This is a genomic window from Agrobacterium sp. D14 (genome assembly GCF_001526505.1).
Taxonomy (GTDB): domain Bacteria; phylum Pseudomonadota; class Alphaproteobacteria; order Rhizobiales; family Rhizobiaceae; genus Agrobacterium; species Agrobacterium leguminum.
Genome location: NZ_ASXX01000001.1, coordinates 514,646 through 558,235, shown reverse-complemented (window position 1 = coordinate 558,235; position 43,590 = coordinate 514,646). Strand labels below are relative to the sequence as shown.

Below are 43,590 nucleotides of genomic sequence, written 5' to 3'. Positions count from 1 at the left end.
GTGGTGTGGCGCCCTTATAGTCAGGCTCCCGAAGGTCTGCAAGCGGAAAAATGCATGATTTGACAAAAAAATGACATGGGCAGCCAGAAGCCCTGAAAAACAAGGATTCTTGTTTCGTAACAAATGGTTAAACGGTCGGAGTTTGCTGTTTTGCGTGAGTGATATGGCTCGGCTTCAATTGCCTTGCGAAACATGTGGTTTCTCAAGTCTGCGGGCTAGCGAAAATCAAGTCAGGTATTTTCCATATATCAGCAGGCCAGAGAGTATTATTATGATTGCATTGATCGCATATGCCATCCACCGCACAAAATTTGATTTCGGGGGACTGCCGGATATCAAGCCGCTTAATATGTCTCCTAGAAATACAAGCAAACCATCCATCGCAAACATGTCCAAGGCCGCGATCAAATTATCGCTACGACTATATCAGGCTGGCCAGTTAGAAGTTCAAGTATTGCTGCTTGGGTCGACAATAAAATAATAAAGAGGCTCCGGTTTCACTTGCGGCCCTCGGTTTCAGTTTAAAAAAAGAAACGGGACCGTGAGGTCCCGTTTTTAGGTTTGCAATTTGAAAACGTCCGTTCCGGACGCCTCTTCAATGATCAGTGCAGAATCTGGCTGAGGAACAGCCGGGTGCGCTCGTGCTGCGGATTGTCGAAGAATTCGGCGGGCGAGTTCTGTTCGACGATCTGGCCCTGGTCCATGAAGATGACGCGGTTTGCCACCTGGCGGGCGAAGCCCATTTCGTGGGTTACGCACAGCATCGTCATGCCGTCTTCGGCAAGGCTGACCATGGTGTCGAGCACTTCCTTGACCATTTCCGGGTCGAGCGCCGAGGTCGGCTCGTCGAACAGCATGATCTTCGGCTTCATGCAGAGCGAGCGGGCAATCGCCACGCGCTGCTGTTGGCCGCCGGAGAGCTGGCCGGGATATTTGTTCGCCTGCTCGGGGATCTTGACGCGCTTCAGATAGTGCATCGCCACTTCTTCGGCTTCCTTCTTGGGCATCTTGCGAACCCAGATCGGCGCCAGCGTGCAGTTTTCGAGGATCGTCAGATGCGGGAAGAGGTTGAAGTGCTGGAACACCATGCCGACTTCACGACGCACCTCATCGATCTTCTTCAGGTCGTTGGTGAGCTCGATGCCATCGACATTGATCGTGCCCGACTGATGTTCTTCAAGCCGGTTGATGCAGCGGATCATGGTCGACTTGCCGGAGCCCGAAGGGCCGGCGATGACGATGCGTTCGCCCTTCATGACCTTCAGGTTGATATCGCGCAGCACGTGGAAGTCGCCATACCACTTGTTCATGCCGATGAGTTCGATCGCCACGCCGTTGTCGAGACGGTCAGTTTTTTTGCTTGGGTTTCTGCCATTTGAGCGTCCCTTATCGTTTATGCCCGGTGTCGAGGTGCCGTTCCATGAACAGCGAATAACGCGACATGCCGAAGCAGAATATCCAGAATACGAAGCCTGCGAAAATATAGCCAGTCATGGCGGTGACGGGCGTGGCCCAGTTCGCATCCGATTGGTTTAGTGTGACAATGCCGAGCAGGTCGAACATGCCGATGATCGAGACCAGCGACGTGTCCTTGAACAGCCCGATGAAGGTGTTGACGATGCCCGGAATGACGAGCTTCAGCGCCTGCGGCAGCACGATCAGTCTCGTCTTCTGCCAGTAGTTCAGGCCGAGCGAATCCGCACCTTCATATTGTCCCTTCGGAATGGCCTGCAGGCCGCCGCGGATCACCTCCGCCATATAGGCCGAGGAGAACAGCGACACGCCGACGAGCGCGCGCAGGAACTTGTCGAAGGTCCAGCCGTCGGGCAGGAACAGCGGCAGCATGATGCTGGCGAAGAACAGGACGGTAATCAGCGGAATGCCTCTGATGACTTCGATGAAGAGCACGCAGAGCATCTTGATCACCGGCAGGTTCGACCGCCGGCCGAGCGCCAGAAGAATGCCGAAGGGGAGCGACACCGTGATCCCGAAGAACGACAGGATGAGGGTCACCATCAGGCCGCCCCAGAGCTGCGTTTCCACCTTCGGCAGGCCGAAGACGCCGCCGATGAGCAGGAAAAACGCAATGAAGGGCAGGATGATGAAAAGCGCCAGCGCATTCAGTCGCTTGAATGGCGCTTTTGGAATCAGCATCGGTATCAGCAGGATGGCGAACGCCACCATCACCAGGATGGGACGCCAGCGTTCGTCGATCGGATAGCGGCCGAAGACGAATTGGCCGAGCTTCGCCGAAACGAAGGCCCAGCACGCACCGGACTGGCCGTCCGGCAGCGCGCCGCCCTGTGAAGCGGTCAGGCAGGCGATACGATCGCTGCCGGTCCATACCGCGTCGATGAACAGCCACTTGATGATCGGCGGCACCAGATAGGCGAGCAGGGCAAGGGCGATAACCGTCAGGACGGTGTCCTTCGGCGTGGCGAAAAGTTTGGTGCGCAGCCAGTGGCCGAAGCCGACGGCGCTCGAGGGCGCGGGTTTGGCGTCCTCGATGGTCTGTCGCACGAATGCGTGATTGCTGATCGTCATCGTTATCGCTCCACCAGGGCCATTTTCGCATTGAACCAGTTCATGACCACGGCCGTGAGCAGGGACAGCGAGAGATAGATGACCAGCCAGATTGCAACGACTTCGACCGCCTGTCCCGTCTGGTTCAGGATCGTGCCGCCGACCGAGACGATGTCGGCGAAGCCGACAGCGACCGCAAGCGAGGAGTTCTTGGTCAGGTTGAGATACTGGCTCGTCAGCGGCGGGATGATGATGCGCATCGCCTGCGGAACGACGATCAGGCGCGTCGTGGTGCTGGAGCGAAGTCCCAGCGCATCCGCAGCTTCCGTCTGCCCCTTCGCCACGGCCTTGATGCCGCCGCGAACGATTTCGGCGATAAAGGAGGCGGTGTAGAAGGAAAGCGCCAGGAACAGCGACATGAATTCAGGTGCGACGACTGCGCCGCCCGAGAGATTGAACCGCCCGGCAATCGGATAGTCGAATGTCAGCGGCGCCCCGAGCGCCAGAAATGTCGCCAGCGGCAGGCCGATGATGAGAAGCGTCGCCGTTATTCCGGTGCGGAACTGCTGTCCGGTTCTTTCCTGTCTGGCCTTCGCCCAGCGGTAAACGAAGACGCTGAGAACGATGGCGACGAGGAAGGCGAGCGGCACGAGCCAGGTGCCTTCTCCCCACAGCGGCTTGGGAAAGAAAAAGCCGCGATTGTTGAGGTAGGTTCCAAGCGGAAGCTCGAGCGACTCGCGCGCCTGCGGCAGAACCGAGATGACGCCCTTGTACCAGAAGAAGATAACGAGCAGCGGCGGGATGTTGCGGAAGATTTCCACATAGGCCTGCGCGAGTTTCGAAATCAGCCAGTTGTTGGACAGCCGGGCGATGCCGACGATGAAACCGATGATCGAGGCGGCGATGATGCCGAAAAACGCAACCTGGATCGTGTTGAGAATGCCAACGAGCAATGCCCGGCCATAGGTCGCGTCGCTGGTATAAGCGATCAGCGACTGGCCGATATCGAAACCGGCTCTTCCGTTGAGGAAGCCGAAGCCGGACGAGATGTTTGACCGTTGAAGATTGGTGATCGTATTCGTCACGATGATCCAGACGAAGGCGGCCAGGACGACGACTGTCAGGACCTGATAAAAAATGCCGCGTATGCGTGGATCGTAGATAAGTGACGACGCGCTTTGCGCGCGCGATCGTTGCGAACTGACCGCGTTGCCTGCCATAGGCACCTTTCCCTTTTATGTGCTCTTTGCGAGCTTATTTATATAATTTGAAGCGGAGGCCGGGCGTTGCCCAGCCTCCTTATGATCTAGCCGGTAATGGGGCCGATCAACGGACCGGCGGTGCGTATTGCAGGCCGCCCTTGGTCCACAGCGCGTTCTGGCCACGCTCGATCTTCAGCGGAGAGCCAGCGCCGACGTTGCGGTCGAAGACTTCGCCGTAGTTACCCACCAGCTTGATGATGTTGTAGGCCCAGTCGTTGGTCACGCCGAGATCGGTACCGATCTTGGTGCCTTCTTCCGTGCCGAGCAGGCGCTTCACGTCCGGATTGGCGCTGTTCTTCTGCTCATCGACATTCTTGGAGGTGACGCCAAGCTCTTCGGCGTTGACCATCGCATAGTGAACCCAGGTCACGATGTCGAACCACTGATCGTCACCCTGGCGAACGGCCGGGCCAAGCGGCTCCTTGGAGATGACTTCCGGCAGAACGACGTTTTCGTCCGGGTTCTTCAGCTTCAGACGGATTGCATACAGACCCGACTGGTCGGTGGTGTAAACGTCGCAACGGCCCGAATCATAGGCGGAGGTTGCGTCGGATTCCTTTTCGAAAACGACCGGGTTGTACTGCAGATTGTTGGTCTTGAAGTAGTCGGCCAGGTTGAGCTCGGTGGTCGTGCCGGTCTGAACGCAGACGGCGGCGCCGGAGAGCTCGAGAGCGGACTTCACGTTAAGGCTCTTCTTGGCGATGAAGCCCTGGCCGTCATAATAGTTGACGGTGCGGAAGTTGAAGCCGAGCGACGTGTCGCGGCTGATCGTCCAGGTGGTGTTACGGGTCAGAACATCGACTTCACCGGACTGGAGAGCCGGGAAGCGGTCCTTGCTCGAAAGGGCGACGAACTTGGCTTTCGAAGGATCACCGAAAACCGCGGTGGCAATACCACGGCAATAGTCCACGTCGATACCGGACCATTCGCCCTTGTCATCGGGATTGGAAAATCCCGGAATGCCCGCGCTGACGCCGCAGGTGACGAAACCTTTTCCCTTCACATCCTGAAGCGTCGCAGCCGAAGCGACCGAGGCTCCTCCCAAAACTGCTGCGCCGATGGCGGCTGACAGAATTGCCTTTTTCATTTTTCCCAACCTTTGTTTGTTATCGTCACTTGGAAGGGGACCGGCATGTTTGTCTTCCCCAGCTCCCCCTTCAGCGAGATCTTTTTCGATCCGCTTTTTCTATCACAATCACAATTGGCAGCGGGGTCAAGACGTACGGGCAATAATTGTGCCTATAAAACGGAATTTTCCAAATTTTGGTCGGGAAGTGTGCAAAGGGTGAAAATATAAGCATATTTTTGCGGAAATTTGCACTTGCACAGTATTTGTATACTTATTGTATTCTGGTTGGCGATGGATCAATCCGACCTGCTCAGGCGTCCCTGCGGGACTTGACCTTGCGTTGCGGTCTTAGCATTGTCGCACGCGTCAATGTTCCTTCGAAAGCTGATCTGAAATGACCAAGACAAATGACCTGCTTTCCGCCGCAGGTGTGAATACGCGCCTGACCCATGGCGGCAACGATCCCGCGGACTGTTTCGGTTTCGTCAATCCGCCCATCGTGCGCGGTTCGACCGTGCTTTTTCCAGACGCGGAGACGCTTTCGACCGAAAACCAGAAATATACCTATGGCACCCACGGCACGCCGACGACGGATGCTTTGTGCAATCTCGTCGACGAGCTGGAAGGGTCTGCCGGAACCATTCTCGTGCCCTCGGGCCTTGCGGCCATCACCGTGCCGTTCCTTGCCTATCTCGGCGCCGGCGATCACGCGCTGATCGTCGATTCCGTCTATTTTCCGACGCGCCGTTTCTGCAATACGATGCTGAAGAAGCTCGGTGTCGAGGTGGAATATTACGACCCGGCAATCGGGGAGGGCATTGAGGCTCTCATCCGGCCGAACACGAAGCTGGTGCATCTGGAAGCGCCGGGTTCCAACACCTTCGAGATTCAGGATGTAAGGCTGATCACCGATATCGCTCACCGGTATGATTGCGTGGTGACGATGGACAATACCTGGGCGACGCCGCTTTATTTCAAGCCGCTCGATTTCGGCGTCGATGTCTCCATTCACGCCGCCACCAAATATCCTTCGGGTCATTCGGATGTGCTTATGGGCTTCGTTTCGGCCAATGAAAAGCACTGGAAGGCGCTTTATCAGGCCAATACCAATCTCGGCATCTGCGTCACCTCCGACGATGCCTACCAGATCCTGCGCGGCATGCGCACCATGGGAATAAGGCTGGAGCACCACCAGAAAAGCGCGCTCGATATCGCCACATGGCTGGAGAGCCGTGACGACGTCGTCCGCGTGCTGCATCCGGCGCTGCCGAGCTTTGCCGGGCACGAACTCTGGAAGCGCGATTTCAAGGGCGCAAGCGGTGTCTTCTCCTTCGTGCTGAAGGCGGAAGAGGGCAAATACAAGCAGGCGGCCGCCGCCTTCCTCAATGCGCTGACCTTCTTCGGGCTCGGCTATTCCTGGGGAGGATACGAATCGCTTGCCGTTTCGGTCTCGCTTGTCGACAGGACCATTGCCAAGGGCCCGTCGGAAGGGCCGGTCATCCGCCTGCAGATCGGGCTCGAGGATATCGCCGATCTCAAGAAGGACCTCGAGGCCGGGTTTGCGGCAGCGGCCGGAGTTTAACCTCAGCCTTTGGCGCGATAGCCGTAGAGCCAGTCGAAGTCCTTCAGGAAGGCGTCGGTGGGGCGCGTGGAAAACACGAAGTCCCGCGCAATACGCACCGGGCCCGTGGCGTGATAGGCAAAACGATTGAGAGAGGCCCGCTTGCGGGCCTTTTCTATGCGCGGCAGGCGCAGGGCCTCGAAGCTGGTAAGGGCCTGCGGCAAGGGCAGGGGCTTTTCGGCATTGCCGCCCGCCGTCGCTCCCGCAAGTTCGAAAGCATCCTCTATCGCCATCGCCGCGCCCTGTGCGGCGAAGGGCATCATGGCATGCGCCGCGTCGCCGATCAGCACCGTGTCACGACCATCGTGCCAGCGGCCCGGGCCGGCCTGATAGAGCGGCCAGAAGGTGGGATTCTCTGATGAATCGAGCAATCGGACGATATCCGGGCTGAAGCCGCGAAACTGTTCCAGCAGCATGGCTTTCTGCCGCCCGCTCGATTCCGCCCGCCAGGTTGCGCCGGGATCGGCACCGAGCGCGATGGCGACAATGTTGAAGCCGCCGACTTCCTTCAGCGGATAGGCGACGATATGGCCGCCGGAACCGAGATAGGCGGTCACTGCGCTTTTATTGATGGCTGACGGCACGTCGTTTGCGGCAACGGTGAAGCGCCAGGCAATATTGCCGGAGAAAGTGGCTGCGGGAGCGGAAGGGACCGCGAAACGGGCCGCCGACCAGACGCCATCCGCGCCGACGATCAGATCATGGTCACGGAAGGTGGTTGCGGCAATCACATCCGCCGTCGCGTTTTCGATGCGCTTGCCGAGATGCAGGCGGCAGAGCGGGTTGCGTGTCACCGCCTGGAGAAGCGCATTCTGCAGCGTCGAGCGGTGCAGCACGCCATAGGGTGCGCCCCAGCGTGTGCGCGCCACCGCGCCCATCGGCAGCGAGAGCAGCGTGGCGAGCGATTTTCCGGAGGCGAGTTCGACGCTGACCGGTTCGGTCCAGCGCGCTTCGATTTCCGGCAGCACGCCGAGTTCGGCGAGAATGCGGGCGGCATTGGGCGAGAGTTGCAGGCCTGCGCCCACTTCCGTCAGCTCACCGGCCTGCTCGATGATGTCACAGTCGATCCCGTACCGGGCAAAGGAAAGGGCAGCGGTGAGACCGGCGATGCCGGCACCGACAATGGCTACGGATTTGATGGGCATTGGTGCGCCCCGATCAGGAAAAGTGGAAGGTCAGGCGGCCTTCACATGGAAGACGCAGCCCGGAGGATTGGTCTGCTCGGCCTTCAGCGACGGATTGTAGCGGTAAAGGGTGGAGCAGTAGGAACAGACCTTCTCGTTGTCGTCGCCCATATCGATGAAGATATGCGGATGATCGTAGGGCACGGAAGCGCCGGTGCACATGAATTCCTTGACGCCGATCTCGATCATGCGGTGTCCGCCATCGTTCTGGAAGTGGGGAATGGAATGCCCGGCCATGTTCGTCTCCAAATGCAATATCGTTATCGAGCCGCAATCCGTCTTCGCGTGCCGGCTCGTCGTTGCGGATATGTAGCCTCAAACGCATTGCATCTCCATAAAAATCGTCAGCAAAACATGTTCAACATTGCTAATTCCTGCCATATGGTCCGGCAAAAAGGATGTCCTTGATGAATCTCAACACGCCGCAGTTTTCCGATTTTTCCCATGACGGCCTTCGCCTTGCCTATTTCGACGAGGGCGATCCGGCGGGCGAACCGGTTCTGCTGATCCACGGCTTCGCCTCCAGCGCCAATGTCAACTGGGTGCATCCCGGCTGGTTGAAGACGCTAGGCGAAGCGGGCTACCGGGTGATCGCCATCGACAATCGCGGCCACGGCGCAAGCGACAAGCCGCACGATTCCGAAGCCTATTATCCGCCCGTCATGGCCGGGGATGCGGTGGCGCTGCTCAACCATCTCGGGATCGCCGAAGCGCATGTGATGGGCTATTCCATGGGCGCGCGCATTTCCGCCTTCCTTGCCATGGCGCATCCGGAGCGCGTGCGTTCGCTGGTCTTCGGCGGGCTCGGCATCGGCATGGTCGAAGGTGTCGGCGACTGGGATCCGATTGCCGAGGCGCTTCTCGCACCTTCGCTCGATGTCGTCACCCATGAGCGCGGCCGCATGTTCCGCGCCTTTGCCGACCAGACGAAAAGCGACCGGCTGGCGCTGGCCGCCTGTATTGAGACGTCGCGGGTTCTCGTCACGCGCGAACAGGCTGAGAAAATCGATGCTCCAACGCTGATCGCTGTCGGAACGAAGGACGATATCGCCGGTTCCGGCGCGGAGCTTGCCGCGATCATGCCGCATGCGCGGGCCATCGACATTCCCGGCCGCGACCACATGCTGGCCGTGGGCGACCGGGTGTTCAAGGCGGCGGTGCTGGAATTTTACCGCTCGCTTTGACCCGGAGCATTTCCGGGAAAAGCGGAGCCCGGTTTTCCGTCCGGAAATGCGGCAACGCTGAGGACAGCAAGAAACGGTTTTTCATGCTGCATGAAGAAAAACTGAAGCCTTGCCGCCTTTAAAGTCGTCATTCGAATCCCATTTCTAATGCACGTCTTTTTCTGTATAAAGAACGACCACTGCAAACGAGGAGACCATTCATGGTCGCACGTACCGAGGCCCGTCAGCCCGAACAGCTGGCGATCGTCGATCCCATCTGGGGCAGCCTGCTCAATGAAGCCCGTAGCGCCGCGGCGCAGGACCCGCTGCTTTCGGCCTTCCTTTATTCGACGATCCTCAATCACCGGTCTCTCGAAGAATGTGTGATCTACCGCATCTGCGAACTCCTCGATCATCCCGACATGCAGGCCGTGCTTCTGCGCCAGACCTTCCAGGACATGCTGGATGACTGGCCGGAATGGGGAAGCGTGCTGCGTGTCGACATTCAGGCCGTTTACGACCGCGATCCCGCCTGCACGCGCTTCATGGAGCCGCTCCTCTATTTCAAGGGATTCCAGGCCATCCAAACCCACAGGCTCGCCCACTGGCTGCTGCAGAAGGGCCGCAAGGACTTCGCGTTTTACCTGCAAAGCCGCTCCTCGAGCATTTTCCAGACGGATATCAATCCGGCCGCGCGCATCGGCAAGGGCATCTTCCTCGATCATGCCACCGGGCTGGTGGTCGGTGAGACGGCCGTGATCGGCGACAACGTCTCCATCCTTCACGGCGTCACGCTCGGCGGCACCGGCAAGGAAGGGGCGGACCGCCATCCGAAGATCGGAAACGGCGTGATGATCGGGGCCGGGGCGAAAATCCTCGGCAATATCGAGATCGGCAGCTGCTCGCGCATCGCTGCCGGTTCGGTGGTGCTGAAGCCGGTTCCGCCCAAGACGACCGTTGCCGGCGTGCCGGCGCGCGTGGTGGGAGAAGCAGGGTGTTCCGAACCCTCGCGCCTGATGGACCAGCTTATCGGGGCCGATATCTGACTGGCCCTGCCGCGCTCCGATGGGGCCGGCATTTTCACGGTCGTCCGTGTGGAAGACACGGATGACTTGCCGCTTTCACTTTACTTTGGCCTTTGTCCCATGCCAAAAGCGGGCCAACGCGAACCGCACAGGAGAATAGTGGTGAAAGCCGACGAAATCAAAAAACTCGACGCCTATTTCAAGCGCACCTTCAACCCGACGATGGTGGTCAAGGCGCGTCCGCGCAAGGACGATTCCGCCGAAGTGTATCTTGGCGAAGAGTTTCTCGGCGTCGTTTATATCGATGACGAAGACGGCGACCGCTCCTACAACTTCTCCATGGCGATCCTCGACGTCGATCTGTGATCGTCACCATCCGGTGACGGATGGAGTTTCGCACTGAACCAGTCGCCCGTGGCGGTTACGCCGCGGGCGATTTGTTTTTTCGGCTGCTCACCTGCATCATCAGGCGGTTTTCCGGCCGCAAGGTGACCCGCATCAGCGGCTCGGTATTTGCCGGGCTTTTGTTCCTGAGGTGGTCGTTCTGCAAAAGCACGGCAAGGATTGCGACAGCCTCCATCATGGCAAAGGCGTTGCCGATGCAGACGCGCGGGCCAGCGCCGAAGGGCATATAGGCATAGCGGTGGCGCGCCTTGACCCTTTCGGGCTCGAAGCGTGAGGGGTCGAAGCGGTCGGGTTCTTCCCACAGTGTTGTGTGCCGGTGGACGGCGTAGATCGGCACATAAAGAACGGTGCCGGCGGGGATATCGTGTTCGCCGAGCCTGAAGTCCTGCAATGCCGTGCGTGTCACGACAGGGGCGGGTGGGTAAAGCCGCATCGCTTCCGAAAATACCTGTCTGGTATAGGTCAGACGGGCGATATGTTCGGCCGCGACCGGTTCACCTGCGGTAACGGTTTCGATCTCGTCGATGACCTTGCGCTCCACGTCGCTGTTTTGCGAGAGCAGATGGAAGGTCCAGGCAAGGCCGAGGGCCGTGGTTTCATGCCCGGCGGTGATGAAGGTCAGGAGATTGTCGATGATTTCCGTGTCGCTCATCATGCGCCCGGTTTCCGGATCTTTCGCTTCGAGCAGCATGGAAACCAGATCGTTCCTCTCGATCGGATTTTGTCGCCTTTCGGAAATGACGGTTGCAAGGCTGGAGCGAAGATAATCCACCGCCGCGCGCGCCTTGCGACGGCCCGGATGCGGAAGCCATTCCGGTGCCCCCAGCATGGCGAGTGCGAAGGTCCAGCCCGTGGGTTTCAGATAATCGGTGATGCTTTGCTCGACACGCCCGATATCGATCCCATGGCCGCCGGACATCATGGTTTCGACGATGATGTCGAAGGTCGTCCGCATCATCTCATGGCCGATATCGATGTCGCCGGCAGGCGATGAGCGCCAGCGCTCTTGCGCGCGGCGCGCGGCGTCGATCATGACCGGCAGCAGTTCCTGCAGCTTCTCGTGCCGGAACGCTGCGGCAACGGATTGCCTTTGCCACTTCCAGTGATCGCCATCGGCCGTCAGAAGCCCCTGGCCGAGCGCGGGGCCGAGGGCGCGGCGCACATCTTCCCCCTTGCCGAGCAGATGGGCGTTCTTGACCAGCCCCTCATGGATAAGCGCGGGATCGGCAAGATGAACCCGCATGACGCCGCCGAGACGGGTAAAGACCGCCGGCTCGCTGAAAATCTCCGGTGGCAGAGCCTTCAGCGGATTGCGGATGAGCGACAGCGCGACGCGGGCTGTTGCGAATTTGGAGACGGGAGCGATTCCGGGCGTATCCGGGGAGGCGGTGCGAAGGTCGGTTCCGGTCATTTACAGGTCCTTTGTCCGCGTTGAACACTTACATTTCCTGTTAAGGTGTATACCTTATTGTGAGTATTTAAGGTGTATACCTTAGATTTCAATGGTCGGGTTCGAAATCAATGAAGAAAAGCAGTACCGGGCGGACGGCGGCACGCCCCACACGCCAGAGAATTCTCGACGCCGCTCTCACTCTGTTTAACGAGCGCGGGCCCGACCACGTGACGACCGCCGAAATCGCAAGGGCGGTAGAGATCAATGAGGGCAATCTCTATTATCACTTCCGCACCAAGGAAGCGCTGGTTCTGGCGCTGTTTGCCCGGTTCGAGGCCGATGCGCTGGCAATAGTCGGAAAGATTGACGGGGCCGACGAAGGGGCGGCGGCAACCTATGCCGGTTTTCTGCGGCTCTGGTTTTCGCTGGTGTGGGACTATCGTTTCCTGTTTCGCGATCTGGTCGGTCTTGTCTCTTCCGCCCCGGCGCTGGTGGAGCCCGTGCGAACCATAAGCGCCGCGATGCGCCTTGCCGTCGGCGATATCGTCGCGCGCATGGAGAAAGCCGGCCTCGCCGCGATTCCCGAGGAAGAGCGGCCTGCCGTTCTGACAAACCTCTGGATCGTCTCCACCTATTGGGCGTCCTATCTCAATCTTCAGGAAGGCATCACCGAGTTCGGTCCGCCGCAGCTGGACTGGGGATTGAAGCAGGTCTCAAGCCTGTTCAGACCCTATCTCTCCGCGGAAGCGAAAGCCGAGCTGGAAGCGCTGCTGGTAGGGGAGCCGTAGGTTTCACCGGGCGGTGATATGGCTGGAAAACAGGGACGCCCGCGACGATATCCGTCGCGGGCGCTTTTACGATGATCAGCCATATGCCGCTGAAGTATCAGGCAGCCTTCAGCAGATCGCCATGCGGATCGAGGACGAACTTGGTGGCCGCGCCCTGATCGAAGCTTTCATAGCCCTGCACCGCATCGTCGAGTGCGATGATCTTGGCGTTGACGATATCGGCAATCGGCAGGCGGTCATGCAGGATCGCCTGCATGAGCTGGCGGTTATATTTCAGCACCGGCGTCTGGCCGGTGTGGAAGGATTGCGCCTTTGCCCAGCCGAGGCCGAAGCGCAGCGACAGGCTGCCCTGTTTCGCCGCCGCGTCGACTGCGCCGGGGTCTTCGGTGACATAGAGGCCCGGAATGCCGATGGAACCTGCGGCGCGGGTGATTTCCATCATCTGGTTGAGAACGATGGCTGGCTGTTCGCCGCCCGCATGGCCGCGCGCTTCGAAGCCGACGGCGTCGATGGCGCTATCCACCTCGTTGGTGCCGACGATTTCGGCGATCATGTCGCCCAGCCGGTCGCCCTTGGAAAGATCGACGGGTTCAAAACCGACTCTTGCCGCGTGCGCAAGGCGATCCTTGTTGAAATCGCCGATCATGACGACCGCAGCACCCAGAATGCGGGCGGATGCGGCGGCGGCAAGGCCGACCGGGCCGGCGCCCGCGACATAGACCGTGGAGCCGACGCCGACGCCCGCCTTGACCGCGCCGTGGAAGCCGGTCGGCAGAATGTCGGACAGCATGGTGAGGTCGCGAATCTTCGACATCGCCTTGTCGCGGTCCGGGAACTTCAGCAGGTTGAAATCGGCATAGGGGATGGTGACATAACGGGCCTGTCCGCCGATCCAGCCGCCCATATCGACATAACCGTAAGCGCCGCCGGCGCGGGACGGGTTCACCGTCAGGCAGACGCCTGTATCCTGCGACTTGCAGCAGCGGCAGCGGCCGCAGGCGACGTTGAAGGGCACCGAGACGATATCGCCAATTTCCAGCATCTCGACATCGACGCCTTTTTCGATGACTTCGCCGGTGATTTCATGGCCGAGGACGAGGCCCGGCATAGCCGTGGTGCGGCCGCGCACCATATGCTGGTCGGAGCCGCAGATGTTTGTGGAAATCACCTTGAGAATGACGCCGTGCTCGATACGGCGTCCATCCGGCGCCTCAAGCTTCGGGTCATCGATATCGCGAACTTCGACCTGACCCGGCCGCATGTAGACGACGCCTCTGTTCCTGCTCATATCCATCTCCTCCATGGTTTGAACACCGTACCTGTCCGCTCCTCCGCAGACAGGTGACTCCATGGGTGCAGCAAACCATGTGAGGGGAGATGTGGCGTTCGGGAATACGACACGCGGTGTGGTCGTAACGACACCGCGTTTCGCCCGATGTCACGGTGGCGTTATCTGTCGAGCGGTTTTCTGAGGCGGCCAGCGGCGTCCTGAATATATTGCCAGGCGACACGGCCCGAGCGGCCGCCGCGCGTGGTCGCCCATTCCAGCGCCTCGTGATGCAGCGTTTCGCGGTCCAGACCCAGATCGAAATGCGCCGCATAGCTGTCGATCATCGTCAGATAATCGTCCTGGCCGCATTTGTGGAAACCGAGCCACAGGCCGAAACGGTCCGAAAGCGAAACCTTCTCCTCCACCGCTTCCGAAGGGTTGATGGCGGTGGACTGCTCGTTTTCCATCATGTGGCGCGGCAGAAGATGGCGACGGTTGGAGGTCGCATAAAACAGCACATTGTCCGGCCGGCCTTCGATGCCGCCGTCGAGCGCCGCCTTCAGCGATTTATAGGCCGTATCGTCATGGTCGAAGGAGAGGTCGTCGCAGAAGACGATGACGCGATGGCCGGAGGCTTTCAATATATCGAGCAAAGCGGGCAGGGTGTGGATGTCCTCGCGGTGCACTTCCACCAACTTCAGCGAAACGCCGCTTGCCGCGCGCACATCTTCGTGAACGGCCTTGACCAGCGAGGATTTGCCCATGCCGCGCGCGCCCCACAACAGCACGTTATTGGCGGCAAAACCTTCCGCGAAACGCAGCGTGTTTTCGTGGAGAATGTCGCGGACATGATCGACGCCACGGATCAGCTTCAGGGCGATACGGTTGGGGCGGGGAACCGGCTGGATAAAGGAGTTGACTGGCGCCCAGACGAAACAATCGGCCGCATTCCAGTCGTTTACGGCGGGCGCCGGCCCGGCCAGACGTTCCACGGCGATGGTGAGCCGGCGCAGTTCTGAAAGAAGCAGGGAGGCCGTTTCTTCTCGAATCATGGTGTTTCTTCCGCTTGTCTGGTGTTCAAAACTCTGTTTTGCGCCCGGCCTAGCATGGCGTTTCAGGCCCATAAAGGTTAAGAGGTCCGGAATCGGTACGGCGTGGGCCCTGCATCTGTTGCAATCCCGGCGTTCCCCACTATATTCCGGCGGCTTGAAAGCTGGGGCGGCATCCAAGGTCGTGCCGTAATTCTGAGGAGTTTTATATGTTCATTAGTCAAGCTTTTGCCCAGGACGCAGCGGGCGGCGCATCGGCCTTCGGTTCCGGCCTTGAAATGCTTTTCCTGTTTGCGCCGCTTATGGTGGTCTGGTACTTTTTCCTTATCCGCCCGCAGCGCGCGCAGATGAAGAAGCGCCAGGAAACGCTGACCAATATTCGCCGTGGCGATCAGGTCGTTCTTGGCGGCGGCATCGTCGGCAAGGTGACCAAGGTCATCGATGACAATGAACTCGAAGTCGAAATCGCCGAAGGCGTGAAAATCCGTGCCGCCCGTGCCTACATTGCCGAAGTGCGTGTGAAGGGCGAAGTGGTCAAGACGGAAGCCGCTTCCTGATCCTGCCGGATTATCGAATGCCCGATTGCGAATTTTGACGGGTTGCGCACAGCGCGACCCCAACCCTGACCGAGATCGAAATGCTTCATTTTTCCCGTTGGAAAACAGTCTTCATCTGGCTGCTTGTGCTGGCAAGCGTCTTTATCGCCTCTCCCAACCTGTTTACGGACAAACAGCTGGAGGGCATGCCTGCCTGGTACAAGGACAACAAGGTAACGCTCGGTCTCGACCTTCAGGGCGGTTCGCACATCATGCTCAAGATCGAGCGTTCCGACATCGTTAAGGAACGGCTTGAAACGATCGTCGGCGATGTGCGCACGCAGCTTCGCGACGCCAACATCCGCTATTCGGGGCTTACCGGCAACGGCCAGCAGATTCAGGTCCGCATCAGCGATCCCGCTCAGGTGGAAGCCGCCAAGACCGCGCTTCGCGACCTGACGCAGCCGGTGTCCGCCGGCACGCTGGTCGGCGGCTCCATCACCGAAGTGACGATGAATGACGGCGGCGACAATCTGCTCAGGCTCAACCTGACGGATGAAGGCATCGACTACCGCCTGTCATCCGCCGTTTCGCAATCCATCGAAGTCGTGCGCCGTCGCGTTGACGAAGTCGGCACCACCGAGCCGCTTATCCAGCGTCAGGGTTCGGACCGCATCATCGTGCAGGTGCCCGGCCTTCAGGATCCGCAGCGCCTGAAATCGCTTCTGAACCAGACGGCAAAGCTGTCCTTCCGCATGGTCGATACGACGATGCCGGTACAGGAAGCCATGAACGGCCGTCCTCCCGCAACGTCGGAAGTTCTTTATTCGCAGGACGATCCGCCGGTTCCCTATCTGGTGGAGCGCCGTGCGCTCGTTTCCGGCGATAATCTCGTCGACGCGCAGGCAAGCTTCAACCAGCAGACCAACGAACCCGTCGTCACCTTCCGCTTCGACAGCCGCGGCGCGCAGCGCTTCGCGCAGGCGACGCAACAGAATGTCGGCAAGCCCTTCGCCATCGTGCTCGATAACCAGGTCATTTCAGCACCTGTCATCCGCGAGCCGATCATCGGTGGTTCGGGACAGATTTCAGGTAATTTCTCGGTACAGGGCGCCAACGATCTCGCGGTTCTGCTGCGCGCCGGCGCGCTGCCGGCCACGCTGACCGTGGTTGAAGAACGCACCGTCGGCCCGAGCCTCGGTAACGACTCCATCACCGCCGGCCTGACGGCCAGCGCCATCGGCGCGGTCGGCGTCCTCATCTTCATGTTCGTCTTTTATGGCTTCTTCGGCCTGCTGGCGAATATCGCCCTCATCGTCAACGTCATCATGCTGCTCGCTGTGCTGAGTGTGATCGGATCGACGCTGACCTTGCCGGGTATTGCCGGTATCGTCCTGACCATCGGCATGGCCGTGGATTCGAACGTTCTGATCTATGAGCGAATACGCGAGGAGGTGAAGAGCGGTAAACCGCTGATCCAGTCATTGGATAACGGCTTCACCCGCGCCTTTGCGACCATTATCGACGCCAACCTGACGACGCTGATCGTGGCAAGCGTGCTGTTCTACATGGGCACTGGTCCGGTGAAGGGCTTTGCGGTCACGCTGGCCGTCGGTATCATCACCACCGTCTTTACGGCCTATACGCTGACGGCGTGGATGTTCGGCTACTGGGTTCGCCGCAGCCGTCCGAAACACCTGCCGAAGGGTGTCCGCACCGCCATGTTCGACGGTCGTGACATTCCCTTCATGCGTTATCGCCGCGTGGTGTTCATGATCACCGGCGCCATCATGCTCGCCTGCGTCGGCGGTTTCGTGGCCAAGGGTCTGAACCTCGGCATCGATTTCCAGGGCGGTTCGGTCATCGAAGTGCGCGCCAAGCAGGGTGAAGCCGATCTCGCCGATATTCGCGATCGTCTGAACCAGCTCAATCTCGGTGAAATCCAGGCGCAGAACTTCGGTACGCCGCAGGATGTTCTCATCCGCATCCAGGCGCAGGACGGCGGCGAAAATGCCGAGCAGTCCGCCATCACCATGGTGCGCGGCGAGCTTGAGGACAAATACGACTTCCGCCGCGTGGAAGTCGTCGGTCCTGCCGTTTCCGGCGACCTGACCGTTACCTCCACCATCGGCGTTATGCTCGCCATGGCGGCGATCATGGTCTACATCTGGGTTCGCTTCGAGTGGCAGTTTGCACTCGGCGCGGTCATCTCCATGGTGCACGACGTGGTCTTCACTATCGGCCTGTTCGTCTTCCTTGGGATAGAGTTCAATCTGACCAGTATCGCGGCGATCCTTACGATCATCGGATATTCGCTGAACGATACCGTGGTCATCTACGACCGTGTCCGTGAAAACCTTAGGCGATACAAGAAGATGCCGCTTTCCATGATCATCGACGTGTCGCTGAACCAGACTCTGTCGCGTACGATCCTTACCGGTCTGACCGTACTTCTGGCACTGCTGGCACTGTATCTCTTCGGCGGCGAGGTCATCCGTTCCTTCACCTTCGCCATGCTGTTCGGTGTCGGTATCGGCGTGTTCTCCTCGGTCTACATCGCCGCTCCGGTGCTGATCGCCTTCAAGCTGCGTCCTGACAGCAAGGATGCGGAAGACGAGAAGGACGACAAGAAAGAAAACAACACCGGCGCCATTGGCGGCAAGCCTGCCGTCTGATGGCCGGCGGGATTGAAATACGCCCGGCCCATTTTCCCGGCCGGGCGCCCATCGATGCCTATGGCAATGGCGGGTTCCGTTTTGCCGACATGTCGCATCGCGGTTCGCTTCTGCTCCTGCCTTCCGGCATCTATGGGTGGGAGCCTGTCGATGCGAAAGAACTGACGGTCGGACATTTCGAAAAGGTTCTGGCGGAAGCGCAGGATATCGAAGTGCTGCTGATCGGCACGGGCGACGGCATGCGGGTCCTGCCGAAAGAGTTGCGCACCGCCTTCAAGGAGGCGGGCATTTCGGTGGATCCGATGAGCACGGGCGCCGCCGTGCGCACCTATAATATCATGCTGTCGGAATCGCGCGCCGTGGCTGCGGCGCTGATTGCCGTCGAAGGCTGACAGGACGTTTCGCGCGGGGAACCATGGCACCCACAGAAAATCTCGACGTCTGCCTCGCGACGCTGCGCGATACCGATCGCGACCGCTATCTCGCCTGTCTTTTGTCGCCTGCCGACAGGCGTAATGCGCTTGCCGCGCTATACGCCTTCAATGCCGAAATCGCCCGCATCCGCGATTCCGTGCGCGAAGCGCTGCCCGGCGAGGTGCGCATGCAATGGTGGCGCGATCTTCTCGACGGCAATCCGCACGGCGACAGCCAGTCGCACCCGGTGGCAGCAGCGCTTTTAACGACGATCGAGCACTATCGCCTGCCGCGCCCGGTTCTGGCCAATATGATCGAGGCGCGTATCTTCGATCTCTATGACGACCTGTTCGAGGATCGCAATGCACTGGAAGGTTATGCCGGAGAGACCGCATCCGCATTGATCCAGCTTGCAAGTCTCGTCCTTTCCGCTGAAGACGCCGCATCCAGTGCGGAGGCGGCAGGTCACGCGGGCGTAGCGCAGGCCATGGCCGGCATGCTGCTGCTCATGCCGCTGCACCGGCGTCGCGGGCAGGTCTATATTCCCGCCGATATGCTGGCTGCGGCCGGGCTCGACCGCGAGACCTTTCTTGAAGGGCAGGACAGGCAACGCATCGGCATCGCCATCGAAATTTTCGCGGCCCATGCGCTGGATCATATCGAGAAGGCGAGACGCTCGAAGATTTCGAAAAATGTCTTTGCCGCCTATCTTCCCGTCGCCCTGTCCGGGCCGGTCATCGCTGCTGCCAGAAAGGCGGGGAGCGGCGTATTCGACGGCGACCTGCAACTGTCGCAGCTTCGCCGGCAATGGCTGCTGGCAAAGGCTTCCTTCCTCAAGCGTTTCTGATGGCGCGGATCGCGCCAGGCGGTGAAACGACGTCGATCCCGCAAAGCCACACTTCACACAAGCCTCGGTCTATATGAACCTGAACCGGGTTCGCATCGTTTCGATTCGCGAATCTTGATGTTTCGATGCTGAGGGAGCGTCCCGGATGAGTATTGCGATCTGGATTATCGTTTTCGTGCTGCTTTCGGTCTTCGCTGTTTATGCCTGGCGCATGTCGCGGGCGACGGATGAGGATAACAGTCATGATGTGGGGCAGGCGATCATGGATTTCGCCCGCGCGTTTCCCAATGAGGCGATCAGAAGTCTGCATATGACGGCGGATGGCGGCGCGGCCTTCGTGCGGCTGCACGACAACAAGGCCGGCTTCATGCGCAATATGGGATCGCATTATGTGTGCGTGATGATCGATCCCGAGCGCATCCGGGTCGAAAGTCTTGAGAGCGGCGACGGTTTCGTCGTCACCTTTTTCGACATGCCGAAATATAGCGGCTCATACCGCTTCAAATCGGCCGGAGAGGCGGCCGAGGTTTCCCTCTGGCTGCTCGGCAGTCTCGTGGAGGCGCAGGACCATCACGACGAAGGGCCGCTGCCCTCGAACGGTTGAGGCATGTCAGGTGTCGGCTGTCACTGCCCGTCAAGCGGTGGGGTCGCACCGGCCTGCTGGCGCTCGCGCCAGATGATGAACAGGCCGGATGCGACGATGATGAGGATGCCGAGCCATTTCGACGGCGTCGGGAAATCCGAAAACAGCGCATAACCGAGAATCGTCGCCGAGATGATCTCGAAATACTGGAACGGCGCCAGCAGAGAGAGCGGCGCCAGCCGGAAGGCCCTGACGATCAACAGGTGCATGTAGCCGGATATCGACCCCAACAATACGAGCAGGGCAAGTGCGAAGCCGGATTGCGGCAGCGAGACGGCAAAATCCTTGTCGCCCAGCGCATCGCCGGCGAAAAGTGCGGCCCCCATGAACACGGTCCCCGCAATGCCGGACATTGTCTGCATGACCAGCGGGCTGTCGGCATCGCCGATGGCGCGGTTCAGGAAGAGGTAGAGCGTATAAAGAAAGGCGCATGCGACCGGCAGAAGCGATGTCCAGCCGAAGATTTCGAAGCTGGGCTGTATGACGATCAGCGCGCCGCCGAACCCGACCGCAATCGCCGTCCAGCGCTTCCAGCCCACCTTGTCGCCGAGGAAGAGGGCCGACATCATCGTCAGCATGAAAGGCTCGACGAAATAGATCGCGAAGACATCGGCGAGCGGCATATATTTAACGGCGGCGAAGAACATCAGGCTGGCCGAGGCGTGCAGCACGCCGCGCAGGCAGTTCATCCACGGCCGCTTGGCGCTGAACAGCGCCCTGGGCGACACCACGAGCAGCAGCGGCAGGGTGCAGAGCACCTGGAAAAAGAAGCGGTAGAAGGTCACCTGCGCCGGCGACATGCCGCCGCTCACCGCCATATATTTGGCAATCGCATCCATGACCGGCAGCACCAGCATGCAACCCGCCATGATGGTCATGCCCTTGGCGATATCGTTGAAACCGGTCTGGCTGGTCATGGATCGGGGAGTCATGGGTCAGGCTGCGCTTTCGACCAAAAGGTCCAACGGGAGAGGGGACGCCCGAAAGGTCGCCCCCCTTCCGGGGTCAGGCGGCCTTCTGGCGCGGCAGGCTCTTCATATCAATGACGAAACGATAACGCACATCGCTTTTTATCATGCGTTCATAAGCGTCGTTGATCTGATCGATATCGATCATCTCGATTTCGGCGGCGATGCCTTTTTCGGCGCAGAAATCCAGCATTTCCTGCGTCTCGGGAATGCCGCCGATCATCGAGCCGGCAAAGGTCTTGCGGCCGGGAATGAGGCTGAAGGCCATAACCGAGAGCGGCTTTTCCGGTGCGCCCACCTGCACCAGCGCGCCATCGCGTTTCAGCAGCGCCAGATAGGCGTTGATGTCGTGGTCGGCGGCCACGGCGTCGATGATGAGATCGAGGCTCGAAGCGGCCTTCTTCATCTGCTCGGCATCGCGCGAGACGATCACCTCGTGGGCGCCGAGCTTTTTCGCGTCTTCCGCTTTGGCGGGCGAGGTGGTGATCATCACCACGGTTGCGCCCATGGCATTGGCGAGCTTGACCGCCATATGGCCAAGACCGCCGAGACCGACGACGCCGACACGCTTGCCGGGTCCGGCATTCCAGTGACGCAGCGGCGAATAGGTGGTGATACCCGCGCAGAGCAGGGGTGCTGCCGCCGCCGGATCGAGGCCTTCGGGAATGTTGAGGACGTAACGGTCGTCGACGACGACGTGGGCGGAATAACCGCCGAGCGTATGCGCGCCGCCGCCCATCGCTTTGTCGGGCGAATTATAGGTGCCGGTCATGCCGTTTTCGCAATATTGCTCCAGCCCCTCGGCGCAGCTTGCGCATTCCCGGCAGCTATCGACGATACAGCCGACGCCGACGCGGTCGCCCGCCTTGAACCGGGTGACCTGTGAGCCCACCCGCCCGACGCGGCCGATGATTTCGTGGCCGGGAACGCAGGGATAGAGGGAGCCCGGCCATTCGCTGCGGGCAGTGTGGATATCGGAGTGGCAGACGCCACAGAATTCGATCTCGATTTCGACATCGCGCGGACCTGGATCGCGACGCTTGATGGTCGCGAGCTTCATCGGCGAAGAACCGTCATCGCAGGCATAGGCGGACGTTGTGAACATGATCGCTCCTCCTCTTGTGGTGATCGATGCTGGAAACACCGGCCTGCGGCAAAGGTTGCGGTGGGATCAGCCGCTTGCGCCGGTTTCGGACACTGCCTCGCCAAACACCTCCTCAAAGGCCTCGCGCAGCAGAACGTCGACGTCGCCGATCATAACCGGCAATCCAAGATCGACAAGGCTGGTGACGCCATAGGCGCTGATGCCGCAGGGAACGATGCCGGAAAAATGCGAGAGGTCTGGATCGACGTTGATCGAGAGCCCGTGGAAGCTCACCCATTTGCGCAGCCTGATGCCAAGTGCCGCGATCTTGTCTTCGGCCATGCCGCCATCGGGAAGCAGCGGTTTTTCCGGACGCCTGACCCAGACGCCGACGCGATCCTCGCGCCGCTCGCCACGCACATTCATCTTGTCGAGCGTGCGGATGATGACATCCTCCAGCGCCGCCACATAGGCGCGGACATCCTGCCGCCGCCGCTTCAGGTCGAGCATGACATAGACGACCCGCTGTCCCGGCCCGTGATAGGTATATTCGCCGCCACGACCCGTGGCGAAGACGGGGAAACGCTCCGGCTCTATAAGATCGGCGGCGTCGGCGCTGGTGCCGGCGGTATAGAGCGGCGGGTGTTCCAGAAGCCAGACGAGTTCGTCGGCCTCGCCGCTGGCGATGGCGGCGACTTCACGCTCCATTTCCTCAATCGCCTGTTCATAGGGGACGAGGCCTTCCGAGATTCGCCAGCGTACGGGCGGTGATCCGGCGGCGGGCAGCATGTTTGTCTCGATATCGGTGCGTGTGAGCATGAAAAAGTCCTTTCCACAGCCTTCTCGCAAAATGGCGACAAGGCCGCAACCCCAGCATTTCCGGGCTTCCTGCATATAGGATGGTGCGGTGCGATTTTTAATTTCAAAAAACTGTCACGACGCTCTTGTGCACCGAAAATCCTTTTGCTACATGCACCCCCGTCGGCGCAAGTCGACGCCTACCACGATGCGGTCGTGGCGGAATTGGTAGACGCGCAGCGTTGAGGTCGCTGTGGGGCAACCCGTGGAAGTTCGAGTCTTCTCGACCGCACCAAAGAAACCCGCTTCGGCGGGTTTTTTCTTTTTTGGCCAGCCGTTTAGCTTGCCTTCTGTTTCCTGTCCCCGGTTCGTTGGACCGTATTGGATGTGCCCCAAGCCACGCCAATCTGCTTTAGCCCGCGGCCAGAGCGCCATGAATTAACGGCGGCAAATTATCGACCTGCCGCCGTTCGAATTGAATGGACGAGGTGGATCAGCGTCGGTTGCGCTGGCCGTCACCGACACGGTAGGGGTCACCGTCCATGACCTGATCCATGCGCCACTCGTTTCCACGATATGGACTATGCCACGTCTGGCACCCGGCCAGAAAGACGGTTGCGGTCAGCAATCCGAAAGTGAGGGCGGCTCGCACCATATTGAACTCCTTCGACATGTCATCATAAGCCATGTAGGCGCAGCCAGGTGGTTTTGCGATGCCTCTTTGAAATTTATCGTCCATTTCGGAACCCTGGAGCACGTCCGGTCAAAACGGAATCGTCGGACATGCTCCATCGCTTTGTTTTTTCGCATTTCCAGACGTAAAACCGCTACGCACTTTTACTGGAAATGCTCTAGCTGGATTCGGCCATCGTCAAATTTCGGTGGATATCGATGCACGCTGCAGTAGTCGTGCGGTTCCCCCCTACAAAAACGAGGGGTGGAATATTAGAGGTCCGATGTTAGCTTTTGTCAGGAAAATATGTCTGGGGGTTTTCGTGCTGGGGGACAAAACGGATTCAGACAATGCGCTTGGCTATTACATGTGGAGCATTTCCGACAACAGGCTGATCATGGATGCGGTCACTGCGGAATGCCACGGGTTTTCGGAGCCGGTTGCGTCACGCGGGGTGACGATCGAGGAGATTCTCGAAAGAATCGATGTCGAGATGCGCGATCAGGTGGCGCAGGCCATTTTTGAAAGCATCACTACCGGTGTGTTTTTCGACCAGCGCTACAAAGTCAATCTGCCGGACGGGTCGGACCGGTGGATTGTGGCGAAGGGCAGGGCGATTTTTGATGCCGACAATACGCCGTTTCTGGGCATTGGCAGCGTTCGGGATATTACCCTGAAAAAAACCTATCAGTTCGAGCCTCGGCAATAGCGACCGGACGGGGTGAAAACCGCGCATAAAAAGAGGCGGCTTTCGCCGCCTTTTTTCGTCTGCACCGTGCGGGGACATCAGAAGACGGCGAGATATTTCAGCAGCGAAATAATGCCGATGATGATGACGATCACCTGTGCGATCTGTTTCGCACCGCCGCCGACCGGCAGTCGCGCGATAAGCCACAAGACGAGCACAATCACCAGGAAGGTGATCAGAATGCTGACGAGCGTAGATGTAACCATATGTCCCAGCTCCCTTTTCAATCAATACTCAACGGTCGTTCACCGTTGCGTGAGTAAAAGCGCGAGGCTAATTTTGGTTCCATCGGGTGAAATCGCGGTGTGAGGTCGGGCATGAATCAGTTCAGGGTTAAAAAGCGGCCGACGGGCGCTGTCGTCACTCTTGGCCGTCTCGGGCATCCCGATGTCGTCACGGCCACCGGAGGCGCTCTGACGGTGGTGACGGCGGCCTCGGAGCCGGGTTTCAATCCGCTCGATCTTCTTTATTCGTCGCTGTCGGCCTGTCTGGCGCTCAGCGCCCGGATTGCGGCGAGCCGCATGGGCGTGCTCGATCGGTTCGAAAAGGTTACGGTGCATGTATCCGGCGAAAAGGCTGAGGAGGAGCCGTCGCGGATCGTGCATTTCGATGTCCGGATCGAGATAAAGGGGGATTTCGATGAGGCCACGCGCAGCGCCATCGCCCATATGGCCGAGGATATCTGCACCGTCAGCAACACGCTGAAGGGCGATGCGGAATTTGCGCTGTCGATTACCGGCTGACCATCAGGATTTCCGGGATTTTTCCCATTTTTTCACCAGCCGGTCGCGCTTGAGCTTCGAGAGGCGCTTCAGCCAGAAAATGCCGTCCAGCTGGTCGATCTCGTGCTGGATGCAGATGGCGTGAAATCCCTCGGCGGTCTGCCGGTGTTCGCCGCCGGCTATGTCCTGAAATCTCACCTCGATTTCGTAAGGCCGCTCCACCTCGTCGGTAAAGCCCGGCATGGAGACGCTGCCCTCCACATGGCGCATGGTCTGCGTGGATTGGCTGACGACTTCAGGGTTGATGTAGGTAAGCACGGTTCCCGGTGTCAGCTCCAGCACGAAAACTCGCTGCTTAACGCCGATATGGGCGGCGGTGATGCCGACTCCGGGCGCGGCGCGCATCGTGTCGATCAGGTCCGTCACCAGCTCCTGCAATTGCCCGTCGAAAGCCGTGACCGGCGGACAGATTTCGGACAAGCCGGGATGGGGGTAGGGCAGGATCGGCCTGGTTGCCAAGGAATGCTCCGTTCGTTTCAAATCCGCAGGGACGCCGCCGCAAGGGCCTGTCCTTCTTCGGTTGCCTCCAGAAAGCTGCGCTGGGTGCGGGCATCGCGTTTTGTCACCCGTACGAAACGTGGCGACAGGGCAGTGATTTCGCGCAGAATGAGGGCGTGTGCAAGCCCCAGCCGGTTGGCGATGCTGCGGCTGTCAGCGGCGATGTTCAGATAAACCGAAAGAAGGATCGCTGCACCCGTGGCGGTCTGCGCCTGTGAGGCGCTTTCCTGAACCCGCTCCACCGCCGCCATGAACGCCGCAGTGGATTGCTCCTCTTCCATCAGGAGGCATCCGGGCGCAGGCGAACGGAGACGAGCACCGATTTCGATGTCGGCGTGAAACTGCCCTCGCCATAGCTCGACAGCGGCACCAGCACGTTCAGTTCCGGATAATAACCGCCGACGCTGCCCTGCGGAATATTATAGGGCACCAGCCGGAAATTCCGCGCAATGCGTTCCACGCCGTCGCCATATTCGCCGATGACATCGACGCGCTGGCGGGAATGGGCGCCGAGCGCTTCCATGTCCTTCGGATTCATGAAAATGACGTGGCGCTCGCCATAGACGCCGCGATAACGGTCATCCATGCCGTAGATCGTGGTGTTGTATTGATCGTGGCTGCGGAAGGTCTGCAATACGAACAGGTCATCGCGCGTGAGCGCCTGCTGGTGTTCGGTCTGTTCGGGCAGCGGACCGCTATAGAAGGTGGCCTTTTTCGCCGGCGTGTTCCACTCCCGTTCGGCTGCCGCGTTGCGCAGATGAAAACCGCGCGGCACGCGGACGCGCTCGTTGAAATTATCGAAGCCGGGAATGACCCGCTCGATCATGTCGCGGATGAGATCGTAATCATCGGCAAGCGCCTTCCAGTCGACTTGGGCATTGCCAAGCGTCGCCTCGGCGATACCGGCGACGATGGCGACTTCCGAACGCAGCTCATCCGAGGCCGGCGGGTTGATGCCGCCGGAACCGTGCACCATGCTCATGGAATCTTCCACCGTGACGATCTGCGAGCGGCCGGCCGAATTGCGGTCGATTTCGGTTCGGCCGAGACAGGGCAGCACGAAGGAGGTTTCGCCCGGCACCAGATGCGAATGGTTGAGCTTGGTGGCGATGTTGACGGTCAGCTTCTGCTTTTCGAAAGCCTTGACGATCAGTGGGCTGTCGGGCGTCGCGCGCATGAAATTGCCGCCGAGCGCGATGAAAGTCTGAGCCTCGCCGTCCAGCATCGCAGCGACGGCTTCGACGGTATTGTGGCCGGGCTTGCGCGGCATCGGGACGCCGAGTTCCTTTTCCAGCGCGTCGAGAAGTGCGGGCGGGGCTTTTTCGTCGATACCGACGGTGCGGTCGCCCTGCACGTTGGAATGGCCGCGCACCGGGCAAAGGCCGGCACCCGGACGGCCGACATTGCCGCGCAGCAGCATGAAATTGGTGATCTCGCGAACGATAATGACCGAATGCTTGTGCTGGGTGACGCCCATGGCCCAGGTGGCGATGACGGAACCGGCATTCATGTAGATACGGGCCGCTTCCTCGATCTCCGCGCGGGTGAGGCCGGACTGGTCGAGAATGCTTTCCCAGCTCGTCGCATCGACGGCGGCGCGATAGGCCTCGAACTCCGCCGCATGTTCGGCGATGAAGTCGTAATCGATGATGGCGGGTTCGCCCGCCGCCCTTGCGGCATCGTCGGCGGCGAAGACCGCCTTGCTCATGCCGCGCACGGCCGCCATGTCGCCGCCCTGGCGCGGCTGGTAATAATTGGTGGCGATGCGGGTGCTGCCGCCGGTAATCATCTCCACCTTGTCCTGCGGGTCGGCAAAGCGCTCCAGCCCCTTTTCACGGATGGGGTTGAAGACGGCGATGCGGGCGCCGCGAAGCGCGGCGCGGCGCAGGTCGCCCAGCATGCGGGGATGGTTGGTGCCGGGATTTTGCCCGATGACGAAAATGGCGTCCGTCTGCTCGAAATCCTCAAGTAGCACGGTGCCTTTGCCGACGCCGATCGAAGCCTTCAGGCCGACGCCGCTCGCTTCGTGGCACATGTTGGAACAGTCGGGGAAATTGTTGGTGCCGTAAAGCCGGACCATCAGCTGATAGAGGAAGGCAGCCTCGTTGGAGGCGCGGCCGGAGGTGTAGAACTCCGCTCGGTCCGGGCTGTCGAGACTGTTGAGGATACGGCCGATTTCGGCGAAGGCATCGTCCCAGGAGACGGGCAGATATCTGTCGCTCGCCCGGTCATAACGCATGGGGTGGGTGAGGCGGCCCTGTTTTTCCAGATCGTAGTCGGACCAGCTGCGCAGTTCCGAGACGGTGCGGCTGGCGAAGAAGTCCGGCGGCACGCGGGCTTCCGTCGCCTCCCATGACACCGCCTTGACGCCGTTTTCGCAGAACTCGAAAGAGGAGCCGTGTTCCGGGTCGCCCCAGGCGCAGCCCGGGCAGTCGAATCCGTCCGGCTGGTTGGTCTTCAAAAGTGTGCGGGCGCCGGAAATCGGGGCACCGGATTCAAGAAGGCGTTTGCCGACGCTTTTGAGTGCGCCCCAGCCGCCTGCGGCGGTCGATGCCTTGCCTATGAAGTCCGTCTTGCTCATGGTCCTGATTCCCGGAAACTGTCTTCTCGTGCCCGCCTGCCGGCGTTTGCCGTTTGTCAAATGCCTATCCAGAAGCGCCGTTCCACGCTGCCTGTCAATGTCTTAATTGTGCATTGCGGCGAAACCTTTGTTCGCCCGTTCGACATTTAAAACGGGAACGGCGTAAAGGGGGTGGGCGTTGTCGCAAAACAAGCTGCAAAGCTTGGCTAAACATGCCTATAGCCGCTGGCCGTGGCTAAGCCTGCGAACCGGAAGAGGAATGTTGAATGGATTTTTCGCCGCAGCCGGAGAGCTTGTTTATTTGCCGCTATCCGGTTGTTGACAATAAACCTTTTAACGCCATTCTGCCTGCGCATCCGTGCACTGCGGCATTTGAATACAAGGGGACGCCAGATGACAGACCGTGACGACGATCCTGTCGCGCCCGAGGACATGAAGCCTGCGGAAGCGCCCTCCGATATTTACGCAGAAGACGGGTCCGTCCGCTCGGATTTTCTGACGATGGTGGGTGCCGCGATCGCTGACCGCGATCTGCTTTTCCTGCGCAAGAATGTGGCGCGGCTGCACGAATCCGAACTCGGCGACCTGCTGGAATCCATCCTGCCTGAACAGCGCCATGCGCTGGTGCGCCTTCTCGGTTCCGACTTCGACATGACGGCGCTGACCGAGGTGGATGAGGGCATCCGCCTCGATATCGTCGATCAGATGTCGAACGAGCAGATCGCTGCCGGTATCGGCGAGCTGGATTCGGACGACGCCGTCTATATTCTCGAGGACCTCGACGACGAGGACCGCGAAGATATTCTCTCGCAACTGCCGTTCACCGAACGTGTGCGGCTGATGCGGGCTCTGGATTATCCGGAAAGCTCGGCCGGCCGCCGCATGCAGACGGAATTCGTGGCCGTGCCGCCGTTCTGGACCGTGGGGCAGACCATCGATTATCTGCGCGAGGAGGAGGAGCTACCGGATTCCTTCACGCAGATCTTCGTCATCGATCCCACCTTCAAGCTGGTCGGCGCGCTCGATCTCGACAAGGTGCTGCGCGCCAAGCGTCAGGTGAAGATCGAAACGATCATGCACGAGACCAACCACTCCATTCCGGCCGAAATGGACCAGGAAGAGGCCGCGCAGCTTTTCGAGCAATATGACCTTCTCTCCGCCGCCGTGGTCGACGACAACGGCCGACTGGTGGGCGTGCTGACCATCGATGACGTGGTGGACGTCATTCAGGAAGAGGCCGAAGAGGATCTGCTGCGCCTTGGCGGTGTCGGTGACGAAGAACTGTCGGACTCGATTGCCAGCACGTCGCGTTCACGCGTGCCCTGGCTTGCGGTCAATCTCATCACCGCCTTTCTCTCCGCCTCCGTCATCAGCCTGTTCGATGCGACGATCCAGCAGATCGTCGCGCTGGCGATCCTGATGCCGGCGGTGGCCGGTATGGGCGGCAACGCCGGATCGCAGACCATGACGGTGTCGGTGCGCGCACTCGCCACCAAAAGCCTCGATATTCACAACGCCGCGCGCATCATCCGGCGCGAGGCGGGTGTGGGTATCCTGAACGGCATGCTGTTCGGCTGCGCCATCGGCATTGTCGCCGGTATGTGGTTTCAGGATATCCATATCGGCGGCATCATCGCCACGGCCATGTGTCTCAACATGCTGGCGGCGGCGCTGGCGGGCATTCTCATTCCGCTGGTGCTCGACAAGTTCGGAGCGGACCCGGCGGTCTCTTCGGCGGTCTTCGTCACGGCGGTCACCGATATTGTCGGCTTTTTCGCCTTTCTGGGGATCGCGACCTGGTGGTACGGTATTTCCGGGTAGGGCCACGCGGGCGAAAATTGACTTTTACGTGAAGGTCAAATAATATCATCCGGTTATGAATCGGATAGGCCCTTGGATAAGTATTATAGCATAACCGAACTGACACGCGAATTCGGTGTTTCAACCCGTACCTTGAGATTTTACGAGGACGAGGGGCTGATTCACCCTGAGCGTCGCGGGCGCACACGGCTTTTCAGGGCTGCGGACCGCCGCCTCATTCAGGAAATCCTGCGCGGCCGCCGTATCGGTTTCACCATCTCCGAAATTCGCGAAATCATTCACGTCTACAAGGAACCGCCGGGCGAATCGGGCCAATTGGTGCTTCTGATGAAGAAGGTCGATGAAAAGCGCGCCGAGCTTCGGCAAAAACGCAAGGACATCGAAGAGACGCTGGCGGAACTCGACAATGTCGAAGAAGCCTGTCTGACGCGGCTTGCCGAAATCGGCGTTGGGACGTGAACGAAATTTCGGGCGATATTCGCGCTGGGTCATCGTTTAAGAATTAATATGTCTCCTCCGTCATCCTCGGGCCTGTCCCGAGGATCTGCTACGGTTCAATTTTGGAAACGGGGATAGATCCTCGGGACAAGCCCGAGGATGACGCCTAGTGCGGATGGGAACGCTCGAAAACGTCGGCTCGATTTGGCCCACTCGTACCTACTGCGCCTCAACCGTACACTGTTGCGCCACCTCGCTGACCTTCGTCTGCTGATCGGCGCTGAGCTTGCCTTCCATCATCGTGTCGAACAGGTTTTCCGCCTGCAGCTTCTCCAGCGTGCAGCCGCAGAAACGCTGGCACAGTTCCAGCCCGTTCGCCTGCTCGACGCAGCTCTTTTCACAGCTCGATTTGTAAAGCTCGACCTGATCGACAGGCGGGGGCGGGGCGATGAGCGACAGCGTGTAGACGAGGCCGATCAGCACCGGCTGGTGGATGAGGTAAAAGGCAAGGCTGTGACGGCCGGCGCCTGCGATCAGGTTGCGAGGCGAACTCGGGCTTCGAAAGCGGTCGAGCCAGTCGCGGGGCGTGACGAATTGCGAGACCGCAAGTCCGGCAAGGAAGGGCGCAAGCCAGGGGAGAAGCGGCACATAATCGTTCGAACGGGGCGGCATGGTGGAAAAACCGATCCAGGCCAGCCATTTTGCGTTGAACAGTTCGGATTGCAGATAGTGCGGCAGGATGAAAGCGATCGCTGCAAAAAGCAGCGTCACGGCCGCGGGTGCTCGCAGGAACAACAGTCCGACAAGGCTTGCGGCGGCGATATTGTGCAATATGCCGAAGAAGATGAAGCTGTCCGGAAAGGCGAAATACGTGGCGACGGTAATGAGCAGCGCCGAGCCGGCCACCATGGCAAAACGCTTGCCGAAGGACGGCCAGTTCACGCCCTTGCCATGGGCGAGAAACAGGCTGAAACCGGCCAGAAACAGGAACGAGCTGGCGATGCCGCGCGCATAGAGCTTCCACAGACCGGTCGTCGCCGTGCCGGGTTCGAGATAGCCGAAATATTCCAGATTCCATGTGAAGTGGTAGGACGCCATGGCGAAGAGGGCCAGCCCGCGCAGGGTGTCGAGACCGCCTATGCGGCCTTTGCGGCGGTTTTCGTTTGCGGCTGCGTTCGTGTCCATGGTTTCCGTTTTTCAAGCTTTCGGGGAGGCCGGTATCACGCTGGGCTTGGCCCTTGAAGTGCGGCTATTTCAAGGCCTGTTTTCTTCCATGATGGCGCGTCGCGCTTCGGAAAAGAACTGGCGGCGTAACAGCGCCACGATGATGATGACCGTGCTGGCGATGAAGACATAAGGGCTGATGAACCAGCCGAGATAACCGATGGACAGAAAGATGGTCCGCAGGCCGTCATTGAAGTTCTTAGCAGCGATGATGTTCATCTTTATGACGTTTTCGGCCGCCCGCTCCGCCGCCTCGCGATCGGCGCCGACGTCGTGGACCATGGGAATGGCGCCGAACAGGATCGTGCAATAGTTGAACAGGCGGTAGGACCAGCCGAACTTGAAGAAGGAATAACCGAAAAGACAGGTCAGCCCGATAACCTTCAGTTCGAAAGCCGTGCGTCCGGCGTAATGCACGAAAGGCATGTCACGAAACACCGATTCAACCTGTTCGGTCGCGCCCAGAAGCGCAAAACAGCCACCGATGGCGAAGATGGAGGTGGAAGCGAAAAAGGCGGTGCCGTTCTGCAGGCCGGCCATGATCTGCGTGTCGATCATCTTCAGGTCGCGCTTCAGCGAATTCATGATCCAGTCGCGGCGGCGCTCGGCCATGGCCTGATTGAGGCTGGCTCTCGAAAACAGCCTCGTTCCCGTCGTGACATGGGTATAGACGGCCCATAACAGGATGAAAACGACGATCGAGATATAGTCCATGACGGTCATCACGGGCAGGTCACCTTGCTGTTTGCGAATCTTCGAAAGCATATTGATTTGAAGGCCATGGCAAGGCAATGGCGGCGGCTGCCGTCACTCCATATTCTCCTTTGGCGTTGCGGTTTCATCATTCGGTTTTTCGCTAACTTTCCGGTAACCAAGTCGCTTTATCAATCCAGTCGCGGACGACAGGTCTGCCGGTTCCGGATTAAGGTTTTGCGTCCCGGTTCCGCCTGATTTTGGGCTAACGGCAGGGACCGATTGACAGGATGGCCGTTCGCACCTAGCCTTTCATCAGGACCGGTGTTTCCGGTATCCGGAGTCGCCAAGGCTGATATGCCCCGCATCCTGCAGGCAGGTCTTGTTTTCTCCGGCCCGGTATCAGCGGCAGTCCGGCATGAGCAACCGGGGGACGCCTTTTTCTACGAATCGTTCCCTTCATGTCTGCCTGTCCCTGGCTTGCAACACGGCGAAGATGCCGGTCCGCTTCATTCTCTTCCTTCAGGTTTTAGATGACAGATAAAAACCGCTCCGTTTTCATTCTTGGCGGCGCGCGCTCCGGCAAGTCCCGTTTTGCGGAAGAGCTTGCGGGCAAGTCCGGTGGAAGCCTGCATTATCTGGCCACCGGCCGGGCATGGGATGACGAGATGCGCGACCGCATCGTCCATCATCAAGCGCGGCGCGGCGGCGAATGGACCACCCATGAAGCGCCCGTCGATATTGCCGCCGTGCTGGAGCAGCTCGATGCGCCGGAAAATGTCGTTCTCATCGATTGCCTCACCCTGTGGCTCACCAATCTGATGATGGAGAATGCCGATATCGAGGTTGCCTTTGCGGCGCTTGAGGCGTCGATTGTATCGGCTCGGGCGAGGCTGATTTTCGTCTCCAACGAAGTCGGTCTCGGCATCGTGCCGGAAAACCGCATGGCGCGCGAATTTCGCGATCACGCCGGCCGCCTGCATCAGCGAATCGCCGCGATTGCCGGTGAGGTCTATTTTGTCGCCGCCGGTCTGCCCCTGAAGATGAAGGGCTAATTGCGCTTAGAACTTCATGGTGAGGGACGCTTTGAATGTCCGTCCTGGACCCGGCATCATGCTGAGCGACAGCGGATCGATGTAGTAGCGGTCGAACACGTTTTCGATGCTGAATCCGGCGGTGGCGTTTTCGCTTATCTTGTAGGATGCGGATAAATCGAAGAGCGTCACCGGCTGGTAGAATAGCTGTGTCGCGACGCCTCCGAAATTGTTCCAGGGCTTGTCCAGTTTCGTGATCGGCGCGCTCGTGTGGGTCACTCTGGTTGCGATTTCCAGAGCCTCATCCAGGAAACGCGCTCCGAAGGTTCCGGTCAATGTGTATTGGGGCGGGTTTTGCGCGTTCGTGAAGGAGCCGGAGAACCCGCCATCGACGCATCCGGGTATGTTTTTCAGCCGGCTGTCGGAGGACATTTTCCTCATGAATTGCGCTACATCGGGTGCGCATGTTGTGGCCGAGAGATTGTATGTGGCCGAAACATCCGTGAAGAACGCTCCATCGTCGTATGTCGCCTGGAGTTCCAGTCCCTTCACGGTAAAGGAATCGGCATTGTAGAACGCATTATTGTACTGGCGCGCCAGTCTTCTGAGCGCCGGATCCCTGTAGGAGCCCTCATTATAATATTCGTGTCGGGTGATGTAGTCCTTGGTTTTGTTGTTGAAGTAGGAGAGGCGGGCCATGAAACTGTCGCCGCCCTCCAGAAGATTTTCCATTTTGGTCGACACGCCGAATTCGAGGTTGCGGGCCTGTTCGGGTCTCAGATCGGCAGGCACCGCGGCCGAAGCGTTGCCGACCATGGATTCCGTGAGGCTCGGCATGCGAATCCCGTGGGTATAGGCCGCGTGAAGCTTCCAGCCATCGAAACTTCGTAGCTGCCGCTGAGACTGGGCGCAAAGCCTGAGTTGCGACGCCGCAGATTGTCATAATATATGGTTCTTTTACCCTCGCTGGACCATTGATCACTCTCGACCAAAGTGAGACTGTCATCAAAGTCCAAAGAAGAAAGAGATGTCATTTCACTGTCATCCCCCGCGTGTCCAACGGGATATCCTTTGCCATCGGGCATCTTTCGCGGATCGGTGGCATCGGTATAGTTCCCTTGGGCATCGGAATACCAGAACGCATTGCCGCGCGGCACTGGGCGTGTTTCTAGCGGAAGAGAATAATCATACAGGTACCAGCCGTTGCCGTCCGGAACCAGGTTGCCGTCGCCATCAACCAGGAAGTCGTACTCGGTTTCGTTCTTGTAAAAATAGAGCGATTTACGGTTGATCGTATAAGTCTCTTCTTCACGTCTTTTGTTATGATCGTAGGTCTTGAATTTGGTGAACCTGCCGCCGAGGCTGATGTCCAGGCGCTCGTCCGGCTCCCAGGTCACTGTGCCGAAGCTATCGAACTGCTCACGGTCCGCCTGCTGATGAAAGTTTCCGCTGACCTGTCTGCCATTGGCTTCGCTGGGGGCGTCCGAGGGCGGGAAAAGCTTCTCGAAGCGCAGCGCCGCACCATAGTTGATTTTGAACTGTCCAATCTCGGTGTCGACTTTGGATGTGTTGGCGATATCAACCGAAGTCGTCTCCATGATACGTGACGCGCCGTAAAAGCGTTTGTAGCACCGCTCCGAGAAAGGATCGTCGTTGCATGCGGGCCGGTCGCTGGGCGTCTGGCTCGATAGCGTCAGATAGCCGTCATAGGCCAGATGCGAATAGGCGAAATTGGCTGTCAGGTCGATGAGGTCGTTGTCTTGTGGGTTCCACCTGTATCGTGCCGTTACGCTATCGCTTTTGACCGTCGAGGGATCCCATTGCGGGATGGAGCCTGTTGAGTTTCGCAATATTTGCGAACTCATGATCTCGCCCATGCGACCGTTGAAATAGCGATAGCCGAGATCCAGTGTGTGATCCTCGAACGGACGCAATGTCAGCTTGAACAGGGCGGATTCCGTCTGGCTTGAGGTGTTGAACACCTCGCCGTTATCCGGGTAGAGCTTTGCGACCGAGTTTTCCTCTCTTCCATCCTGGAATATCCGATATTTGTCGCGGCCCTTGCTGCCGGCGAAGTAATTGCCGTTGTGACGTTTGGCATAGGCGCCGACCACGTCGAAGTTTTCCTGGCTGAGTGCGAAGGCTGCGCTTCCATTTCCCGTTTGCGGTTCGAAAAACGAGTTTCTGTCGGTATTTTCCGGCGCATTGAAAGTATCGGGCAACGATGCGCTGTTGGAAGCGACGCTTCCCCTGAGCCTCACGCCGATTTCGTTGCCCTCTATCAGAATATCCTGCGGGCGGATCGTCGACATGGCGATGGTGCCGCCGATGGCGTCAAGGGCGGGAGAGGGGCCTTTGAAGACGCTGACCGAGCTTATCAAATCCGGATCGATATAGTTTCTTTCCTGACGCCCGGCATAACCGCGATAGACATCGATGCTGTTTTCCGCGCCGTCCACGGTTACCTTGACCCGCTTTTGCCCTTGCAAGCCGCGAATATTGGGATCGATGCCTCCGCCTGTCCGCGCTTCGCCGGTATAGACGCCTGGAATTCCTTTCAGAATATCGGAAGGGCTGGAGCCGGTCAGCCGGCTGATCGTTTCCTCATCCACGAAGTAAGCGCTTTGCGCCTGATCATAGGCCGCGGTTTTTTCCCCGTTGAAGCGGCCAAATCCTGCGCCTGACACAATGATTGGTTCGAGCTCCGTGCCTTCCGCCTCTACCGATGCCTGGGGTGTGGCGGTGATGGTGACGACCTTGTCATTCAGGAAACGGTATTGAAGTCCGGTGCCCCGCAAAAGACGGCTTATGGCTTGCGAGGGTGTGAAGGAACCCGAAAGGCCGGATGTGGTTCTTTCCCTGACGAGCGAAGCTTCGATGCCGATCTGTAAACCGAGGCGTGCTGCCAGCGCGTTGAGAGCCGTGGATAGTTTGCCGGCGGGAATTTCGACTGTTATGGCTTTACCTGGCGTTTGCGCGGTCGCAGGCGGCATCACGCACAGGCTCGCGCCGCTATAAAGGGCCGCAGCCAGCATGCCGCGCATAACGATCTTTCTCTTCATGTCCCCAATCCCCAGCAAATCCGATAAAAAAGGTTTGTCGGGGAGCTAGACGAATGAGCATCGGGGTTTCTGCAGTCCGGTGAAGAAAAACTAGTAAATTATAGTCAGGAATTTGCCGGTCCGGGCGATCCGCAGACCGAAAGCATCGGCGAAATCGTCAAGTGCGCGGTTTCCATCCGTCAGATTGAACGAACCGGTTATCCTTTTCCTGTTCAGACGGGGATCGAGCGTAATGACGCGGCCGGGTATATGACGGAATATCTGGGTGACCACCTCGGATAGCGGGCGATCGTCGAAGACGAGGCGACCGTTGCGCCAGGGTGTCTGGAACTCCGCTGGAACCGTTTCCTCAGGTCCGATGCCCGCGTCATCGACGATGATGCGTTTTCCCGGATCCAGGACGACCCTTTGCTTCGTGGCGTCGGAATGGACGGCGACCCTGCTTTCTGTCACCGTTACCTCAAAGCCGTTCCCCAGAAGATTGACGTCGAAAGCCGTTCCGAGCGCCGTGACGGCGCCCTCCGGCGTGGCGACTTCGAAAGCGCCGAGCGTATCGGACCGCGCCACCTCGAAATAGGCTTCGCCTTTCAGCAAATCTATCCTTCGGCGTCCGTTGGAGAAGGAAAGTGCAATCGCGGTATCGGAATTCATATGTATGGTCGAACCGTCCGGCAGCTTTTCGGTTCGCAGTTCCGTCTTCGCCGTCATCAGGTCGGCCCTGAGCTGGGTCGGAACATCCAAGACGGCAATGAGGTTACCTGAAACCGTCAGCAAAAGGACGGCCACGATTATTTTGCCAGGCCCTTTGCCGCGGCGAAATGCCTTCCTCGTGAAAGCCGGCTCTTTCGCCAGCGCGATATGCGTCTGATCAAGCACGGCAGCGACGCGACGATAGGCTTCCGCATGCGCGGGATCGGCCGCGAGCCACCGGTCGAATTCTTCCTTTTCGGCCGGGCTTCCGGTTTCCGAAAGACAGAGCGCCCAATCCACCGCTTGTTGCCGGATGCGCTTGCTGTTGTCTGTCATGCTTTCACGTTTCCATCGCGTTCAATCGGGGTTGCGGAATTGGGCGCCGAATGCGGCTAGTCGAACTGATCCATCTTTTCCAGACAATGGAGCACGGCATGTCGCAAATGCCTGTCCACCGATCCACGTGTGATGCCCATGGCGGCGGCGATATCCTCGCGCGGTATTTGTCCCACCCTGTGTGCTATGAACACCCGGCGGCATGTCGGCGGCAAAGCCTGGATTGCCTCGCGCAATGCCGTAAGCCGCTTGCGGAGATCAAGATTTTGTCCGGGGGCGTGCTGCTGGGTGGCGATTGCTTCTGCGGATCGGTCAAGCTGCGCGAAAAGCCGTGTTTCGAAAGCGGCTCTTCTCATCCTGTCGAAACCGAGATTGACGGCCGCCCGAATGAGAAAGGCTTTTATACTGGATTTGTGTTCCAGCCGATGGTCACTGGTTGCAAGCTTTATATAAAGATCATGCACGACATCGTGCGACAGGGACTGATCGATACCTTTTCGACTGACAGCCTGAATTATCTCCCTGTAATAACGTTCAATAGACATGTCCAGCGGACGCCTTTCGTCGGAAAAACGTTCTGGAGATACTTCGATCGGCGGCTTCGAACTCATTATAATATTTTGCCAATCCAGTTAAAGCCGCAGTTTCCCAGACGAAATAGCATTGCCACATGAAAAGGCAATAAAAACATGATTGTATTATTCATATTTTTTCCGGGTTCTTTTTCTTGATCTGGATCAAGGTGGCGTTGCCCTGCCGGTGGCAATGCTCCAACCGACGCAAAGGCGCGTTTCCGCTCTCCCAGGCGCGTGCCGTGCCTTTCGTCGGTCGGCTTGCACGTTGGGGGAAACCAACAATGAATTACACGTTAGAAACCGCGATCGTGGCGCTCGGCGCCTTTCTCGCGTTGCTCGGGGCAGCCTTTGCCCATGACAGTCTTTTCGCCGCCCATATGTGGGTGCTGTTCTTTACGCTTCTGGTCAGCACGGTGCTTCTGCTGCGCCGTGTCTCCTTCGCGCCTGTCGATTCAGCCGCGCGTGCCCGCCTCAAGTCGGAATATTTCGACGAGGTGGTGAAATACGGCGTCATCGCCACCGTGTTCTGGGGTGTCGTCGGTTTTCTGGTCGGCGTCGTGGTGGCGCTTCAGCTCGCTTTTCCCGATCTCAATATCGCGCCCTATTTCAACTTCGGCCGGATGCGACCGCTGCACACATCGGCGGTGATCTTCGCTTTCGGGGGAAATGCGCTGATCGCCACCTCCTTTTACGTGGTGCAGAGAACCTGTCGGGCGCGCCTGTTCGGCGGCAATCTCGGCTGGTTCGTGTTCTGGGGCTACAACCTCTTCATCGTCATGGCCGCCACCGGCTATCTGCTCGGCATCACGCAGGGACGCGAATATGCGGAGCCGGAATGGTATGTTGACATCTGGCTGACCATCGTCTGGGTCGCCTATCTTCTTGCGTTCCTCGGCACGATCCTCACGCGCAAGGAGCCGCATATCTATGTGGCGAACTGGTTCTATCTGAGTTTTATCGTCACCATCGCCATGCTGCATATCGTCAATAATCTGGCGGTGCCGGTGTCCTTCCTTGGGATCAAGAGCTATTCGGCCTTCTCGGGCGTGCAGGACGCGCTGACGCAATGGTGGTACGGCCATAACGCCGTCGGCTTCTTCCTGACGGCCGGCTTCCTCGGCATGATGTACTACTTCATCCCGAAGCAGGTGAACCGCCCGGTCTATTCCTACCGCCTGTCGATCATCCACTTCTGGGCGCTGATCTTCATGTATATCTGGGCCGGCCCGCACCACCTGCACTATACGGCGCTGCCGGACTGGGCGCAGACGCTCGGCATGGTGTTCTCGGTCATGCTGTGGATGCCGTCGTGGGGCGGCATGATCAACGGCCTGATGACGCTTTCGGGCGCATGGGACAAGATCCGTACCGATCCCGTCGTGCGCATGATGGTGATGGCGGTGGCCTTCTACGGCATGGCGACCTTCGAAGGCCCGATGATGTCGATCAAGGCCGTCAACTCGCTCAGCCACTATACCGACTGGACCATCGGCCATGTTCATTCCGGCGCTCTCGGCTGGAACGGCATGATCACCTTCGGCGCGATCTATTACCTGACGCCGAAACTCTGGGGCAGGGAGCGTCTCTATAGCCTGCAACTGGTCAATTGGCACTTCTGGCTCGCCACGCTCGGTATCGTCGTCTACGCCGCCGTCATGTGGGTGGCCGGCATCCAGCAGGCTCTGATGTGGCGCGAATACGATGCCCAAGGCTTCCTCGTCTATTCCTTCGCGGAATCGGTCGCGGCGCTGTTCCCCTATTACGTGATGCGTGCATTGGGCGGCCTGATGTTCCTCAGCGGCGCGCTGATCATGGCCTACAACGTCACGATGACCATCCTCGGTCATCAACGCGAGGAGGGCGCCAGCAAAGGCGCGGCACCCTCGCTGCAGCCTGCTGAATAAGGAGGGGCCCCATGTCCATTCTTGACAAACACGCCGTCATCGAACGCAACGCGACGCTGCTTCTGGTCGGTTCCCTGCTGGTCGTTTCCATCGGCGGCATCGTTGAAATCGCACCGCTCTTTTATCTCGAGAACACCATCGAGAAGGTGGAGGGCATGCGGCCCTACACGCCGCTGGAGCTGGCCGGGCGCAACATCTACATCCGCGAGGGGTGTTATGTCTGCCACAGCCAGATGATCCGGCCGTTCCGCGACGAGGTGGAGCGTTACGGGCATTATAGCCTGGCGGCGGAATCCATGTACGATCACCCGTTCCAATGGGGTTCCAAGCGCACGGGGCCGGACCTTGCGCGCGTCGGCGATCGTTATTCGAACGAATGGCATGTGCAGCATCTGGCCGATCCGCGCTCGGTGGTGCCGGAATCGATCATGCCGTCATACGCGTTCCTCAAGACGACGCCGCTGAAGATCACCGACATCTCGATGGAGCTGAAGGCCAACCGCGCCGTTGGTGTGCCCTATAGCGATGAGATGATCGAGAAGTCCGCGGCTGATCTTGTCGCCCAAGCCGATCCGAATGCGGATTCGTCGGAACTTCTGGCGCGTTACCCGAAGGCGAAGGTGGGCGATTTCGACGGCGATCCGGCCAGGCTCACCGAAATGGATGCGCTGGTCGCCTATCTGCAGATGCTCGGCACGCTGGTCGATTTCTCGACCTATGACGATGCCGCCGGATACCGGTGAGGAGGTTTAAGCCATGGAAACCTACACGGCCATGCGCCACTTCGCCGATAGCTGGGGTCTGCTTGCCATGACCCTGTTCTTTGCCGGCGTCGTCGTTTTCACCCTTCGCCCCGGCTCCAGACAAGCCGCGGACGATGCCGCCAGCATTCCGCTCAAGGAGGACTAGGATATGTCCGAAAAACACATTGATGACATCAGCGGCGTCGAAACCACCGGCCATGAATGGGACGGTATCCGCGAGCTGAACAATCCCATGCCGCGCTGGTGGGTCTGGACCTTCTATTTCACGATCCTGTGGGCCATCGGCTACACCATCGCCTATCCGGCATGGCCGCTGATCAATGGGGCGACGCAAGGGTTGCTCGGCTGGAACAGCCGTGGCGATATTGCCGCCGAAATTGCCGATGCAAAACAGTCGCAGAGCGTCTTTGTCGACAGGATCGCCAATTCGTCGCTTGCCGAAATTCAGGCCGACCCGACCCTGATGCAATTTGCCCTTTCCGGCGGCGCTGCCGCTTTCAAGGTCAATTGCATTCAGTGTCACGGTTCGGGCGCGGAAGGCGGGCAGGGCTATCCCAACCTCAACGATGACGACTGGATGTGGGGCGGCAGCGTCGACGACATCTATACGACGGTGAAGCACGGCATTCGTTTTGCCGACGATGCGGATACGCGGGCTTCGGAAATGCCGGCCTTTAGCGATATCCTCCAGTCGAATGAAATCCGCGAGGTTGCCGCCTATGTCGTCAGTCTCACCGGCACCCCCTCCAACCCGGCGCAGGTGGAGCCCGGCAAGCAGCTCTTTGCCGACAATTGCGCCTCCTGCCACGGGGAAGACGCCAAGGGCAATCGCGAATTCGGCGCGCCCAATCTTGCCGATGCGATCTGGCTAAAGTCGCAGGGCGAAGAGGGGATTGTCTCGCAGATACGGTCGCCGAAGCATGGCGTCATGCCCGCCTGGGGGGAGCGTCTCGGCGATACGACGGTCAAGCAGCTGGCGATTTTCGTGCATTCGCTTGGCGGCGGTGAGTGATAGCAAAGACAGGAAATGGAAAGGGCTGTGTCATGCGGCCCCCGGATAGATGATAGCGGCCTGAAAGCTCTCTTCCGTCATGCTCGGGCCTGTCCCGAGCATCTGCAACGTCTCGATTGAATTGGACGTGATTAGATCCTTGGGACAAGCCCAAGGATGACGTCGAGTGTAAAGAAGCTCTGCCATCACACTCAAAGGGCCGCTATGCGGCCCTTTTTTCTTTATCGGTCCGACCAGACGGCCAGTTCGTATCCATCCGGATCGGCGAAATGAAAACGCCGGCCACCGGGAAAGGCGAAGATCGCAACGCTGATCTGTCCGCCGGCGGCTTCGACGCGTCGCTGCACATCCTCGATATCGGCGGCGTAGAGAATGACGAGCGGTCCCCCCTTGGCCGAGACCGGCGCCGTGGTGGTGAAACCGCCGGTTAGCCGGCCATCGGAAAATTCGCAATATTGCGGACCGTAATCCTTGAAGGACCAGCCGAAGGCGCCGCCGTAAAATTCCTTGCTGCGTTCGATATCGGCGACGTTGAATTCGACATAGTCGATCCGCCGGTCGTTCGTATTCGTGGTCATGCTTCCTCCATCAATCCTTTTCGAGCAGCGCCTTCAGCGTTTCGAGATCGGCCGTGACCGCTTTTGCGTCCTGCTCGAAATCCTCGTCCGTCATGCCCTGAAGGCGAAGCAGGGTGAAACTCACCTCCGTGCCGCTGCCGTTCGGCGTTACCCGTAGCGCGTTATAAACCTTCACGCCATCCGGCAATGTCACGACATGGTCGATGACGCCGAACTCGTTTGCGGGCGCGAAATTGACGCGCACCTCGCCAAGCGGCCCGCCCTCGGCGATCCAGTCTTCGCCGTCAGGCTTCAGCCCGCCGCCAAGACCTGCCGCCCAGTGTGGCATGTTCTGCGGGTCGGAGGCGAAGTCGTAGACATGGCTCCAGGGTTTTTCGATCGACAGATGAATGATTCTCGACTGCATGACAGGCATTTCATCCTCCCGTGGCGGCGCGTTCCCATACTGCGCCACTTTGTCGTCACTTGATGCAAGTCAAGGATGTTTCACCGGGGAGATGGGAGAAAGCAAGGAGATAAAAACGGACTCCTATCATGAACATCTATCGCGCCGGACAGGACCTTCCGCAGCAGCCCGTCGAAAGGCTGGAGGCGGAAGCCGTCAATTCCGCAAAAACGCGCAAACCGCTTTACGAAGCGCGCAGGAAGATTTTCCCCAAGCGCGCGGAAGGTCGGTTCCGGCGGTTCAAATGGCTGGTGATGCTGGTCACGCTCGGCATTTATTATCTGACGCCGTTCCTGCGCTGGGATCGCGGTCCCTATGCGCCGGATCAGGCGGTATTGATCGATATCGCCAACCGGCGCTTTTATTTCTTCTTCATCGAAATCTGGCCTCAGGAGTTCTTCTTCGTCGCCGGATTACTGGTCATGGCCGGGCTTGGGCTGTTTCTCGTTACTTCCGCTGTCGGGCGCGCATGGTGCGGTTATACCTGTCCGCAGACCGTCTGGGTCGACCTGTTCCTGGTGGTCGAACGGGCGATAGAGGGCGACAGGAACGCCCGCATGAAACTGGATGCAGCGCCCTTCACATTCGGTAAATTGCGCAAGCGGGTGCTGAAACATGCGATCTGGCTGGTGATCGGTGTTCTGACCGGCGGCGCCTGGATTTTCTATTTCGCCGATGCACCGACGCTGGCCATGCAGTTCATGACAGGGCAGGCGCCGATGATCGCCTATTCCACCGTCGCCATCCTCACCGCCACCACCTATGTCTTCGGCGGGCTGATGCGGGAACAGGTCTGCACCTATATGTGTCCATGGCCGCGCATTCAAGCGGCGATGCTGGATGAGAATTCGCTTGTCGTCACCTATAATGACTGGCGCGGCGAACCGCGCTCGCGGCATGCCAAGAAGGCTGCGGCGGCAGGGGAGAGCATCGGTGATTGCGTCGATTGCAATGCCTGCGTCGCGGTCTGTCCCATGGGCATCGACATCAGGGATGGGCAGCAGCTGGAATGCAT

The 43,590-nt window shown here is 59.2% G+C and carries 45 protein-coding genes, 1 tRNA gene and 1 pseudogene (1 of these 47 running past the window's edge); 22 read left to right on the top strand and 25 right to left on the bottom strand.

The window, feature by feature from the left end; all coding sequences use genetic code 11:
- Nucleotides 1-602 precede the first annotated feature (602 nt).
- The 4 genes and pseudogenes from L901_RS02730 to L901_RS02715 form a co-directional block, all read right to left on the bottom strand.
- Nucleotides 603-1,375 (bottom strand): annotated as a pseudogene (locus tag L901_RS02730) (amino acid ABC transporter ATP-binding protein).
- Between the two features lie 11 nt (nucleotides 1,376-1,386).
- Nucleotides 1,387-2,544 carry an amino acid ABC transporter permease gene (locus tag L901_RS02725; RefSeq protein ID WP_003524858.1) on the bottom strand — a complete coding sequence of 386 codons (1,158 nt, stop codon included), beginning with the start codon at nucleotides 2,542-2,544 and terminating at the stop codon, nucleotides 1,387-1,389.
- A gap of 2 nt (nucleotides 2,545-2,546) precedes the next feature.
- The gene (locus L901_RS02720) at nucleotides 2,547-3,743 is read right to left on the bottom strand and encodes an amino acid ABC transporter permease (RefSeq protein WP_003524861.1); all 1,197 of its coding nucleotides are present in this window, start codon (nucleotides 3,741-3,743) and stop codon (nucleotides 2,547-2,549) included.
- 106 nt (nucleotides 3,744-3,849) lie between these two features.
- A complete protein-coding gene (locus L901_RS02715; protein WP_003524863.1) occupies nucleotides 3,850-4,872 on the bottom strand; it encodes an amino acid ABC transporter substrate-binding protein in 1,023 nt (340 codons plus the stop codon).
- A gap of 376 nt (nucleotides 4,873-5,248) precedes the next feature.
- Here L901_RS02715 and L901_RS02710 point away from each other — a divergent pair, with 376 nt between their 5' ends.
- Nucleotides 5,249-6,436, top strand: coding sequence for a cystathionine beta-lyase (locus L901_RS02710; RefSeq protein WP_059753126.1), 1,188 nt, complete (start codon nucleotides 5,249-5,251; stop codon nucleotides 6,434-6,436).
- Between the two features lie 2 nt (nucleotides 6,437-6,438).
- Here the strand turns inward: L901_RS02710 and L901_RS02705 are convergent, their stop codons facing one another.
- Together L901_RS02705 and L901_RS02700 are read right to left on the bottom strand one after the other, a co-directional pair.
- Complete coding sequence (locus L901_RS02705; protein ID WP_059753123.1) at nucleotides 6,439-7,620, bottom strand: FAD-dependent monooxygenase; 1,182 nt, start codon at nucleotides 7,618-7,620, stop codon at nucleotides 6,439-6,441.
- A 30-nt stretch (nucleotides 7,621-7,650) separates the two neighbouring features.
- Nucleotides 7,651-7,896, bottom strand: a complete 246-nt coding sequence (locus L901_RS02700; RefSeq protein WP_035261222.1) for a zinc-finger domain-containing protein — start codon at nucleotides 7,894-7,896, stop codon at nucleotides 7,651-7,653.
- A 170-nt stretch (nucleotides 7,897-8,066) separates the two neighbouring features.
- Between L901_RS02700 and L901_RS02695 the strand changes: the two genes are divergently transcribed.
- From L901_RS02695 to L901_RS02685, 3 genes are all read left to right on the top strand, one after another.
- The gene (locus tag L901_RS02695; protein ID WP_035261230.1) at nucleotides 8,067-8,843 is read left to right on the top strand and encodes an alpha/beta fold hydrolase; all 777 of its coding nucleotides are present in this window, start codon (nucleotides 8,067-8,069) and stop codon (nucleotides 8,841-8,843) included.
- A 200-nt stretch (nucleotides 8,844-9,043) separates the two neighbouring features.
- The gene (cysE, locus tag L901_RS02690) at nucleotides 9,044-9,868 is read left to right on the top strand and encodes a serine O-acetyltransferase (protein ID WP_035261225.1); all 825 of its coding nucleotides are present in this window, start codon (nucleotides 9,044-9,046) and stop codon (nucleotides 9,866-9,868) included.
- A 141-nt stretch (nucleotides 9,869-10,009) separates the two neighbouring features.
- On the top strand, nucleotides 10,010-10,213 hold the full coding sequence (locus tag L901_RS02685) for a DUF3126 family protein (protein ID WP_003524869.1): 204 nt from the start codon (nucleotides 10,010-10,012) through the stop codon (nucleotides 10,211-10,213).
- Between the two features lie 55 nt (nucleotides 10,214-10,268).
- Here the strand turns inward: L901_RS02685 and L901_RS02680 are convergent, their stop codons facing one another.
- Nucleotides 10,269-11,663 carry a cytochrome P450 gene (locus tag L901_RS02680; protein WP_059753121.1) on the bottom strand — a complete coding sequence of 465 codons (1,395 nt, stop codon included), beginning with the start codon at nucleotides 11,661-11,663 and terminating at the stop codon, nucleotides 10,269-10,271.
- Nucleotides 11,664-11,773: 110 nt separating this feature from the next.
- Between L901_RS02680 and L901_RS02675 the strand changes: the two genes are divergently transcribed.
- Nucleotides 11,774-12,433, top strand: coding sequence for a TetR/AcrR family transcriptional regulator (locus L901_RS02675; RefSeq protein WP_059753118.1), 660 nt, complete (start codon nucleotides 11,774-11,776; stop codon nucleotides 12,431-12,433).
- 97 nt (nucleotides 12,434-12,530) lie between these two features.
- Here the strand turns inward: L901_RS02675 and fdhA are convergent, their stop codons facing one another.
- Together fdhA and L901_RS02665 are read right to left on the bottom strand one after the other, a co-directional pair.
- On the bottom strand, nucleotides 12,531-13,721 hold the full coding sequence (fdhA, locus tag L901_RS02670) for a formaldehyde dehydrogenase, glutathione-independent (RefSeq protein ID WP_059753224.1): 1,191 nt from the start codon (nucleotides 13,719-13,721) through the stop codon (nucleotides 12,531-12,533).
- Nucleotides 13,722-13,882: 161 nt separating this feature from the next.
- Nucleotides 13,883-14,755, bottom strand: a complete 873-nt coding sequence (locus tag L901_RS02665) for an ATP-binding protein (RefSeq protein ID WP_035262045.1) — start codon at nucleotides 14,753-14,755, stop codon at nucleotides 13,883-13,885.
- A gap of 206 nt (nucleotides 14,756-14,961) precedes the next feature.
- On the opposite strand from L901_RS02665, the gene yajC reads away from it, so the two are divergent.
- The 5 genes from yajC (at nucleotide 14,962) to L901_RS02640 (ending at nucleotide 19,828) form a co-directional block, all read left to right on the top strand.
- Nucleotides 14,962-15,309 carry a preprotein translocase subunit YajC gene (gene yajC, locus L901_RS02660; protein WP_003524964.1) on the top strand — a complete coding sequence of 116 codons (348 nt, stop codon included), beginning with the start codon at nucleotides 14,962-14,964 and terminating at the stop codon, nucleotides 15,307-15,309.
- An 80-nt stretch (nucleotides 15,310-15,389) separates the two neighbouring features.
- A complete protein-coding gene (secDF, locus tag L901_RS02655) occupies nucleotides 15,390-17,963 on the top strand; it encodes a protein translocase subunit SecDF (RefSeq protein WP_059753115.1) in 2,574 nt (857 codons plus the stop codon).
- On the top strand, nucleotides 17,963-18,355 hold the full coding sequence (locus L901_RS02650; RefSeq protein ID WP_059753114.1) for an Mth938-like domain-containing protein: 393 nt from the start codon (nucleotides 17,963-17,965) through the stop codon (nucleotides 18,353-18,355). The genes secDF and L901_RS02650 overlap by 1 nt, the downstream gene beginning before the upstream one ends.
- 23 nt (nucleotides 18,356-18,378) lie before the next feature.
- Nucleotides 18,379-19,224, top strand: a complete 846-nt coding sequence (locus L901_RS02645; protein WP_059753111.1) for a phytoene/squalene synthase family protein — start codon at nucleotides 18,379-18,381, stop codon at nucleotides 19,222-19,224.
- A gap of 145 nt (nucleotides 19,225-19,369) precedes the next feature.
- On the top strand, nucleotides 19,370-19,828 hold the full coding sequence (locus L901_RS02640; protein WP_059753108.1) for a hypothetical protein: 459 nt from the start codon (nucleotides 19,370-19,372) through the stop codon (nucleotides 19,826-19,828).
- Nucleotides 19,829-19,848: 20 nt separating this feature from the next.
- Here the strand turns inward: L901_RS02640 and L901_RS02635 are convergent, their stop codons facing one another.
- The 3 genes from L901_RS02635 to lipB all read right to left on the bottom strand — a co-directional run bounded on the left by L901_RS02635 (nucleotide 19,849) and on the right by lipB (nucleotide 22,738).
- Nucleotides 19,849-20,784, bottom strand: a complete 936-nt coding sequence (locus L901_RS02635; RefSeq protein WP_020810929.1) for a DMT family transporter — start codon at nucleotides 20,782-20,784, stop codon at nucleotides 19,849-19,851.
- 88 nt (nucleotides 20,785-20,872) lie between these two features.
- Nucleotides 20,873-21,940 carry an NAD(P)-dependent alcohol dehydrogenase gene (locus L901_RS02630; protein WP_059753106.1) on the bottom strand — a complete coding sequence of 356 codons (1,068 nt, stop codon included), beginning with the start codon at nucleotides 21,938-21,940 and terminating at the stop codon, nucleotides 20,873-20,875.
- A gap of 66 nt (nucleotides 21,941-22,006) precedes the next feature.
- The gene (gene lipB / locus L901_RS02625) at nucleotides 22,007-22,738 is read right to left on the bottom strand and encodes a lipoyl(octanoyl) transferase LipB (RefSeq protein WP_059753104.1); all 732 of its coding nucleotides are present in this window, start codon (nucleotides 22,736-22,738) and stop codon (nucleotides 22,007-22,009) included.
- A gap of 189 nt (nucleotides 22,739-22,927) precedes the next feature.
- On the opposite strand from lipB, the gene L901_RS02620 reads away from it, so the two are divergent.
- A tRNA-Leu gene (locus tag L901_RS02620) sits at nucleotides 22,928-23,012 on the top strand.
- A gap of 198 nt (nucleotides 23,013-23,210) precedes the next feature.
- Here L901_RS02620 and L901_RS02615 read toward each other — a convergent pair.
- On the bottom strand, nucleotides 23,211-23,456 hold the full coding sequence (locus tag L901_RS02615; RefSeq protein WP_197419689.1) for a hypothetical protein: 246 nt from the start codon (nucleotides 23,454-23,456) through the stop codon (nucleotides 23,211-23,213).
- Between the two features lie 217 nt (nucleotides 23,457-23,673).
- On the opposite strand from L901_RS02615, the gene L901_RS02610 reads away from it, so the two are divergent.
- Nucleotides 23,674-24,099, top strand: a complete 426-nt coding sequence (locus tag L901_RS02610; RefSeq protein ID WP_020813199.1) for a PAS domain-containing protein — start codon at nucleotides 23,674-23,676, stop codon at nucleotides 24,097-24,099.
- Between the two features lie 77 nt (nucleotides 24,100-24,176).
- Here L901_RS02610 and L901_RS25890 read toward each other — a convergent pair whose 3' ends face one another.
- A complete protein-coding gene (locus L901_RS25890) occupies nucleotides 24,177-24,344 on the bottom strand; it encodes a Thivi_2564 family membrane protein (protein ID WP_003502827.1) in 168 nt (55 codons plus the stop codon).
- Between the two features lie 111 nt (nucleotides 24,345-24,455).
- Between L901_RS25890 and L901_RS02605 the strand changes: the two genes are divergently transcribed.
- Nucleotides 24,456-24,881 carry an OsmC family protein gene (locus L901_RS02605; protein WP_059753099.1) on the top strand — a complete coding sequence of 142 codons (426 nt, stop codon included), beginning with the start codon at nucleotides 24,456-24,458 and terminating at the stop codon, nucleotides 24,879-24,881.
- A 3-nt stretch (nucleotides 24,882-24,884) separates the two neighbouring features.
- On the opposite strand, the gene L901_RS02600 is transcribed toward L901_RS02605, so the two are convergent.
- Genes L901_RS02600 through L901_RS02590 form a run of 3 tightly spaced genes read right to left on the bottom strand, consistent with a single transcriptional unit; the run spans nucleotide 24,885 to nucleotide 27,999 of the window.
- Nucleotides 24,885-25,379 carry a peptide deformylase gene (locus L901_RS02600; RefSeq protein ID WP_059753097.1) on the bottom strand — a complete coding sequence of 165 codons (495 nt, stop codon included), beginning with the start codon at nucleotides 25,377-25,379 and terminating at the stop codon, nucleotides 24,885-24,887.
- A 17-nt stretch (nucleotides 25,380-25,396) separates the two neighbouring features.
- Nucleotides 25,397-25,699, bottom strand: coding sequence for a hypothetical protein (locus L901_RS02595; protein WP_059753095.1), 303 nt, complete (start codon nucleotides 25,697-25,699; stop codon nucleotides 25,397-25,399).
- On the bottom strand, nucleotides 25,699-27,999 hold the full coding sequence (locus tag L901_RS02590; protein WP_059753093.1) for an FdhF/YdeP family oxidoreductase: 2,301 nt from the start codon (nucleotides 27,997-27,999) through the stop codon (nucleotides 25,699-25,701). The genes L901_RS02595 and L901_RS02590 overlap by 1 nt, the downstream gene beginning before the upstream one ends.
- Nucleotides 28,000-28,265: 266 nt before the next feature.
- Between L901_RS02590 and L901_RS27310 the strand changes: the two genes are divergently transcribed.
- The 3 genes from L901_RS27310 to L901_RS02580 all read left to right on the top strand — a co-directional run bounded on the left by L901_RS27310 (nucleotide 28,266) and on the right by L901_RS02580 (nucleotide 30,279).
- Nucleotides 28,266-28,406 (top strand): hypothetical protein, encoded by a 141-nt coding sequence (locus L901_RS27310; protein ID WP_170988565.1) that lies wholly within the window; start codon nucleotides 28,266-28,268, stop codon nucleotides 28,404-28,406.
- The gene (gene mgtE, locus L901_RS02585) at nucleotides 28,393-29,820 is read left to right on the top strand and encodes a magnesium transporter (RefSeq protein WP_059753090.1); all 1,428 of its coding nucleotides are present in this window, start codon (nucleotides 28,393-28,395) and stop codon (nucleotides 29,818-29,820) included. Before L901_RS27310 ends, mgtE begins: the two co-directional genes overlap by 14 nt.
- Nucleotides 29,821-29,892: 72 nt before the next feature.
- Nucleotides 29,893-30,279: a MerR family DNA-binding transcriptional regulator gene (locus L901_RS02580; RefSeq protein WP_003524989.1), complete on the top strand. Its 387-nt coding sequence runs from the start codon at nucleotides 29,893-29,895 to the stop codon at nucleotides 30,277-30,279.
- Between the two features lie 198 nt (nucleotides 30,280-30,477).
- Here the strand turns inward: L901_RS02580 and L901_RS02575 are convergent, their stop codons facing one another.
- Complete coding sequence (locus L901_RS02575; protein WP_059753087.1) at nucleotides 30,478-31,443, bottom strand: heparan-alpha-glucosaminide N-acetyltransferase; 966 nt, start codon at nucleotides 31,441-31,443, stop codon at nucleotides 30,478-30,480.
- 69 nt (nucleotides 31,444-31,512) lie between these two features.
- A complete protein-coding gene (locus L901_RS02570; RefSeq protein WP_003524993.1) occupies nucleotides 31,513-32,205 on the bottom strand; it encodes a DUF599 domain-containing protein in 693 nt (230 codons plus the stop codon).
- 503 nt (nucleotides 32,206-32,708) lie between these two features.
- On the opposite strand from L901_RS02570, the gene cobU reads away from it, so the two are divergent.
- Nucleotides 32,709-33,230, top strand: a complete 522-nt coding sequence (cobU, locus tag L901_RS02565) for a bifunctional adenosylcobinamide kinase/adenosylcobinamide-phosphate guanylyltransferase (protein ID WP_059753084.1) — start codon at nucleotides 32,709-32,711, stop codon at nucleotides 33,228-33,230.
- Between the two features lie 6 nt (nucleotides 33,231-33,236).
- Here the strand turns inward: cobU and L901_RS27570 are convergent, their stop codons facing one another.
- The 4 genes from L901_RS27570 to L901_RS02550 form a co-directional block, all read right to left on the bottom strand.
- The gene (locus L901_RS27570) at nucleotides 33,237-34,046 is read right to left on the bottom strand and encodes a TonB-dependent receptor domain-containing protein (RefSeq protein WP_245289576.1); all 810 of its coding nucleotides are present in this window, start codon (nucleotides 34,044-34,046) and stop codon (nucleotides 33,237-33,239) included.
- Nucleotides 33,986-36,271, bottom strand: coding sequence for a TonB-dependent receptor (locus L901_RS02560; RefSeq protein WP_245289575.1), 2,286 nt, complete (start codon nucleotides 36,269-36,271; stop codon nucleotides 33,986-33,988). Before L901_RS02560 ends, L901_RS27570 begins: the two co-directional genes overlap by 61 nt.
- Before the next feature lie 90 nt (nucleotides 36,272-36,361).
- Nucleotides 36,362-37,297, bottom strand: coding sequence for a FecR domain-containing protein (locus tag L901_RS02555; protein ID WP_059753081.1), 936 nt, complete (start codon nucleotides 37,295-37,297; stop codon nucleotides 36,362-36,364).
- Nucleotides 37,298-37,353: 56 nt separating this feature from the next.
- Nucleotides 37,354-37,842: an RNA polymerase sigma factor gene (locus L901_RS02550; protein WP_245289574.1), complete on the bottom strand. Its 489-nt coding sequence runs from the start codon at nucleotides 37,840-37,842 to the stop codon at nucleotides 37,354-37,356.
- A 311-nt stretch (nucleotides 37,843-38,153) separates the two neighbouring features.
- On the opposite strand from L901_RS02550, the gene ccoN reads away from it, so the two are divergent.
- The 4 genes from ccoN to ccoP are packed head-to-tail and all read left to right on the top strand — an operon-like array spanning nucleotide 38,154 to nucleotide 41,552.
- A complete protein-coding gene (gene ccoN, locus L901_RS02545) occupies nucleotides 38,154-39,776 on the top strand; it encodes a cytochrome-c oxidase, cbb3-type subunit I (protein ID WP_059753076.1) in 1,623 nt (540 codons plus the stop codon).
- Nucleotides 39,777-39,787: 11 nt separating this feature from the next.
- Complete coding sequence (gene ccoO, locus L901_RS02540; RefSeq protein WP_059753074.1) at nucleotides 39,788-40,519, top strand: cytochrome-c oxidase, cbb3-type subunit II; 732 nt, start codon at nucleotides 39,788-39,790, stop codon at nucleotides 40,517-40,519.
- Nucleotides 40,520-40,532: 13 nt separating this feature from the next.
- Nucleotides 40,533-40,685, top strand: coding sequence for a CcoQ/FixQ family Cbb3-type cytochrome c oxidase assembly chaperone (locus L901_RS02535; RefSeq protein WP_003525003.1), 153 nt, complete (start codon nucleotides 40,533-40,535; stop codon nucleotides 40,683-40,685).
- A gap of 3 nt (nucleotides 40,686-40,688) precedes the next feature.
- On the top strand, nucleotides 40,689-41,552 hold the full coding sequence (gene ccoP, locus L901_RS02530; RefSeq protein WP_059753071.1) for a cytochrome-c oxidase, cbb3-type subunit III: 864 nt from the start codon (nucleotides 40,689-40,691) through the stop codon (nucleotides 41,550-41,552).
- A 221-nt stretch (nucleotides 41,553-41,773) separates the two neighbouring features.
- Here ccoP and L901_RS02525 read toward each other — a convergent pair whose 3' ends face one another.
- A complete protein-coding gene (locus L901_RS02525) occupies nucleotides 41,774-42,130 on the bottom strand; it encodes a VOC family protein (RefSeq protein ID WP_059753069.1) in 357 nt (118 codons plus the stop codon).
- 10 nt (nucleotides 42,131-42,140) lie between these two features.
- Complete coding sequence (locus tag L901_RS02520) at nucleotides 42,141-42,545, bottom strand: SRPBCC family protein (RefSeq protein ID WP_059753066.1); 405 nt, start codon at nucleotides 42,543-42,545, stop codon at nucleotides 42,141-42,143.
- Nucleotides 42,546-42,664: 119 nt separating this feature from the next.
- Between L901_RS02520 and ccoG the strand changes: the two genes are divergently transcribed.
- Nucleotides 42,665-43,590, top strand: partial view of a cytochrome c oxidase accessory protein CcoG gene (gene ccoG, locus L901_RS02515; RefSeq protein WP_059753063.1) — the 5' portion only. The gene runs 658 nt beyond the window's last position; 926 of the gene's 1,584 nt are visible here — the first part of the coding sequence; it begins with the start codon at nucleotides 42,665-42,667; its stop codon lies beyond the right edge, outside the window.

Bases quoted from the DNA above. Each gene is read 5' to 3' on its own strand.
- L901_RS02725 (WP_003524858.1), bottom strand. From the start codon at position 2,544: ATGACGATCAGCAATCACGCATTCGTGCGACAGACCATCGAGGACGCC.
- L901_RS02720 (WP_003524861.1), bottom strand. From the start codon at position 3,743: ATGGCAGGCAACGCGGTCAGTTCGCAACGATCGCGCGCGCAAAGCGCG.
- L901_RS02715 (WP_003524863.1), bottom strand. From the start codon at position 4,872: ATGAAAAAGGCAATTCTGTCAGCCGCCATCGGCGCAGCAGTTTTGGGA.
- L901_RS02710 (WP_059753126.1), top strand. From the start codon at position 5,249: ATGACCAAGACAAATGACCTGCTTTCCGCCGCAGGTGTGAATACGCGC.
- L901_RS02705 (WP_059753123.1), bottom strand. From the start codon at position 7,620: ATGCCCATCAAATCCGTAGCCATTGTCGGTGCCGGCATCGCCGGTCTC.
- L901_RS02700 (WP_035261222.1), bottom strand. From the start codon at position 7,896: ATGGCCGGGCATTCCATTCCCCACTTCCAGAACGATGGCGGACACCGC.
- L901_RS02695 (WP_035261230.1), top strand. From the start codon at position 8,067: ATGAATCTCAACACGCCGCAGTTTTCCGATTTTTCCCATGACGGCCTT.
- cysE (WP_035261225.1), top strand. From the start codon at position 9,044: ATGGTCGCACGTACCGAGGCCCGTCAGCCCGAACAGCTGGCGATCGTC.
- L901_RS02680 (WP_059753121.1), bottom strand. From the start codon at position 11,663: ATGACCGGAACCGACCTTCGCACCGCCTCCCCGGATACGCCCGGAATC.
- L901_RS02675 (WP_059753118.1), top strand. From the start codon at position 11,774: ATGAAGAAAAGCAGTACCGGGCGGACGGCGGCACGCCCCACACGCCAG.
- fdhA (WP_059753224.1), bottom strand. From the start codon at position 13,721: ATGAGCAGGAACAGAGGCGTCGTCTACATGCGGCCGGGTCAGGTCGAA.
- L901_RS02665 (WP_035262045.1), bottom strand. From the start codon at position 14,755: ATGATTCGAGAAGAAACGGCCTCCCTGCTTCTTTCAGAACTGCGCCGG.
- yajC (WP_003524964.1), top strand. From the start codon at position 14,962: ATGTTCATTAGTCAAGCTTTTGCCCAGGACGCAGCGGGCGGCGCATCG.
- secDF (WP_059753115.1), top strand. From the start codon at position 15,390: ATGCTTCATTTTTCCCGTTGGAAAACAGTCTTCATCTGGCTGCTTGTG.
- L901_RS02650 (WP_059753114.1), top strand. From the start codon at position 17,963: ATGGCCGGCGGGATTGAAATACGCCCGGCCCATTTTCCCGGCCGGGCG.
- L901_RS02645 (WP_059753111.1), top strand. From the start codon at position 18,379: ATGGCACCCACAGAAAATCTCGACGTCTGCCTCGCGACGCTGCGCGAT.
- L901_RS02640 (WP_059753108.1), top strand. From the start codon at position 19,370: ATGAGTATTGCGATCTGGATTATCGTTTTCGTGCTGCTTTCGGTCTTC.
- L901_RS02635 (WP_020810929.1), bottom strand. From the start codon at position 20,784: ATGACCAGCCAGACCGGTTTCAACGATATCGCCAAGGGCATGACCATC.
- L901_RS02630 (WP_059753106.1), bottom strand. From the start codon at position 21,940: ATGTTCACAACGTCCGCCTATGCCTGCGATGACGGTTCTTCGCCGATG.
- lipB (WP_059753104.1), bottom strand. From the start codon at position 22,738: ATGCTCACACGCACCGATATCGAGACAAACATGCTGCCCGCCGCCGGA.
- L901_RS02615 (WP_197419689.1), bottom strand. From the start codon at position 23,456: ATGGACGATAAATTTCAAAGAGGCATCGCAAAACCACCTGGCTGCGCC.
- L901_RS02610 (WP_020813199.1), top strand. From the start codon at position 23,674: ATGTTAGCTTTTGTCAGGAAAATATGTCTGGGGGTTTTCGTGCTGGGG.
- L901_RS25890 (WP_003502827.1), bottom strand. From the start codon at position 24,344: ATGGTTACATCTACGCTCGTCAGCATTCTGATCACCTTCCTGGTGATT.
- L901_RS02605 (WP_059753099.1), top strand. From the start codon at position 24,456: ATGAATCAGTTCAGGGTTAAAAAGCGGCCGACGGGCGCTGTCGTCACT.
- L901_RS02595 (WP_059753095.1), bottom strand. From the start codon at position 25,699: ATGGAAGAGGAGCAATCCACTGCGGCGTTCATGGCGGCGGTGGAGCGG.
- L901_RS02590 (WP_059753093.1), bottom strand. From the start codon at position 27,999: ATGAGCAAGACGGACTTCATAGGCAAGGCATCGACCGCCGCAGGCGGC.
- L901_RS27310 (WP_170988565.1), top strand. From the start codon at position 28,266: ATGGATTTTTCGCCGCAGCCGGAGAGCTTGTTTATTTGCCGCTATCCG.
- mgtE (WP_059753090.1), top strand. From the start codon at position 28,393: ATGACAGACCGTGACGACGATCCTGTCGCGCCCGAGGACATGAAGCCT.
- L901_RS02575 (WP_059753087.1), bottom strand. From the start codon at position 31,443: ATGGACACGAACGCAGCCGCAAACGAAAACCGCCGCAAAGGCCGCATA.
- L901_RS02570 (WP_003524993.1), bottom strand. From the start codon at position 32,205: ATGACCGTCATGGACTATATCTCGATCGTCGTTTTCATCCTGTTATGG.
- cobU (WP_059753084.1), top strand. From the start codon at position 32,709: ATGACAGATAAAAACCGCTCCGTTTTCATTCTTGGCGGCGCGCGCTCC.
- L901_RS27570 (WP_245289576.1), bottom strand. From the start codon at position 34,046: ATGCCGAGCCTCACGGAATCCATGGTCGGCAACGCTTCGGCCGCGGTG.
- L901_RS02560 (WP_245289575.1), bottom strand. From the start codon at position 36,271: ATGAAGAGAAAGATCGTTATGCGCGGCATGCTGGCTGCGGCCCTTTAT.
- L901_RS02555 (WP_059753081.1), bottom strand. From the start codon at position 37,297: ATGACAGACAACAGCAAGCGCATCCGGCAACAAGCGGTGGATTGGGCG.
- L901_RS02550 (WP_245289574.1), bottom strand. From the start codon at position 37,842: ATGTCTATTGAACGTTATTACAGGGAGATAATTCAGGCTGTCAGTCGA.
- ccoN (WP_059753076.1), top strand. From the start codon at position 38,154: ATGAATTACACGTTAGAAACCGCGATCGTGGCGCTCGGCGCCTTTCTC.
- ccoO (WP_059753074.1), top strand. From the start codon at position 39,788: ATGTCCATTCTTGACAAACACGCCGTCATCGAACGCAACGCGACGCTG.
- L901_RS02535 (WP_003525003.1), top strand. From the start codon at position 40,533: ATGGAAACCTACACGGCCATGCGCCACTTCGCCGATAGCTGGGGTCTG.
- ccoP (WP_059753071.1), top strand. From the start codon at position 40,689: ATGTCCGAAAAACACATTGATGACATCAGCGGCGTCGAAACCACCGGC.
- L901_RS02525 (WP_059753069.1), bottom strand. From the start codon at position 42,130: ATGACCACGAATACGAACGACCGGCGGATCGACTATGTCGAATTCAAC.
- L901_RS02520 (WP_059753066.1), bottom strand. From the start codon at position 42,545: ATGCCTGTCATGCAGTCGAGAATCATTCATCTGTCGATCGAAAAACCC.